The organism is Gracilibacillus caseinilyticus (assembly GCF_022919115.1).
GTDB classification, from domain to species: domain Bacteria; phylum Bacillota; class Bacilli; order Bacillales; family Amphibacillaceae; genus Gracilibacillus; species Gracilibacillus caseinilyticus.
In genome coordinates, this window is record NZ_CP095072.1 from 1,613,386 (window position 1) to 1,671,056 (window position 57,671).

The window sequence follows — 57,671 nt, forward strand, 5'->3', positions numbered from 1 at the left end:
TCTGGCATATTAGGTGGTTCTGTTAAAGAATAATGATAATATAGTATTCACTTACTAACGAAAAGGAGCATCAAGTATGAAAGACATTATTAACGAATCAGCAATTACACTAGGAGTCTGTTACTACCCGGAACATTGGTCAGATGACTTATGGGAAAGCGATTTCGAAAGAATGAAAGCGTTAGGCTTTCGTTATGTCAGAATGGCGGAGTTTGCCTGGACAATATTTGAGCCCAGTGAAGGAGAATTTGACTTTAGTTTATTTGATAAAGCGATCAATCTAGCTGGAAAGTATGACTTGAAAGTAATTCTTGGTACACCTACTGCAACACCTCCTGTCTGGTTAACAGAAAAGTATCCGGAAGTTTTAAATGTTTCTCAGGGTGGTATCACTTATCGTCATGGCTCTCGCCGTCATTATAATTATAACTCTGATAAATATCGTAAACTGTCTGCAAGAATCGTAACGAAAATGGCAAAGCATTACCATAATAATAAAAATGTCGTTGGCTGGCAAATTGATAATGAAATAAATTGTGAGATTAGCGTGTTTTATTCGGATGCTGACCATGAAAAATTTCGCCAATGGCTGCAGGAGAAATATCAATCCTTGGATGCGTTAAATGAAGCTTGGGGTACTGTGTTTTGGAATCAAACGTACACGGATTGGAATCAGGTCTATTTAACAAGACCAACTGTCAATGATTCACAAAATCCACATCACGCGCTGGACGAAAAACGCTTTATTTCGGATAGTACCATAGCCTTTGCCAAAATGCAGGCAGATATTATTCGCAGCTATACCAAGCAGCAGTGGGTAACAACGAATGGTATGTTCGGACATTTGGATAATCACAAATTGACGCAGGATATATTAGATTTCTATGCATATGATTCTTATCCGAATTTTAATAAAATTATCGAGGATACCTCCGTTAAGCCATTACAGGATCGTAAATGGAGTCTCAACTTAAGTACAGTAAGAAGTCTTGGTGGTCCTTTTGCGATATTTGAACAACAGGCAGGTCCTGGTGGCTGGGTCAATCGTATTGAGCAGCCCACTCCTAAACCAGGTCAATTACGATTGTGGACGTATCAGTCCCTTGCCCATGGTGCAGATATGATCCTCTATTTCCGTTGGAGAACAGCGACGAAAGGTTCTGAAATTTACTGGCATGGCATCAATGATTATCATAATTTACCTAATCGCCGAATTGCTGAGATTGAGCAAATAAGTCAAGAAATTCAGAAGATTGGAAACGATTTAATTGGTGCTAGCTACGAAGCCAATGTGGGCATTTTGACTGATTATGATAATGAATGGGATGGAGAAGAGGATGTTTGGTATGGTTCATTTCTAAGTAAGAGCAAAGAGGCATGGTTCAAAGCCTTCCAATATAATCATATTCCAGTAGATATTTATGATCTGCGTGAAACAACAACGCTTGAAGAATTAGCAAAATATCAAGTACTAGTGTATCCACATGCTGCTATATTGACAGAAAAAACAGCTGCATTGCTGGAGGAATATGTGGTACAAGGTGGTAAGATAGTCTTTGGCTGCCGCACAGGATACAAGGACAAAACAGGTCAGCCATATATGATGGCTTTTCCTGGTTATATTAAAGACCTAGTCGGAGTCACAGTGGAAGATTATACATTGCTGAACAGTTTGCAACCGGCACCTACAGTACAGCTGTTTGGCCGGGAAAAAATCGAAGTTCATGGATTCAATGAAGTGTTGCACAAAGAAAAAGATGATGTAGCGTTCCTGGGTTATTACGGCAATGCCTATTATGCCAACAAACCAGCCTTGGCACGTAGAAGTCATGGAAAAGGCAGCGCCTATTATTTTGGTGGAGTATTTGATTTCGAGGTTGCGAACGCCATTTTAGAGGATTTGAATGTAACGGATTATCGTAATGAATTTGATCTTACCGATAGTGTGGAGCTTGCAGTACGTAAGAAAAAAGATAAGACTTATTATCTGCTGTTAAATTTTGTGGATAGCAAACAACATGTATATTTGAAGAGAAGTATGCGTGATTTGATTAGTGGAAAGCAATTAAGTGGTGAAATAGAAATAGATGGGTATGATGTGTTTATTTTGGAATAGATAGGGGGAGGCGCTTTGATAAGAGCGCCTTTCAACTATTTGTTTATTTTACAAATGTATATATTTCATCGATCGTTTTGGGCTTGTCAAGAAAAGTGTGTAAGTTATTCTAAATACTTTAATACACGATCCTTTAGATGGTCATGAATTAACAACTGGTTCATCACCATGGCCCATTGCTGAATATGGCCACCTTTCCATTTATCTTCTAATTCTTTCGTTCGTAAATATAGTACTTTTAATAGGGCATTCTCGTCTGGGAATGCTCCTTTTTGGGTAACTTTACGATAGCTTGAGTGAACACTTTCTACGGCATTTGTTGTATACATGATTTTACGAATCGCACTACCGTAATCAAAAAGCTGTTCTACATGAGAGAAATGGCGCTTCCAGACATCAATGGCTCCAGGGTAAGAAGACCATTGTTGTTGAAAGTTTTCAAAGGCGCTGCGACAAGCTTTTAGGCTGGATGCGGCATATACTTTTCGTAAAGCAGCTGTGAAGGGTTTGTAATCCTTACTTGGTACATATTTAAGGGAATTTCGAATAAGGTGAACGATACATCGTTGGACCGTTACGGATGGGAATATGACACGAGCACCTTCTTCTAGACCAGTTACGCCATCGATAGAGAGAAAGAAAATATCTTCTACTCCTCTCGATTTAATCTCATCAAAGATTTGCATCCATTTATGCTTACTTTCCGTTTCATTAAGCCATAAACCTAGTATCTCTTTCTTGCCTTCGATGGTGTATCCAAGCATGGTATAGACTGCGTATTTCTTCGTTTCATAATCATTACGAACAGTCGCGTAAAGGCAGTCCACAAAGACAAAAGGATAACAAGGCTGTAAGGGTCTTGTTTGCCATTCTTCTAATTCTGTCAGTACATGGTCCGTCATGTTAGATACCATTTCATGAGACACAGAAAATCCATAAATATCTTCAATAGTAGAGGATATATCCCTCTGAGACATACCACGGGCGTACATGGCAATGACTTTGTTTTCAATGGCGGAGACATCTCGCTGACGTTTGGGAATGACTTGTGGTTCGAATGAGCCGTCTCGATCTCTTGGCACTTCTAATTCTACTTCTCCAGTGGATGTTTTGATGGTTTTCTTTCCATATCCATTCCGTCTGTTTACCGTGCTTTTTTGCCCTTTTTCATTGGAGGAATATCCTAAGTGATGGTCCATTTCACCTTTTAACATCGTCTCAAACATAGGTCCAAATATGTCTTTTAGTGCATGTTGCATATCTTCTACTGTTTCAGGTTGATACTGTTCAATGATCTTGTTAGCTAATTCTACGGAGTTAGGATCTCTTTTCGGTTTCCCCATGTAAAACCCCCCTTTAGCTTTATACTTATTATTCTAACAAACAAAAAACTGTGTGAGTAAGAAACCGTACGCATTTCTTACTTACACAGTTTATATTACACTCCCATCGTTTTTAATTCTAAAACTTGATCAATTAACTGGTTTAGTGTTTCCTCATCCTGTTTGTATAACTTTTTTTCCAGGTCATCAGGGGTGGTATCTACCTGTTTATTAATTAATTTTATAGCCACCTGAGCTAATGTTTGTTTTTTTCCTTCTCTTTTTCCTTCCTCTCAAAGCATATTTGCAATGGACATGGGTATTTTGCTTCCTTCTGGAAAATAGTCATCTATAAAATTTATCATATCATGAAAATGCTGATTTGTAAGCTTGCGATCTAATCTTAATATACACAGTGTTTATTTCATCATGGCACTAATTGTCCGTTATCCCCCGTTTCAAACTTAAATCGTTACATATTGCAAGAAAGACGTGAGGATAACGGATTTTGCTAATTACAGTTTGGAGAAGCTAACCTCCGCTGTTAGAATACAATTTTACTCATAAACAGCCGCCTGAATCTCTTCATCTTCCAAATTCGTTTGATCATACCAATAGAAACCTGTATCAATATTTTCCGGTATCTCTTCACCATTTATGGCACTTACCGCCGCTTTCACTGTTTCATAGCCTATTCCTTCAGGGTTTTGGGTGATTGCTCCGGCCATCACTCCATCGCTGATGGCATCAATTTGTTGTTTACCTGAATCAAAGCCGATAACCGTTACTTGTTCTTCTTTACTTAACTCTCTTACAGCATTAACCACACCTATGGCAGAGCCTTCATTGGAACCATAAATACCAGCAAGATCAGGGTTTGCCTGCATCATGGTTTTGGCAAGGTTTGTTGACTCTAAATGGTCACCACCACCGTATTGTATATCCACAATCTCAATGTCTGGATATTTCTCCTCCATTGTTTCAACAAAACCATCACGTCTTTGGGCACCTGTAACAGATACCTGGTCATGAACGACAAGAGCAATCTTACCTTTCTCACCAATTAACTCAGCCATTTTATCGGCAGCTAAAGAAGCGGCTGCATAGTTATCAGTGGATGCTGTTGTTAGCGGTATATCACTATCAACACCAGAGTCGAAAGCAATAATTGGAATCCCTTTTTCATCGGCTTCTTCCAATAATGGAGAGGATGCCTGTGAATCTAATGCTGCAAAACCGATGGCATCTGGTTGTTTATCCAAAACCGCTCGAAGCATTTCCATCTGCTTATCAACTTGTGATTCATTCTCTGGTCCTTCAAACGTAATTTTGACATTGAATTCTTCTGCTGCTTTTTCAGCGCCACGTTGAACCGCCTGCCAAAATTGATGCTGGAATCCTTTAGATATAATGGCGATATACGGCTTGTCAGAGTCTTCATTATTTTCTTCTGCTGCCTTTTCATTTTCTGACGTTTCTGTACCAGTAGATCCAGTATCATCAGATTCCTTCTCTGCCTCATTACCACATGCTGCCAGCACGAATAAAAGTGATGAAAAAACAATCAGTATAGCTAACATAATTCTCTTCTTCATGATTTACTCCCCTTTGCAGATTTTTTTGTATGAATAACTCCTAAAAAGAGTTGATTCCATTAGGTATTCTTTTTCCGTAACATATCAAAGTAAACAGCAAGTAAGATGACGAACCCAATCACTACTGTTTGCCATTCCTGAGGGATGGACATGATGCGCAATCCGTTTGTTAGAACGCTCATGATTAGAGCACCAATCATTGTTCCAATTAGTGAGCCCTTGCCACCACTTAAAGAAGTTCCGCCAATCACAACAGCTGCAATCGCTTCCAATTCGTACCCCATTCCTAGAGCGGGCTGAGCAGAATTTAAACGAGAAGCCATAATAACACCAGCAACCCCTGTGAAACACCCTGCAATCGTATAAATGATCAATTTCCACTTTTTTACGTTTATTCCCGAGAGCCTCGTTGCTTCTTCATTACTGCCGATCGCAAAGGTATACCGGCCGACAATGGTTTTTGATAATAAAACCCATCCAATCAGTACCATAAAAAAGAAAACTAAAATAGCATTAGGAATCGATATGCCTGGAATGATAGAACCTAAAGCAATGGAATTGAAGCCTTCGACATCGCTAAAATAAATCGGTGAAGCTCCGGATATAACGAGCGACAAGCCCTCTGCAATCATCATCATTGCTAATGTTGCAATAAAGGGTGGAATACGCAAAATTGACACCGAAAAACCAGAAATAAAGCCAATACATGCTCCGGACAAAATACCACCGATAATGCCAACCGAGAGAGGTAAGCCTAAATAGACAATGAATACACCTGTCATCACAGACGTCAATGTCATCCCTGTACCGATCGATAAATCGATCCCTCCCGTAATGATGACAAAGGTAGTACCTAATGCGAGGATACCGATAACAGTAGTGGATAACAGAATCCCTTCAATGTTTGACCAATGGAGAAAATTGTCTGACGCAATAGAGAAAAAGATAACTAAAATAATCAAACTGGCAAAGGCAAGAATTTGTTGTAACGCTCCTGATCCTTTAAAGTACTTCTTCTGAGCAGGTTTGTGAGTATTTGCAATATCTGTGGACATTAACTTTCACCCCTTTTTTTTTATTGATGGCTTGTGGCAAGTTCCATAATATTCTCTTGATTCGCTTCCTTATTTAATAATTCTCCTGTTACGCTCCCTTCGTTCATGACGATAATACGATCGCTCAATCGTAAAATTTCGGGCAATTCTGAGGAGATCATAATAATAGACTTACCGGTGCTTACCAGCATTTCTAATAAGTCATAGATTTCTTGTTTTGCACCGACATCAATACCTCTTGTCGGTTCATCGAAAATCAAAATATCACAGTCCTTCAGAAGCCATTTAGCGATTACAACCTTTTGCTGATTCCCTCCAGATAAAAGCTTTACCGGCTGGTTCACCTTTGGTGTTTTTACCTTTAATCTCGTGACATACTTCTCAGCATCTGAAGATATAGGTGTAGGTTGGACAAAAGCAGCTTTAGCATAATTTTTCATAGAAGAAAGCACGATATTGTCTTGGACACTCATCTCTAGTAATAAACCCAATTGCTTCCTATCCTCAGATAAATAACCTATTCCATTCTTTACTGCATCAGCGGGTTGTTTAATTGAAACAGTTTTTCCATTTATCCTGATGTTACCGGTAAAAGGATCTGCTCCAAAAATAGCCCTGGCAATTTCCGTTCTGCCGGCGCCAACCAACCCTGCGAATCCTAATATTTCCCCTTTATTCAGATGAAAAGATACGTTCTTTAAATAATGATTACTAACATTGTTCACTTCAAGAACGGTATTTGTATAGATGCTTGGGTCCGACTTTTTTGGTTCAATCGTTACTTCTCTGCCTACCATTAATGAGACGACCTGTTTTATTTCGGTTGTTTTAGTAGGTAACGTTGTGATATATTCGCCATCTCTCATGACTGTAATTCGGTCTGAAATCCGCTTCAATTCTTCCATGCGATGGGAAATATAGATGATTCCCACGCCTTCGTTCTTTAACCAGTGAATGATATCGAATAATTTGTCAATTTCCTTATCTGTCAAGGCGGCGGTAGGTTCATCCATTATAAGTATTTTGGAATCAAAAGATAATGCCTTGGCGATTTCGGCCATTTGTTGTTTGGCAACGGTTAAGTCAGCGATTTTTTTTTTCGGTTGTAAGTCGATGTTTAACTTTTCAAACAATGCTGCAGCCTGCTGATTTAATTCTTTATTTTTTAAAAAGAAGCGCATCGGATCCCTTGGTTCACGACCGATGAAAATATTTTCGGCAACCGTTAAATCTGGCATTAGATTTAGTTCCTGGTGGATCATGCTGATACCTAGTTCCTGAGCTTCCCTTGTATGTGATGGCGCGATCTCTTTGCCGTCATACTTGATGTAGCCCTGATCCATCTGATAAATGCCGGTAAGTATTTTCATCAAAGTTGATTTTCCTGCACCATTCTCTCCAACCAGCGCCAAAACTTCTCCTTTATTTAAATCTAATTGCACGTTGGACAATGCTTTTACACCGGGGAAAGATTTATGAACACTATTCATTTCTAGTATTTTTTCTGGCATCATCATACTCCTTTCTTTTCAATAGTCTGGAATCTTTGGTACCGATAACAAATTTCTTTTGCAACCACTTGTATAAAATAGCGTTTTCAGTTATCGGTATCAAAAAGAATCAAATCCTAATACTAAACTTTTATGTATGTTGTTGTGATTTTATAATAAAAATATATTAAATGTTTTTATAACAAGTTTTTCCAAGTAGGAAGGAGTGGTTATATACTCTATTTTTTTGAATATGAATGTTATCGATACCAATTAAATAATAAAAGAGGTAGAAGCCTATGGTGACAATCTATGATATTGCTAAAAAAGCAAATGTATCACCAATGACCGTATCAAGAGTGATTAACAATGCTCCTAATATAAGAAATAAAACGAGAGAAAAAGTGGAAATAGCGATCAAAGAACTAGGATATATACCGAATTCGGCTGCCCGTAGCTTAATCTCGAATCAGACAAAAACATTGGGACTTATTTTGACCGATATATCGAATCCATTCTTTTCAAAGATTGCCAGAGGAGCAGAGGATGCCGCTGTCCAAATGGGCTATCGTGTCTTAATGAGCAATACGGATGAAGATAGTGAAAAAGAAATTAATTACATCGATATGATGCTTTCTGCACGGGTTGATGGCGTACTTATTGCTCCTACAAGTGATAAAACACTTGAACAAATTGAGCGTTTTAAGCGGCATCATATTCCAGTAGTTCTAATCGACAGATTGATAGAAGGTTTTACAGGAGATTATGTATTAGGAGACAGCTATGAAGGCAGCCGAAAGCTTGTGGAGCACCTCATCGACAACGGTCACCATAATATTGCACTAATTAATGGTCCATCGAATGTTTCGACTGCAAGAGAAAGGAAGCGCGGCTATATAGAAACGTTGAAGTTAAATGATCTGCCTGTGTATGAGCATTACATCTCAGAAATTGATTATAGAAATATCGAGGAAGATAGTGCGAAGATCATCGTTGATAGACTAATAAGGTCAGAACCGGAAAAACGTCCAACAGCGATATTTGCCGCCAATAATTTTATAGCAATCAGTGTCATGAAGGCAGTCAAAGAATTAGGGCTGCAGGTACCAAAGGATATTTCGGTCGTGTGTTTTGATGAAGTGGAACCTGTCGTTTATTTTGACCCATTCTTTACCGTTGCTGCCCAGCCAGCAAATGAGATGGGCAAAATCGGCATTCAATTTCTTATGGAACGGGTCGAGCAAAAACAAGTTATTAGCCAGAGAAAAGTAGTGTTACCACCTGATATTCACATTCGTAAATCTACCCGGAAAATCAATTCAAGATTCTCGCGGAAAGGGGAGACTTAGCTATGTTGAAACAGATACCGAGTATTATTTCACCGGATTTATTGAAAATACTTCATGAAATGGGGCATGGTGATGAAGTCGTTTTGGGAGATGGTAATTTTCCTGCAGCTAGCCATGCTAACAGATTGATCCGCTGTGATGGGCATGATATTCCTGGATTATTAGATGCAATCATGCAACTGCTGCCAGTAGATACTTATGTTGAACAGCCGATCCATCTAATGCAAGTAGTGGAGGGGGATAGTACGCCAGTGCCGATGATTTGGAAAGACTACGAGGAAATTTTAGGGAACTATCAAGTGTCGAGGGATCAGATAGGATTCGTAGAGCGATTTGCATTTTATGAACGCGCAAAGAAAGCGCATGCAATTGTAGCGACATCCGAACAAGCATTATATGCCAATATTATTTTGAAAAAAGGTGTTATTTCCTAAGAGGATGGTGAAGAGAAAATGGCCGTAAGTAAAAAAGCATTATGTAACTATGCTTCAAAGTTAGTGGATGCAGGATTAGTCGTCGGAGCAGGAGGAAATTTAAGTGTGCGAGATGGCGACGATATGTATATATCGCCAAGCGGATTCGATTTGAAAGAAATTCAAGAGGATCAATGGGTGAAGGTTAGTATTACCACTGGTGAAGTAGAAGGAAAATTAAAGCCATCTTCAGAGGTCTTAATGCACTTAGAATGCTTTAGAAAAAGACCGGACATCAAAGCAGTTTTGCATGCACATCCTAGTTATAGTGTCGGTGTGGCTTCGGCAGAAACAGACATTCCCAGTATGTTTCCCGATTTTCCAGCAATGGTGAAGAAAGTAAGCTATTTAGATTACATGATTCCGACTACCCACATACTCGCAGATGCGGTTGCAGATGTGATAACAGAAACGGATGTTGTCATCATGCGAAATCATGGTGTATTAACAGTTGGTAAATCGCTAAAGGAGGCCTATTTCTTTATGCAGCTGACGGAAGAGGCTGCAAAAGTGTATGCGATATCCTGCATGGTAGGAACTCCTAGAATATTAACAGAATCAGAATGTCAGGATCTGAGAGCTTTATCTAGTGAAAAATATCGAGCCAAATTATTAAAGGATGACAAGTGAAAGGAGGTGCATCAATGAAAAAAGTATGGGCATTTGATATTGGAGCATCAAATGGCCGATTAATGCTAAGCAGCTTTGATGGTCATAAGCTTTATCTAGAAGAGATATATCGTTTCGCTAATCAGCCAGTTCACCTTACCGGTCATTATTATTGGAATATCCTGTATATCTTTGCAGAAATGAAAAAAGCGATGCAAATGAGTATACAAGAAGGACATCGACAGATCGAAAGTATGGGGATTGATACATGGGGAGTCGATTTCGGTCTGCTTTCTGATACTGGGGAATTACTTGGGAATCCATACAGCTATCGAAATCCGTTGAATGAACGAGGAATGCAAGAAGCTTTACAACATATATCGGCCAAGGAACTCTTCGATATAACAGGAGTTGAAACCGCAACTATTAATACGGTTTTTCAATTATATACGATAAAAAAATACAATCCATCCTTACTAGAGAATGCCGACACATTATTGTTAACGCCAAATTTATTAGCTTACTTGTTTTGTGGTGAGAAACATAATGAATTTACGATTAGCTCGACTACGCAACTGCTCCGTGCAGGTGAAACAAGCTGGGATAAACAAATTCTTCAAAGATTGCTTCTCCCTGATGATATTTTAGCACCAACGACAGCTCCATTGATGGTTGCAGGTCAGTCTTTATCTGTGGTTAATCGAGAAATAGGAATGAATCCGGTAAAAGTGATTCATACTGCAAGCCATGATACAGCGAGCGCGATAGCATCACTTCCGTTAGAGGATCAGCAATCGGTATTTATGAGCTGTGGTACGTGGGTACTGATGGGAGTTCCTGTGGACCGTCCGGTTATCAATGATGACGTGATGGAATCGGGATTTACCAACGAGGGAACGATAGAAGGTAAATATCGATTACAAAAAAATAATATGGGTATGTGGTTGTTGCAGCAATGTCGGGTTATCTGGGAAAGGGAAGGCATGGCGACGGATTTTAATAAGGAGAATCAGCTCCTCGAAGCAGCACCTGCTTATCGTTCATTTATTAATCCAGATGATCCGCGATTTTTTAATCCTTTAAATATGGTAACAGAAATTCAACGCTATTGTGAGGAAACGGCGCAACCTGTTCCAACATCTCAAGGTGAAATCATCCGCTGTATTCTTGAGAGTTTAGCTTTAAAATATGGCTGGCTGCTTCAGCGTTTAGAAAGATTGTCAGGAAAAGAATTGAAGCGCATTCATATGGGTGGGGGTGCGATTCGTAATCAAACGTTATGTCAATTAACAGCGAATGCGACCGGAAGAGAGATTATCGCCGGACCGGTTGAAGCGAGTGCGATCGGTAATGCCATTGGCCAGTGGATTGCTTTAGGAGAAGTGAAAGATTTGAAGGAAGCAAGACAGCTTGTAGGAGAATCATTCCCTCTCCAATATTATCAGCCACAAGAGCAAATCCAATGGCAAGAGGCTTATCAGCGATTTGTACAATACACAGGATTATAATACGAGGGGGAAATAACATGACAACTAATCAACGATTTATTGGGGATATGCCGAAAATAGGGATTCGGCCAACCATTGATGGCCGTAGAAAAGGTGTAAGAGAATCATTAGAAGTGAAAACAATGAATATGGCAAAGTCTGTAGCCAACCTGTTATCAGAGAATGTACGTTATTCCAATGGGCAACATGTCGAAACAGTTATAGCAGACACTTGCATTGGTGGGGTAGCAGAAGCAGCTTTGGCAAAAAATAAATTCGATAAAGAAAATGTCGGTGTTACCATAACGGTGACTCCGTGCTGGTGTTATGGATCAGAAACGATGGATATGGATCCGCAAAGGCCCAATGCAATATGGGGATTTAACGGAACAGAGCGTCCTGGTGCGGTTTATTTAGCCGCAGTGTTGGCTGCACATAACCAAAAGGGGCTCCCGGCATTTGGGATTTACGGTGAGGATGTACAGGATATCGATGATGATACCATCCCTTCTGATGTTCAAGAAAAGATAATTCGTTTTGCAAGAGCGGGGATGACGGTTGCTACACTGAAGGATAAATCCTATCTGTCCATAGGTTCGGTATCAATGGGGATAGCCGGGAGTATGGTAGATGAGAGCTTCTTCCAAGAGTATCTAGGAATGCGCAATGAATATGTAGATATGACAGAATTCACGCGTCGGATCAACGAGGAGATTTATGATAAAGAAGAATTTGACATTGCTTATCAATGGATTAAAGAAAATGGTACCTTCGGCTCTGATACGAATAAAGAGGCAAATCAACGAACAACAGTTCAAAAAGAGGAAGACTTAAAAACAAATATAAAAATGACGCTGATTACCAGAGACTTGATGCAAGGCAATCTTAAATTAGCGGAATTAGGATACGAAGAGGAGGCGATGGGACACAATGCAATTGCCTCAGGATTTCAAGGACAGCGTCAGTGGACCGATCATTTTCCAAATGGTGATTTCATGGAGGCGATTCTTAATTCTTCTTTTGATTGGAATGGTATACGGGCACCATATATCGTTGCTACCGAAAATGATACGCTAAATGCTGCTACTATGCTATTTGGTCATTTGTTAACGAACACTGCGCAAGTATTTGCGGATGTAAGAACGTATTGGAGCCCATCCGCAGTCGAGCGCGTGACGAATCATGAGCTGGAAGGCAGAGCAAGTAATGGTATTATTCATCTATTAAACTCAGGCTCTGCAGCGCTTGATGGTACAGGAGAGCAAGAGCGACATGGCAAACCAGTGATGAAACCTTTCTGGGAAGTGACGAAAGAAGAGGCTGCAAATTGCTTGCAGGCAACAGAATGGAGACCGGCAAATACCGAATATTTCCGAGGTGGTGGCTTATCCAGTAACTTCAAAACACGAGGAGATATGCCCGTCACTATTGCCCGCATAAATTTAATTAAAGGTCTTGGTCCGGTCCTGCAACTGGCAGAAGGGTTTACGGTGGAGTTACCGGAGAACATACATGAAGTACTAAACGATCGCACAGATCCGACGTGGCCGACAACATGGTTTGTACCAAATCTGACTGGCGCTGGCGCATTTCAGGATGTCTACTCTGTGATGAAAAATTGGGGGGCGAATCACTGTGCAATGAGCTATGGTCATATCGGTGCTGACCTTATCACATTAGCTTCAATGCTTAGGATTCCTGTAAATATGCATAACGTAGCACCAGAAAAGATCTTTCGACCAAGTGCCTGGAACATGTTTGGTACCAGTGATAATGAAGGAGCAGATTTCCGAGCCTGTCAGGTGTATGGGCCATTATATAAATGATATAATTTCATCACAACAAAGCCGAACGGACACGTTTTTATCAAAAAAATTCATGTTCCGCCCGGCTTTACACTTACGTAGTATGGATAAACTGCGCAGTAACAAAATAGTGCTCTTAAACCTTGAGACCATTTTGAAATGTTCTTAGTGTTATGATACCGCTCCGTCCAACCACTCCGCGTCCTGTGGGGCACGGCTGAAGCTAACTTTGTAAAGAAGAACGCTTCACAAAGTGGATCTTCAGCACCTGCACGTCCCACGGGAGTCTCCGTGGTTGGCCTACGCTATGGTTTTGCTCTACAACTAATAATACAGCTAGTATTTTGAGCGGTGTCCTTTAGTGTCTATACCTCATCTTTAATATGGATAATGCCTAGCACCACTGCTTTTAGCTGTTCCATGCGTTGTAGCACTTCCTTAAGCGTAGGAAATAGGCGGAGACTCCTGTGGAATCAGCGCGAGCTGAAGATCCACTTCGTCTGTGCCTGTGTCTGCAAGTATCGCTTCGAAGTGAGCTTCCTCGGCACAAGGCAGCAAAGAAGTTGTTCAAGTAGTAGCCTAGCAGACCGCCGTGCCCACAGGACGCGGAGCAATTTTTAGGAGCTTTGCTAAGCACAGTAAAAATGTCATAATCACCAAATGGAAATAAAATTTTACAGCATTAGATAGATTCTTACTTAGCATAAAATATGATACATAGCCAGAGTCTCTTTCCTTCGCAGTATACGTCAAGTACGTATTACTTGAAAAGGATGAATTATTCCTTTTTAGTTGGCGCTGTTACGTCCTATCCGCTTCTTTGCTAGAAACAAAGTATTTCTTTATTCGCTTCCGCTAGCAATTCTTTATAAAAAGGATCCTCGCCAATCGTAATGACACGATCGCATAATGCGGTGATCTCATCCATGTCATGGGAGGTATAGAGTATCATTTTTTGGTTCGTCTTGGCTTGATCTTGTAAATACGCACCAATTTCTTTGCGTGACTTCAAATCAATTCCTGCGGTTGGTTCGTCCAGCAACAATAGACTGGGATCGTGGATCAGGCTGATCGCTAAGTTCAATTTCCGTTTCATACCACCAGATAAATTCTTTACTGGTGTTTTCCATCGGTCCAAATTCATCTCAAGACAGATTTCCTCGAGCTGAGCCTTGGTTTTCTTTTGCCAAGATAGCTTCTCGAAGAATACCATGTTTTCTTCTACTGTCTGCTGCTCCCATAACGCAATATCTTGTGGAACAAAACCGATACGCTGCCGTATTTGTTTTAAGTGTTTATGGTAACTGGAGTCATACAACGTGATCTCTCCCGCTGTGGACCTCATAGTGGTAGCAAGTATTTGCAGAAGTGTAGATTTTCCAGCACCGTTTTCGCCAACAAGACCAACTATCTCACCTGGATAAACAGTAAAGGAAAGCTGATCCAATACATGTTTTCTTTTGAAAAGTTTTTGTAGTCCTTCAACTTTAAGCATCATTTCTCTCCTCTCGGTTAAACCAGATCACTGTGCCGATGAGACAGATGAATAGCCAGCCAATTGTCCATTCTCCTGATAGAAATCGCTCTAACGGATTGATGAAGTAGAGCCACTTCACGTCTCCTAACAAGTTAATACTGTATATCGCCATTAATCCAAATGTCCAAATAATTGCAGCAACATACATGAAATAGACATTGCTCCAAATCGAAACAAATAAAAAGGCAAATAAACAGATCATCAACCGAAAAGACAGCAGATTAATAATAGGTATCGCTGCTCCATATTGTGAAGACAGTACAATAGCCGTTATTCCATCGGTGATGAGAAATAAAAGCAGATAGATTAAAACATTCAACACTATATATTTAGGATAGGGTATCTTCATAAAATGGAAGCGAACACTGACATGTTGCTGTCGTTCTTTTATTACCCAGTCAAAGACAAAGATCGTAATCAGCATGGTTGAAAAAGCCCAGATTACCCAAGGATTTAATGTTGCTTCGTTCTTATCAGCTACCGCACGTTCTCCTTGGTATTGAAATTGATGTATCAATAAATTCTCTTTCGTTTGGATTTGCTTTGACTTCGCTGTAATTTCATGGACCGACCAATTCGCTGTACCATTTAATTGCTGTTCTAACTGAATAACAGTATTAGCAGCATTAACTCGTCCGGTCTCCTGTTGAATAATCGATACTATTGATTCTTTTACAATATCATAGGCGAAGGAACGATCGGAATAATATCCTTCCAGCAAATTGTTTCTGCTTCCCTGTTCCAAGTCACTTTGATAATTTTCTCTTATTACAAATACGCTATCAAGTTCATGCCTTTCTAATTGTCGAAGAGCTTTCCGTTCTGACATTAATGTGGCGGTGATTAGCGATGTGTCATTTAATTCATCATATAAGGCGAGCGATGAGTCGTTTTCTTCCTCTAAGACAATACCTACCGGGACAGTAAAGTCACCCTGTACCGATTCTGTTACAGAAAGAATCGCAATGGTGATCAGTAATGGCAGAAACAACCAGAGGCAGAGACTGATCGATTGTTTTTTAATCAGTAACCACCGTGTGTATAGAATATCTTTCATTTATAAACACGTCCTTTCCATGAGGACATGATAATGAGGACAATCCATCCGATCACTACGGTCATCGTCAAGCCCATAAATTCAGCATAAAAACGTCCATTCAGCATAATTTGTTCTATCCAATAAAAGGATTGATGAGCGAAACTGTATGAAAAAAAGTTTTCCAGATAGACAGGAAAATAGATTTTTGGAATAATAGCGCCACTAAAAAGGATGACAATGGCTGTGAACAATGACTGTATCAGCAGTTTACCCTTTTGTGATTTCAGCAGCCACTCGATAATTGTAAAGCATTGTAAAACCATCATATTGTGGCATATCAGTAAGCAAGCTATCCGGAAACCATTCTCTGTCGTAATCGTTATATCATCAAAGAAAAACAGGTATAAAAAGAAGGTAGCAGTTGCCATCATAGCTGTCACGAACAAGGTAGTGACGATGGTTGCTGCTGCTTGTTGTAAGTCAGTAACTCCATACAGATGGACGCGCTCCTTCATCTTTGCGCTGCTGTCCTTTTGTAACATCGAATAAATAATAAATAACCAAATCGTTACTATGGTAAACCATCCCGCTAAACTGAAATATTCAGTGGGGGAGGAGGTTGCGTTATTGGTTATTTGTTCCTCACTTACTACTTTGTCGCTGCCTAGTACATAAAAAAAGTAATCAGTGAATTGTTCTAGCAGTAAGGCATTTCTTTCTTCATCGTTTATTCCTAATTGTTTTGCATAGTGATTGATGGTTAGAATGTTAGCCTGTGAACTACGAATGTGCCGAGTAAGGGTTTCGATTAATTCATTGATTATTTGGCTTTGCAGCGGCCTTTCGGGGTTTCCGATGATGGACAGTTGTGATGACTGTCCGTCCATCAGTTTTTGAAAAAAGTATTCCGGGAAAATGACGTAAGAGCTTAATTCATTGGCTGTTATACCTTGCTTTGCTTCTGGCTCTTTCATTTCTTTCATTGACAGTACATCACCAACCTGCGAAGATTCCTCTAATAATTCAATAATCAATTTTGTTTCCTCTGATTGATCGAAATTGACAAGCGCTATCGTAAGTGAATCTGTTTCCGCAACATCCATTATAGATACAATTGAAAAGGCGATAAGCCCTGTGATGATGATGGGTACCAGTAAAATAAGAGGAAGTGATAGCCACTTCCTCCTTAGCTGGGTTAGATTGTTTTTCGTAAACAAGTAAATATGTTTCAGAGATTTCATTTATGACACCTACTTTAAGCGCTAATGTTAAAAGCCACCGGTTCCCATTCCGCCCATCATATTACCCATCCACAATTGAAATTGCTGCATAACGTCTGTTTCAAAGTATTGCGTAATTTCTTCTCCACTCATATCGCTTAAGTTTTTCACTTGACCAGCGTCTGGGGTTTCTACTTCACTAATGGTGGAACCTTCTTGTGAGAGACTGATAGATAATGTATCCTGATTAAGCGCCGCGCCATCTTCTGCGAAAAGCGTATGATTCACCGTCATTTGATCCTCTTCATATGTTCCTTCGCCAACCCAGTGAAGGCTCATCAATTGTGTACCTTGCTGGGAAAAAGAGAAAATATGTTCAAATGATTTATCCGTCTCATTTTGCTCTGTTTGATTGGACTCAATCGTAAAGCTTGCATCTTGTGCGGAAAAGGTAATCATATCATTCGCTGATCCGTCCTGTTGAGACAGATCGGCGTTAATATTCATTGTCTCTTCCGTATTGCCATCATCTACCGTGAAGTTATAATCCAATACTTGATTATTATCTGTGACGGCATTCGTTCCGTCGATCCGGACAGCTGCCGTTGCTCCTGCATCTTCAAGTGTTGCAGCAAGCTCTCTTTTTACGATAATATCATCGTGTACCCAGATGATTGATTCAAACCCATCTGGAAGTTTAATAGAATCAACATTTGCCGAAGCATCTTCCATTGCTGAAACAAAGTCTTCTTCAAATGCAGCGATTTCTTCATTCGCTACTTCTACATTGGCATAATCCATATAAAAGGTCTGATTAACAAGGATTTCCCGGAGTTTTTCATCGGCTGCCATTTTATCGAATAGTCCTTTTAATATATTTTGCACTTCTTCTTCCGATAAAGAGAAGGTAATCTTTTCGGCATTTATACTATTATCGCCAACCGTTATGTCCTCTGAGTTTGATTCAAATGCCTCGTCAGGAAGTTTATCGTAAAGATACATCAAGTATTCTTCGTTAATGTAAGTAAAGTCTTCTGTTGCGAATGGATTCTCGTTGTACAATGTGCTGAAGTCGATATTTTCCTCACCAGTAAAGGTATCTGGATCGATTTCCTGCAAAATTCTCCCGAGATCATCTCCATTTACTTGAATGATGTTATCTAGAAACGGTAATCCTACGAATAAGTCATTATTGTCAAGAGTAGCTTCAATACCGTTTAGTTCAATACCTGCCATCCCCGCTGAAATACTAACAGATGACATATTTTCTTGTTTATCCATTGCGGATTCTATCGTAATATTTGCGTTATTAATGATTTGGTCATACCCCATACCCGCCATGCTTGGGACGTTCATCTGACCAGTTATTTTTGTGACAGATTCAATTGCATTCTCATCGGTGTGTTCTTTCCAGGCTATTTCTTGCTGGAATCTTGATTCAAAGGTTTCCTGTAATTGCTGGATGGAGTTTTTTTCTGCTAAGAAATAATCTTCTTTAGCGGATGTAAGTATAAAAGCTTGAACAGATACAATTCCTGCGATTAAAATAGCAACAATTGCCACCGCAATGATTATCCATTTGGTTTTCTTTTTCTGTTGTTTGGGTTGTTCTTGATGAATCACTTCTTCCATAGATTAGTCCTCCCCTAAATTCAAATTGGTTACAATGATTTCCCATGTTTTTTTTTCTATTTGTTATGATAGGTATAAAGGCGTGATGACTGTGGATAAACATGGAAAAATCACACATAGTTTCCATAATACCATGAGCATTAAAAATCATCTATACTTTCGACAATTAAAGACAATAATGTCGAAAAATATATGAAAAATGGACAGGAGAGAGCTGATGTCATGAAATATAAATACGGCTATAAAAAATATATTTCGAAAGCAAGGAGCTATTTTCAAGATAAGGAAAAATCGAAACAGTTGTTAAAGGAAGCAGAAATAAAAGCAAATGATAAAAAAGGTAAGTTAGAGGAGGTATGGGACAAGCTGCAATTATTATTTGAGGCACTTAGGGCATGGATCAAAGAGGAGTATAAAGAAATTCCGAAAGGGTCTATTGTTATGATCATTGCAGCGATCATTTATTTTGTCACTCCAATAGACATAGTTCCAGATTTTTTAGTTGGATTGGGTTTGTTTGATGATGCAGCTGTGCTTGGATTTGTCATCAAGCAAGTGAGCGAGGATTTGGATCGGTTTAAAGTGTGGCAGGAAAATCATGATGCCGAAGAGCCACCATATGGGGAAAATAAAGGTGACTAGTCATGACTCTTTAACTGATCGGTATTAACGTGAGGACGATAACCAAGCTCATCAATAGCATTTGAGATATCCCATGGTTTATCGGTATTATTTGACACGCCGTAATAGGTTCCGTATTTTACATCTGCTTCAATTGCTGCAGTAAATAATGCGACAAGATCTTGTTTGGAAAGTAAAGTGCGAGATAATCGATCATTTTTTAACAGTGCTTTTTTTTCATCCTTTGGTACCGACCCGATTCGGATATTAATGACAGATAGTTCTGTGTGTAGCGAAAATATAAAGCCAGCTTCCTCTGATGCGACTTTCAGCACACCATATAACCCTTTAGGAAAGGGATAATCTTTGGTAGTTATTTCTCTTGCTAGATTGGAATACCCGTTTTCCTCATAATAATCTGTGGCATGATTGCTGCTTGCATAAATCACTTTAGCTATTTGAAATTGCTTGGCAACCAGCATGAGGTAATAGCTTGCCTTAAAGAAAACATCTGTCATCTGATTGAATGCTTCCACATTTTCAATGGCATTACTTGTATCAATCCGTAATAAATTGATAATGACGTCTGTGTCTTCCGGTATCTTTTCTAGCATTTCATCATAGTTTGTTGCATCCATTTGTTTGTGCGTATCGGTTTCGTTTTTAACCATTTTATCGAAGACCAGCACATGATAGTCAGTTGTTAGATGGTTGTATAATATCTCCCCAACGGTTCCAGCTCCACCAATGATGATGACTTTTTTCAATTGGAAAACGCCCCTTCAATCGTTCTAGTCAGTAGTTTGACCTTTTTATGTAAGGACATACATCAAGAAAAAATTCTAGGAATGGAATAGTGTAAGCATTTAGATAAAATAATTCAATAGTGCCCAAACCAAAACGCCCAAAGCCATGATGATAAATAATAAATCTAAAACAGCCCATACCTTAGTTTTTTCTTTAATGGAGTAGAACAAATCATAAAAACCTTTAAATATGAATGCAATGATTAATAACAGACTTCCTGTACCGTCATTATGGTTTTGTTCATCAAAAATCATGATAAAGGAATATGTAAGTAAAATTGCAGTTATTGTCCCATAACTAATTTTAATCGCTTTCTCTTTATCTTTACTGAGGTTCTCCATATTATCCCCTTCCACTAAGCTACTTATTATTAAAAATATTAACATGAAATACTAGGAAGTAATGCAAGTGAAGAATTTTATAAAAAAAGAGTGTGATAGACTTAGCTATCACCACTCCATAGTTTTAACGATGTTTTTTCATTTTTCGGTGTTGGGTAGCCTGATGACGATAGTGTTTCGTGTTTTCGATTTTGTTCCGCGTGTATTCCGCTGAATTCTCAATAAAAGCTGTTTCTCTTAACAACTTTAAATAACTGTAGTAGCGACCTTCACTTATCATTCCATTATCTATTGCCTTTTGTATCGCGCAGCCTGGTTCTGTCTCATGCTGGCAATCACGGAATTTGCACTTGTTTTCCAACTCTTTAATATCCTGAAATGTTTGGGATATGGCATCCTCTGAACTCCATAATTGCAACTCTCTTAAGCCTGGTGTGTCAAGAATCAACCCTTTTTCCAATACTAACAGGTCCCTTGATGTGGTAGTGTGTCGCCCTTTATCATCATTTCGTACTGCATGGACTGCTTGCTGTTCTTGCCCCGATAACACATTTGATAACGTTGATTTACCAACACCGGATGAACCAAGCATTCCAATTGTTTTGCCTGGTTCCAAATACTTGTATAAGTCCTCTATCCCATGATGAGTGATAGAGCTTGTTACATGAATGGGAACGCCAATCGCGACTTCTTCCACTTCAAGTAATTTTGCGTCGATATCATTACATAAATCCGCCTTTGTGAGCACGATCACCGGATTTGCTCCGGATTCTCAAGCTAATGTTACATATCTTTCGATTCGGCGAATATTAAAGTCGTTATTTAGGGCGCTGACTAGAAAAACGGTGTCAATATTACTGGCGATAATTTGTTCTTCCATATTCTTTCCGATTACTTTCCTTGAAAAAACACTCTTTCGCTCCAAAACACCGTGGATCACCGCAAATTGGTCACCATTTTTATAACCAAAGACGACCCAATCTCCTACAGCAGGCAACTGTGCCGATGCTGCTGTTTCGAATAGCAGCTTGCCGGTTGCTTTGCCGTTAATTTCACCAAGCCTTGTCGCTAATTTATAAATGTTTTTTCCTTGTCCGATTACTCGACCAACATTCCATTCATTTGAAAATCTCTGTTGATAATCTTCCGCAAAAAAATCAGACCATCCTAATCTCTCTAAATTCACCTTGAATTTCCTCCCAAAAGATAATAGTGATGGGAGAATATCTCTGTGCTAAGCCGTTAGAAATCCTCCCATTTTAACAAAAAATACTGTTTTTACACTCATCAACAACACGTCCTTTCCTTAATATTACATTAAGCTTAATGTGAGTTTTTCTATTAGTCAAGCAACTATTGGGTATGCATGAAATAAAAACGATAGGGGGAGAATTAAGGGATTATGTATAAAAAGCTTCCTTTAATATGGATTATGTAAAGGTGAACTCTCTGACTTTGTAGTCATTTTGATAGCTTTCGTCTGCTTAGCAAAGCTCCGGAAATAGGCTCCGCGTCCTGTGGGCACGGCTTCAGCTAATTTATGAAAGAAAATTCTTTTCTTTCATAAATGGATCTTCAGCTCGCGCTGATTCCACGGGAGTCTCCGCATATTTCCTACGCTTGAGGGAAGTTCTACAACGATTGGCACAGCTAAAAGCAGTGGTTCTAAGCATTATGATATTCAAAAGCTGATATTTTTGGTGCAATCAATGTGCTAGCGATTACAAAAGTTGTAGAGCTTCCATCCTAGCGTAGGCCAACCACGTAGACTCCCGCGGGACACGAAGTGGTTGGACGGAGCGGTATCCAAGCAAATTAAATATCTCAATATGGACACTCGGCTAGCAATGGCTAGTTGACATAATCCATATTATAGGAAGCTTTATAACTTATTTGTTGTTTCTAATAGTGCTGTAGATGACAAAGAAGAACAAGGAAAAAATAACAACACCAACTCCTATGAACAGGCTAATCAATTGGTCCACCATCATTCCTCCTTATGAAATAAAGGTAATGATATGTATCCTATGCAAAAGCACCCGGCAATATGAACGGCATTCTTCGTTCACATGAACCGGGTGTGCAATCAGTTTAAATATAGTTTTTAGTCTCTAAGAATTCCAGGATGTCTTCGACGGCTTCCTCAACTGACTTTTCTTCTGTGTCTACGACCAGTTCTGGTGCGACTGGTTCTTCGTAAGGCGCATCAATACCAGTAAAACCTTTAATTTCACCTGCGCGGGCTTTTTGATACAAGCCTTTTGGATCACGAGCTTCACAGCTTTCAAGACTGCATTTCACATAGACTTCGATAAATTCGCCATCATTCAACAATTGACGGACATTATCTCTGTCTTCGCGATAGGGTGAAATAAACGCGGTCAAGGTGAATAAGCCGGCGTCATTTAAAAGCTTGGAAACTTCACCGATCCGACGTATGTTCTCTTTACGATCGTCTGGACTAAAGCCAAGGTTATTGTTTAAGCCGTGACGGATATTATCACCGTCAAGTCGATAGGAGCGAATGCCGCGATCGAACAACGCTTTCTCTAATGCTACCGTGATGGTAGATTTGCCTGAACCTGAAAGTCCGGTGAACCATAGTACAGGACTTTGGTGCTGATTTTGTGTGACACGATCCTGCTTTGTAACTGCTGAATCGTGCCAGACAATATTTTTTGTCTCTGCCATTAGTATTTAACCCCTTTGCAATCCTTTAATTAAAACTTCCGCCACTTCTGGTCTGGAGAACTGTCTAGGTAATGGCTCACCATTACGAAGTTTTTCACGGACCTTGGTGCCACTTAGGTGAACGTGCTCAGACTTGTCATGTGGGCATGTTTTTTGAGAAGCCATGTTTTCACATTTCTTGCAGAAAAATGCGTGCTCAAATTTGAAAATGTGAATGCCCAGTTCTGCTTCATATTTAGCTATTAAATCTTGTGCCTCGTACGTACCATAATAATCACCGACACCGGCATGGTCACGGCCGACGATAAAATGGGTACAACCGTAATTTTTGCGAACGAGGGCATGAAGAATAGCTTCACGCGGACCTGCATAACGCATTGCTGCCGGATAAATAACTAAACGAGTACGATCTTTCGGATAGTAGTGTTTTAGAATAACTTGATAGCTTTCCATACGGATGTCAGCGGGAATATCGTCAGACTTGGTCTCACCAACTAATGGATTTAATAATAAGCCATCAACCGATTCCAGTGCGCATTTTTGAATATATTCGTGTGCGCGATGGACAGGATTTCTTGTTTGGAAGCCGACAACAGTTTTCCAGCCAAGGTCTTGAAATAGTTGTCTCGTCTCAACAGGATCAAGATAAAAATCTTTAAATTGATCATGGTTTGGGCGATTTAATAAAGAGATAGGTCCTGCTAAATATACATTGCCTTTCTCATACAATTTCTTTACCCCTGGATGTGCTGCTTCTGTTGTACCATAGACAAATTGCGCTTCTTTTTCTTGGTCATAGCTGTATTTCTCGGTAAGCTCTAATGTACCGTATAACACATCATCTTCACCATAAAGTGCGATATGCTCGCCAATCTCTAATTCATTCGCTTCAGCTTCTGTTACTGCAAGATTAATCGGAATGCTCCATACTGTTCCGTCGGCAAGGTGCAGATTCTCGACAACTTCCTGGTAGTCCTTTTCACCGAGAAAACCAGTCAGTGGACTAAAACCACCAATACCGATTAATTCCAGATCAGAAATACTCCATGCATTAATGGTAATTTTCTTAAATTGTTCTGCTTTGTTAAGTAATTGTTCTCTTTCAGCACCTGTTACTTCACGATTAACTAAATTCCCGCCATGTGCTTCAATGGTTTCGTTTGATTTCTTCTCGATTACTGCCATTATAAAACTCCTTTCTGCTCACGGTGAAACTTTCTGCCATCATTTACTTCATCGACATATTCTTTACGGACGACGAAGTCACCAAAGTGTTCATTTTCATTTCGATTGGTTGCGTAGTCGTGGAAAATCTCTTTCAATGTTGCCAAAATTTCTTCCTCGCCGATGTTTTCACGGTACAATTGATTAAGTCGATCACCGATGAAACTTCCGCCAAGATAAAAATTATATTTACCAGGTGCTTTTCCAATAAAGGCGATCTCGGCAAGGCCAGGACGTGCACAACCATTTGGACAGCCGGTCATTCGGATCACGATTTCTTCCTCCTTCAGACCTTCTGCTTCCAATAGCCCTTCGATTTTATCAATGAGAGAAGGGAGGTAGCGTTCAGATTCTGCCATAGCCAGGCCACAAGTAGGGAAGGCAACACACGCCATTGAATTGCGGCGCAACCCTGAGTAATTTTTCCCTTCTGTAATACCATAGGCCTCGATAAATTCATTAATCTGCTTTTTCTTTTGAGCGGTCACATTAGCGATTACTAGATTTTGATTCGGTGTTAACCGAAAATCACCGGTGTGCACATTCGCGATTTCCCGTAGTGCTGTCAACAACTGATAATCCTCTGTGTTTTTCACTCTGCCGTTTTGGACGAAAAGCGTAAAATGCCATCTGTTATGGCCTTTTACCCAGCCATAGCGATCGCCGTTATGGTCGAAATGATAGGATTTCGCTTCCTGTAATTCGAATCCTAGTCTTTCGTTTAGTTCTTCTTTAAACCAATCAAGACCATAGCGGTCAATGGTGTATTTAAAACGTGCATTTTTACGGTCAGAACGATTTCCGTAATCGCGTTGAATCGTCACGACTTTTTCAGCAACGTCAATGACATCTTCTTTGTTACAGTACCCGGTGATTTTTCCGACTTGTGGATAGGTGCTGGTATTTCCATGAGTGGATCCCATGCCTCCACCTACTACAACGTTAAAGCCTTGTACTTCATTATCTTCAATGATGGCAATAAAACCTAAGTCTTGAGAGAAGACGTCGACATCATTGGATGGGGGAGCTGCTATCCCGATTTTAAACTTACGTGGTAAATAAGTTTTGCCGTAAATAGGCTCATCTTCTTCTTTGGAATCGATAATTTTTTCTCTATCTAACCATATTTCATGATAAGCTCCGGTTTTTGGTGAGAGATGATCGCTGATTTTTTGCGCCCATTCTTGAATTTCTTGGTGAATGTCCGACTGATAAGGATTCGGGTTACACATAACATTCCGGTTGACATCCCCACAGGCAGCAATCGTTGTCATTAATTCATCATTGATCGTTTTAATTGTATCTTTCAAATTCCATTTCAAAATGCCGTGCAATTGAAACGCTTGGCGAGTGGTTAATTTGATTGTCTGATCACCATACCGTTGTGATAAGTCATCAATTGAGAGCCACTGCTTTGGTGTCGCTACACCGCCAGGAATTGCAACTCGAAGCATAAATTGATAGGCAGGTTCAAGTTTTTGCTTACGTCGCTCATCACGGATATCTCGATCATCCTGCTGATAGCTCCCGTGGAACTTCAGTAACTTTGTATCATCTTCGGAAATGGACGCAGTAATTGGATCCTGCAAGCCTTCTTCAATCGTACCTCGTAAGTAGCGACTTTCTACTTTTAATTTTTCCATAGGATCTAGATTGTTAGAATTGTTTCCCATTGTATTTTCCCCCCTAATACACGTCTCGTTGATATCTCTTCTCTTGCTTTAATTTATTGATGTATTCTGTCGCTTGCTCTTGTGATAACTTACCTTGTTCACTGACAATGGCAAGCAGTGCCTCGTGAACATCCTTTGCCATTCGCTTCTCATCCCCACATACGAAGAAATAAGCACCTGCTTCTAACCATTCATATAATTGTTGGGCATTTTCCTTCATGCGATGCTGTACGTAGACCTTTTCTTCGGTATCTCTTGAAAAGGCAACATCCATTTTGCTTAAGTATCCTTTATTAAGCCAATTTTGCCAGTCGACTTGATAAAGGAAATCAGAGCGGAAATGCTGATCACCAAAGAATAACCATGTTTTTCCTTTGAGCTCTAATTCTTCTCGTTCCTCAATGTAGCCTCTGAATGGAGCAACACCTGTACCTGGTCCAATCATGATGACAGGCGTTTCTTCATCGAATGGGAATTTGAAATTTGGATTTTTGTGAACATAGATATTTAATTGGTCACCAGGCTTAATTCGATCAGCGATTTCTCCAGAACAAACGCCATTGCGGTCACGCCCATGTGTGTTATACCGTACCGTTGCGATGGTTAAATGGACTTCATCTTCATTTGCCTTGTAACTGCTTGAAATCGAATATTGTCTTGCTGGTATCTTACGTAAAATTTGCATAAGCAAAGATGGCTCGAATGGTGCTGGCGGATAATCAATGATTAAATCTAATAAATCACGTCCATCAATGTACGATTTTACCTGCTCTGGTTCATCAAGAAGCTTGGTCAGCTTTTTATTTTCAAAATGTGCTGCTGCTTTTTCCAGTAAGCCTTTTGTTAATCTGGTAATCTCAAATATGGAAGTTAACGCTTCCTGTACAGATCGTATTTCTCCTTGCTTATTAATTGGTATCGTTTGTTCAGGATTCCATTCAAGCTCATTTATAATTTGTTGCACAAGTGTTGGGTCGTTTTTTGGATAGATGGCTAGGCAATCACCTGGTTCATAGCTAAGATTGGAGCCATCTAACGCAATTTCTATATGTCTTGTCTCTTTGTTGGATCCTTGACCACTGAGTTTAATATTATCTAATACTTCAGCGGTATAAGGATTGCTTTTTGAATATATCGGTTGTTCAGCCGGAGTTGGTTCCGTAACAGTAGCACTTGTTCCTGTATCGTTATCTTTCTTTAAGAAGTCGAGTACACCCGTGAACCATTCCTCAGCTGGTTCTTCATAATCGACATCACAATCCACGCGTGGGTGGATCCGTGTAGCTCCTAGCTCCTCGAGGCGTTTGTCAAAATCTTTACCAGTTTGACAGAAATGCTCATAGGATTCGTCCCCTAATGATAAGACGGCGAAGTTCACATTATCCAGTTTTGGCGCTTTACGTCCATGCAGAAATTCATGGAACTGAATCGCGTTATCAGGCGGATCTCCCTCACCATGGGTTGCTGTTACAATGAATAAATCCTCTACTTCCTTTAGTTTTTTTGGTTTATAATCGTCCATACAGGAGATGGTAACGTCCCTTTGGATCGACTTGAGTTGTTCCGATAGTTTTTCCGCAAGCTCCTGGCTATTACCTGTTTCGGATCCGTAAAGAATTGTTACCGTTCTCGTTGCCACTTGTTGTGTGGCAGTCTGTTCGGGCGCAGGTGCCGCCTGGCTAGCGTTAGCCTGAGAGGCGGCCAAATATCCTGCTAGCCAATTTTTCTGAGCATCTGTCAATGTTGGGAGCAGCTGATTTAAGATTTCGGTCTGTTTTTGATCAAAGGGACTATTTACTACTTGTAATGTCAACGTGTTCACCTCTTTAAATAATTAATCCGATAGATTTACTTTGTTATAGCTATAAAAAAATAGTTATTTTGCCGACTGCGGAGCAACGTGAAGTCCGCATTCTGTTTTGTTAAAATTGGCCCATCTGCCTGCACGTTCATCTTCGTTATCCAATACTTTGGACGTACAAGGTATACAGCCAATGCTCGGATAGTTCTCATCATGAAGTGAGTTATAAGGCAATTGATGATCCCTAATGTAATTCCAAACATCATCCCAAGTCCAATGAATCAATGGACAAACCTTCACAGATTCGAACCTGTCATCTTTGTTAATAAAGTCGGTATTAGCTCTTGAAGGTGATTGAGCTCTTCGCAGACCAGATATCCAGGCTGTTGCTCCACTCAGCACTTCTTCAAGCGGTTTTATCTTACGAATGTAGCAGCATTGATTAGGATCTCGGCTCCATAGGGCGGAACCATATTGTTCTCGCTGTTCATCGACTGTAAGAGAAGGTTTCTTCATGAAAATATCCAGTTTGGGATATTTTTCTTTCACTTCGTCGATCAAATCATATGTTTCTTGGAAATGGAGACCTGTGTCTAAAAATACTAATCTGGCATCTGGCTTCACATTCGCAATCAAATCTATCATTACCATACTTTCAGCACCAAAACTACAAGCATAGACAAGCGAGTCACCATACGTCTGATAGGCCCAATTAAGGATATCTTGTGCACCTTTGGTTGGGTCTGATGCAGATGGTTCCTCATGATTTAAAGAACTGTCGCTATAGTTTGCGTAAGTCAACATGATTGCATCCTCCTTATTAAAAAAACCTTCCTATCGGTTGGTGATAAGAAGGTTGTCAGTGTATCAGCATTCCTTCTTATCTTCCGGTTGCAACGCTTCATTGCACCGCAGGATTTGGCACAGTGTTTTCCATACAACCTGTTGCCGAGATTTCATTGGGCCTGCCCCTCCATCTCTCTGGATAAGAATTCCATTCATTTTCATTTAATAACATAGTAAATGTTTTAGCGCTAAATGTCAATACAGATACATGTAAAAATTGTAAAAATCATCATTTGCTTCTGCTTATTTGAAATCTTTTTTTAGCAATAGTTGCTTCTGAAACCCTGATATATCGGTTTTTATCCTGTTTCATGATTTTTATTCAATGATTCCAGTGCATCTTTTACAGTTTGAAATACTTGTTTATCTTTTAGTTTTTGACTAAGCAATGAAGAGTGTAAGGCTGATTGACTTCTTATACCAGTAAATATAATTGTCAATCCAATTAACTCCATCAGTTGTACCGTATAAAAAAGGTTATAGATGCCAGAATCAGTCACGGTAGTAATCCCGGTAAAATCAAAAATAACGTAATCCATTTTTGTTTCTGCAATGTGTTGGATTGTCATATTGATCAAAAGTGTTGTCTTGTTATCATCCAGTGTACCAATTAATGGACAAATATCAATATCATCATCCACTTTTATAATAGGTACGGGAAGATCTTTAACATGTTTATTATCGGATCGTGGAGGCAGAGATTCATGATGGGAGTCAAGGTAGCCATGGATAAATCCTGCATTGTAGAACAAAATGATTTCATCTATTGTTTTTCTTATGCCATCGTATTCGTTATTGGGGAAATTGTGCCATTTTTTCTCCTCCAATAAGTGCTGAATAATATGGGCGCTAATATAAGGAAAATGATCGATCATCTGCAGGAATATCCGTTGATCTGTAATAACATGCCCTTTTTTATAACCGATTTCTTTTATATTGTTTAAAACAGCTTGGTTTGTTGTAATAGGTATTTTCTTGCTTATTAAGTAGATAAGACTTTGCAAGAAGACAGTCAGCTGTTCTGGTTGATCATGCTCGATAAGTGATGAGACGATTAATTGTTTCTTTTTTTTCATCCAGTGTGAGACCTTTTCTTTACATGAAGATGATGTCACATACTGCACTCCTTTCTAAAAACGTATGTTTGGTTGTGTATTAGGAAACGGCGACAAAAAGTTGGTCATCCTAAAAAAATAGCATCACTTACTAGTTTATAAGATTAAACAGATATTTAAAGTGGTATATTTATATATACCGTATAAGGAGCGATATGAAGATGAATCAAAACCTGGAAAGTATAAAGGTGACCTTGGATGTTGTTTGTGGTAAATGGAAAGCAGTTATTTTGTTGACTCTTTACGAAAAAGGTACTTTACGTTTTGGTCAATTAAAGAAGCAGATACCATTAATCAACCATCAGACACTGATCAAACAGCTGAAAGAATTAGAACAAGATAGGTTGATTAAAAAGAAGTCCTATCAGGTTGTACCTCCTAAAGTGGAATATTCATTAACTGACTATGGAGAAAGCATCAAAGGGTTATTATATGAGATGATTGAGTGGGGAGAGCAGCACCTGCAGAACAAAACGCCTTCCTGAGGAATGACCAAATTGTGTAATCTAACAAAACTATCTAAAAGTAATACATTGTTGAAGCATACTGCGAAGTAATGACAATTTGTTGAGACTTCTTTATGCTAACAAGTGTTGAAGTTGACAGATTTAGTGTGCTTGAATACCGCTCCGGCCAACCACCTCATTCTTATGATGTATAATGTCTAGCACCACCGCTTTTATCCGTTTCAATAGTTGTAGAGCTTTGTTATGCACTTCAAGAATGTCAAAATTGAAATAAGTGTTTCCTTAGGTATTAGATCGGATGGTTTTAAGAAGATACGGTATAAGAGTAAAGCCGAGTGTAATACGAATAGATGAGAATTCGTATTACACTCGGTTTTGTTTTGACTGAAATTGTTTTTTAATACTCAGTCAAGAAAGTATATAAGTGCAGCCATAGCAGTAATCATATTGAACATGAAGTAGAGTTCCTATAATATGGATTATGTTAACTAACTGCTTAGTGTTTATTTTGAAATGATTCATGTGCTGAGATATCGCTCCGGCCAACCACTCCGCGTCCGGCAGGCACGGCTTCAGCTAACTTTGTGAAGAAAAGCGCTTCACAAAGTGGATCTTCAGCTCGCGCTGTTCCTGCAGGAGTCTCCGTGGTTGGCCTGCGCTAATATATTGGTTCTACAACTAATAGAAGACTTAGCATTTAGATTGCTATCATCAAATTGGGGAATTGCAGAGATATAATGCTTAGTACTGCTGCCTGCTATTAACTGTTACAGACGGTGTAGAACCCTCACTTAAGCGCAGGAAATATGCGGAGACTCCCGTGGAATCAGCGCGAGCTGAAGATCCACTTAGGAAAGAAAAGAATTTTCTTTCCTAAGTTAGCTGAAGCCGTGCCCACAGGACGCGGAGCATATTTCCGAAGCTTTGCTAAGCAGATAAAATATATCAAAATGACCATTTTGCAATACAGCCATAGTTAACATAATCCATATTATAGGCAGTTGTATATTATTTATGTCAATTAGGACCGGGCGGGTTATGCCCGGTTTTTTTAACTTCTATTTATCTAGCAGTCTATTGCAGGATTTCTTCCACTTTTGCTAGTGCTTCCTGTGATAGTTCGATACCAGACGCTTGAACATTTTCTTCAATTTGTTCTGGTCTGCTAGCGCCAATTAATGCACTGGATACGTTGTTTTGGCGAAGAATCCATGCAATCGCTAATTGAGCCAGTGATAGATTTTCATTGGCTGCCACATTTTTTAATGCTTCTGCACGTTCTAGGTTATTATCTGTCAGCTTACGGGATAGATTTATATTGTCCTGCGCAGCTCGACTATCCGAAGGGATGGACTCTCCTTTTTTATATTTTCCGGTTAAGATACCTTGTGCAAGAGGAGAGAAGACGACTTGGCCGATACCGTGTTTTTCGCTTACAGGAATAATTTCTTGCTCAATATTGCGGTGGAACATACTGTAATTTGGCTGGTTCACCACAATGCGATCCAGAAGCTTCCTATCAGCTAAATGGATGGCTTCCGTCATTTGCTCAGCAGTCCATTCACTGACTCCAATATACAGTACCTTTCCTTGGCGTATCAAATCATCCAATGCTCGTAATGTTTCTTCAAGCGGTGTGACTGGATGATAACGATGGCAATAGTAAAGGTCGACATAATCTAGTCCTAATCGCCCAAGACTGGCATCACATTGTTCCATAATATGTTTGCGTGACAGACCTTGATCATTAGGACCATTTCCCATTTTTCCAAACACTTTAGTTGCAAGTACATATGAACTACGCGGGTATTTACGCAATGCTTTACCTACGACTTTTTCTGCTTCTCCTCGCATGTAAACATTCGCTGTATCAAAGAAATTAATGCCAAGTTCGTATGCTTTATCGATAGATGCTTTTGCATTCTGTTCTGCTACATAGCCTCCATATGTAAGCCAGCTGCCTAAACTTATTTCACTTACCTTCAGTCCAGTATTGCCTAAATGTCGATATTGCATGGAAATACCTCCTAATATTAAGCGTTTACATAATTATAAAATATAGTTGATTAAGTTGCGAATAATCTGATCCTTTACCTGGAACTTATTTTAGTGAAATAAATGAATGAACCCTGTAATTGCCAATTATTTATGATATATTTAGCTTGAATAGAAAATGATGACGGAGGTTTTTCGGTGGGGTTTTGGATTTGGTTTCTGCTCTGGGTACTAACTTGGTCAGGTGCGATTTGGCTGGAGTGGTGGCACGGATCGGTCACTATCACGTATTTGTTACTTATGATGGCATTATTTTTTGCTGTTTTTTTCTTCACCTCCATGACAAAAAAAGTCTTCAAACTTCTGTGGTTTTTCCTGATTATTATTGTTTCAGTCGCGTTTATATGGCCGGTTAATGCTGTTGTTAATCCTTTTGTGTTACTAATGCTCTGTTTTATTCTAGCCATTATGATAAGGCAAGTAGAAGGATGGTCATTATACGTGTTAGTTGCTGCATGGCTACTGGCGTTATTTGGTCTGCATATTCATTATATTTCTACGTCTATTATTCTATTTTTTTTGTTATTGAGTACGTCATTATTCCTTTTTGTTTACTATTACAAACAAAATTTAGTGGATCAGCACGACATAGCCTTACGTTATCAAGCCTTGCTGCAAACGTATCGACAAATGAAGCGTGACTCTGTTGCGAAAGAACAATGGACTCGTCAGCAGGAAAGAGTCTTTATTGGCAGAGAGATTCATGATCGTGTCGGTCACACCCTTACAAATCTGTTAATGCAAATTGAAATTTTACGTTTACAAAATGACAACAAGGATTTAGAGCAACTAAAACAACTAGCTCAAGAAAGCTTATCTGAAACAAGAAAAGCAGTAAAGGCATTGCAAGATGATAATGAGACCGGCTTAGCAGCTATTCTTCACCTTATTCGGAAATTAGAGGCGGAGCAATACATTTCAATACAATTCTCCATGAAACAGAACGTTCTTTCTGTTGTATTAAATCCGGATCAGGCAGTTGTATTATACCGGGCTATTCAGGAAGCTTTAACAAATGTGATGCGACATAGTGCTGATAAAGAAGCGATAATTGTATTGGAAGTGCCTGGTATGTCCATTTTTAGGTTTGAGGTGATTAATCCATTAGAACAGCAGACGGAGGTGAAAGAAGGGTTTGGTCTGAAGTCGATGAGAGAGAGACTTGCGCAAATTAACGGTTCACTTGAAATACAACAGTATGATCAACAATTTATCGTTAGAGGACAATTTCTGTTAGAGGAGGTTACGAGATGACCGATATATTACTAGCTGAAGATCAGGCGATTGTGAGGCAAGGTATTAAAATGATGTTAGAGACGGAACGTTCATTTACAGTTAAAGGAGAAGCGGAAAATGGGAAAGAAGCGTTGGCATTACGGGAGAAATACCATTTTGATTTGGCGCTGTTAGATATCCGGATGCCTGAAATGGATGGTCTGCAAACAGCAAAAGAATTATTAAGACGATTTCCTAAAATGAAAGTTTTGATACTGACAACATTTAATGACCAGGACTATGCCATTCAAGCTTTACGGTTAGGAGTACATGGATATTTACTAAAAGATGCGGAGGCAAACCAGCTTATTCACGCAATCAAGGATTGTATCGCGGGAGGCTTGCAGTTGCCTGGATTGGTTGCTCAAAAAGTGGTACCGGAATTATTAGAAAAACATGAAAAGAAAGTGATAGAATTAGATCACCATTTAACGAAACGGGAGATTGATATCCTTTCGCTATTAGGCGAAGGAAAAAGCAATAAAGAGATCGCTATAGCACTTTCACTATCTGCAGGCACAATCAAAAATCATATCACTCATATGCTGGATAAATTAGATCTGAGGGATCGCACGCAATTAGCCATTTATGCGATTCGAAATGGATTGATATAAAAAAGTGACGGAGGTCACGATTAGAATGAGAAGTGATGACGGAGGTCAGTGTTCGCACTGTCCTTTTTCACGTAGAATGAAAATAAAGATTGGGAGGAGGAAATGCAGCATGCTTGAAACAGATACGTTAAGAAAAGATTTCAAAAGTAAAGTGGCGGTTGATAATGTCAATCTCTATTTAAAACAAGGAGAATCAGTAGGCTTGCTTGGCCCGAATGGTGCTGGCAAATCCACGTTAATCTCGATGTTGGCAACCTTATTAAAGCCAACTTCAGGAACAGTGACATGGAATGGCGAAGATATACTAAAAAACACGAATGTGATTCGTCCAATTTTAGGAATGGTACCACAAGAAATTGCACTTTATAAAGAATTAACAGCGTATGAGAATGTTAAATTTTTTGGAAAAATATATGGTTTGAGAGGCAAAAGGCTTGAAGAACGAACACAAGCCGCCTTGGAACTAGTCGGTCTTGCTGATCGTCAGAAAGAATTAGTGAAGACATATTCTGGGGGTATGCAGCGCCGTATTAATATTGCGGTCGCCTTATTACATGAACCTGCGGTTATCATTATGGATGAGCCGACAGTAGGGATTGACCCACAATCACGATTTTATATTTTGGATATGGTCAAAAAGCTTAAAGAAGAAAAAGGAATGACCGTCCTGTACACCTCCCATTACATGGAAGAAGTGGAAAAGTTGTGTGATCGCATTTACATCATGGATCACGGTAAAATCATTGCGACTGGTTCAAAGGAAGAATTGATCAGCATTTTGTCTTCAGAAGAAATGATTAAGCTGGAGTTAGATCAAGCAACTGTTGCGTTTAAAGAAGCACTTCGAGCTCAAAAACACATTTTGAAAGTGACTGCTTGGGAAAAGGGACTGCAATTAGTTGTCTCCAAAAACAGTAGAAAGCTAGCGGCTATTTTTCGGTTGGCGGAGGAGCATCAAATTGCTGTTCATAGTGTACATGTTGCTGTTCCTTCATTGGAGGATGTGTTCCTTCATTTAACCGGGAGAAAACTGCGTGATTAGGAGGCAGGTTAATGATGGATTTTGTGAAGAAAGATATAATACTCCTGTTGCGTGATCGAACCGAGCTAATGGTGATGATCTTAATGCCGTTTGTATTAATGGTTATTCTAGGCTTTGCATTAGGTGGAGTCATGGGGGTGAACAACACTGGTGTAGATATTAACGTTGGTTTAATTGATAAAGATAACGAAGAACAAGGACAGAAGCAGTTTATTGATCAACTACAATCATCACCTGCATCAAAGGGGTTAGAGAATGCTGCACAAACATTAGCCCCCAAAACAATCTTGACGGAAGTACTGAAAGAAGATCTGAACGGGATTGTTACGGTTCAAACGATGAAAGAGGACGATGCTGAAGAAGCCATGGCAGCGCAAGAGATAGATGCTATAATCATTATTCCGAAAGATTTTACTTATAAGACGCTGACGAACATGCTCCTAGCCGAAAAAGTGACCAGTACGCTGGAAATTAGAAAAACAGAGCGCGCGCATTTTCAAGGGGATATTTTTCAAACGATCATAGAACAATTTACACACAGAATGAATGTGGAGGCAGCCATTGGCCAGATAAGACAAAAGAATTCTGTTGCATTAGAGGTCGAAAATACTAGACAGTACGAAACGGTAACCGATAAAGGACCAATATCGGCAATGGAATATTACACCACTGGGATGGCGGTGATGTTCGCATTCTATGTTGCATCAACGATAGCTGCTATGGCCTATCATGAAAAGAATCAACAAGTGGTGGAACGAATTTTATTATCAGGTAAGCACCCATTATATTTTTTATTAGGGAAAACGTTCACCACAATTGTGATAGTCTTCTGTCAAATATGCATTTTATTAGCGATATCTTCGATTATTTTACAATCCTTTCAACCTTATGACATAGACATGATCAGAAATATGCTATTGATTTCATTGGTTTATGCAATCACTGTAGGTTCTATAGCTAGTTTACTTGTAGCTTTAACTATTCGTTATCATGAACCATCGATTTCAGGAGTGTTCTCCAGTGGAATTGTTAGTGTCATGGCATTGTTGGGAGGGAGTATGATTCCTGCTAACAGTTTTCCGGAAGTGATCCAGGAGGTAGGGATTTGGACGCCGAATGGAATGGCAATGAAGGCTTACATGCTGGTGAATCAAGGTATGTCAATATCAGATGTATTTCCTTATATTACACGTTTATTGATCGTGACAATCGTTATCTTATTTATTAGTTTGCTGATTTTTCCAAAAAGGAGGACGCAATCATGAGACATATCTTTGTATTACAATGGCAACGATTAAGACGAACACCTTTTATGACCATATCAATGATTGCTCTTACTTTTATATTCATTGTGCTCATTGGCGGTGCAAATATGGGGCCACAAACTATCGCAATTCCAATTCACTTCTCGGGAGATGTTACAGAAGAATCAAAATTATGGTTGAAAGATAAAATGGAAGAATTAGAAGCGTTTTCTTTTGAAGAAACGGAACTGGCTCAAATCAGAGAGGATGTAGCGTTGGGGAATGTCAGCTTAGGTATTAAATTAGAAGAGGATCAATACACCATAATAGCCAGTACAGAAAATCAAAACCAAATGCTTGTCGATAACCATCTTCAGCTCGCTTACTGGGAAAAGCTGAAGCTCGATCAAGTAGCAGCTGAGGACCGTGAGGCAGTAGAAAAGGCATTGCAGCAACCTCCTATTAAGGTAAAGAGCACCATAGGTGAAACGAGTGGCGATGGCGTGTTATTTGATAATAACTTGCAGGCGTTATTTGGTATGACTCTATTCTTTGCTATCTATACCATTGTTTTCAGTTTAAGTGAAGTAGCAGAGGAAAAGCAACGGGGAAGCTGGGATCGTCTGATTTTGTCTCCTGTTCGTAAATGGCAAATTTATATCGGGTATCTAGGATTTGCTTTTGTAATCGGAATGGTGCAAATGATGCTGGTTTTTTTGATGTTTGATCATTTGTTTCATTTTGATATAAGTGACAGTTGGCTTGCTATTATTGTGATTTGCAGTTTTTATACGTTTGCGATTGTAGCACTTGGTATGCTGCTAATTGGCCTGGTAAACCGATCGTCGCAATTAAATGCAGTGGTTCCGATCATTGCTGTAAGTATGGCAATGTTGGGCGGGGCTTACTGGCCGAGCGAAATTGTGGAAAATCAGGTAGTTCAGTTCGCTTCACAACTCATTCCTGTTACGTATGCAATGGATGCTTTAAAGGCAGTAGCGATTTACGGTCATCCATTACAAGACATCACGCAGCCCGTTGTCATCCTGTTTTTAATGGGAGTGTTCTTTATGGGGATTGGCATTAACCTAATGGAGCGGCGATAATTACTGTAGTGAACATGCACAGGCCAACCACTTCTCGTCTTGTGGGATTGGCCTGCGCTACTGTCTTATATATCTGATGTGGTACTTTCTAATGATCTGATCTAATTATTACCGCCTATTTGTATTCCTCTTTTCATACTGTATATAGTGGTGACTATCAATAGGATGAAGGCACAGGCATAGGCTGTTACGGCGACGTTCATATAATCCGCTTGGTTCTTGACGCCTATTCCGATAAATGCCCAAATGAACACTAGTACATAGAATATATCCTTTTGATTCCAAAGAAAAAACAGGGCTAATAACGTAGCAACGATAATCATCACCATTGTCCAGAAAACGGCATGCTGATCCCATCCGATGTAAACCAGGTAATAGCTGATATTAGCAATGGTTGCAACACTGATCCAGCCTAAATAAATCGAAAAGGGTAAGATATCAAAGGTTGAATTTTTCACTTGTTTAGCACGTAAATACAGTACGATCAAGATTGTTAAAAGACCGATCATCAAGATCGTACTCAGCCAAAAAATCTGATAATGCCAGCTAAGTAGCCATCCAACATTTAGAATGGAACTTATCCAGAATAATTCGCTGCATGCCTGATAAATAGGGGCATATCGTCTGTTTTTTGGCAGCTGGGCAAACACCCAGATAGCAAGTAATAGATAAATAAGCCCCCAAATACTAAAAACATAGCCTGCTGGAGTAAATAAAACAGTCAGTTGATTAGATATTTCTCCTGTTGTCATGCCGTTTATCGGTATGATATTTGCCAATGCATTGATAACTACTACAAGTGATAAAGCGGTCAAGTTAATCCAAAAATTCCTCAATGGTTATTTGCCTCCTTTTTAAGCTGCTTGAAAGCTTCTAAAGCACGCTCTCTCGCATATTGGTGTTCAACGATTGGAAGTGGATAGTCTTTACCTAGTGTTATACCAGCCTCTTGTAATACTCCCTCCGGTGCCTCCCAAGGGTGGTAAAGGTATTCGAGGGGGAGGTTTCGCAATTCTGGAAGCCAGTTTCGCATATAGGTTCCATCTGGATCGAATTTCTCTGCTTGTTTTACAGGGTTGAAAATTCGAAAAAAGGGTGAAGAATCGAATCCGGTTCCTGCGACCCATTGCCATCCCATCGTATTATTCGCTAAATCATGATCCACTAACATCCGTGAAAACCAGGCTTGTCCATCCAGCCAATGGATTAACAGGTGCTTCACCAAAAATGAACCGGTAACCATACGAACGCGATTATGCATATAACCTGTTTCTAAGAGCTCGCGCATACCGGCATCAACCAAGGGATAACCGGTTAGTCCTTTTTTCCAACTATCGAGTAACAGAGGATCCGGTTCCTGCCATTGAAACGCTTGGAACTTTGGCTGAAGTGGTTTATCGATAATTTGCGGGAAAAATGTTAGCTGATGATAGGCGAATTCACGCCATACAAGCTGCTTCAAAAATGTTTCTGTGCTTTCTTCCATTGTATGTTGGAATCGATTTTCCATGCTGGTAATCTCTAATGCTTCCTTTGCTTCATGCCAGATTAGCTTTGGACTGATCTCACCATGTGATAAATGGCCAGATAAAAGAGACGTAGCATCGATTCCTGGGAAATCACGATATTCCTGGTAATGGTTTATTTGATCATGCAGGAATTGCCGCCATTTATTTAACGCTTGTCGCTCACCTGCTTGCCAATACGTGTTTAATGGTGACTTTGGAGCATGTGGTATGGCCGAGGCTTTGCCGTTATACCAATCCACCTTATGTGGTACCGGAAAAGGTTTTGCTATCGGTAAAGAACGCAAGCTTTTCCAAAAGGATGTAAACACTTTGTATGGCTGTTTTTGTTTGTTTAAAATGGTACCAGGCTCGGTAAGCACGTTCCCGTGAAACTGTCTGACAGGAACAAATAGGTTTTCTTTTATTTGTTCGTCTTGTTCACGGCTCCCTGGCCCGTATTGATAATGACAATATACCGCATCTGCTTCAAATGTTTGGACAACCTCTGGTATGATACGAACCGGCTCACCATGTTTTATCACCAAAGTGGCACCTTTATCTCGTAATTGCTGTTGAAAGGCTGTGAGCGCCTGCAGACTGTACCATTCACTGTTGGTATGCTCTGTTTCATTATGTATATAAAGGGGTATCACTTTGCCGTCCAAAGCGGCATGATAAAGGGCAGGATGATCCAGTATACGCAAGTCATCTCTGAACCAAACAATTATTGTTTTACTCATTGTAGGCACCTCGCTATTCTACTTGTAGTATACCCGTTATTATTTCTTATGAACGTGAAAAAGTAAGGAGATGAATATGAACCCGCTTTTATTTAACTATTACAAGCGAATGTTGCTGACATCACTACAAAGTCAGGTCTTGTTTCTTTTCAAACAAGACATAAATATCTGCTAATGGCACTAGCGCCAGCCAGACAAAAAGAGATTGGACAAATAATTGCCAATCATCAAAAGTTAGAAATGACAGATATATACGAAAAAATGCATGGGTTGGTTGAATCAATAAATGAAGCTCCTTCTCGTGGGGCGGTTGTGAAAGCAATCAGTCATATGTTTGGTTATTTCCGCGAGGATTTAACCGTAGAGGAAAAGAGGAATTTTATGGAAATACTTTCAAAGTATCGTGAAGGCAGCTTACAACTTCAAGAGCTGTTGCGACAAATGACAGATTGGGCATGGCTATTTCAGAAAAATTATATTCAAGCCCAATCGATTCTATCCGGATTAGGCGAGGACTGATGATAAGAAAAAAGAAACAGCCTAACTGGCATGGCTGCTTCTTTCCTTGGCTTAATTTTGGATATATTTTTCGAATACTTCACCGAAATCCTTACGAGTGTTCTCGTTGTAAGTAGCTTGGAACCAGTCATAGGCAAAATGGGTTGCTTTCTCAAACTCGGTTGCAACATTACCATCATGGAATCGGTTGTCGGTAAAAAGAGACTGTGAAATTTGTAAACTGTCTTTGGCAAAATCTTTCATTCGTTCGTGTTCATCCTGAATGTGTGAGATTTTTACTAATGATTTATATAAGTCAGCGATCGCCTCGCCTTCTTTTTTGTCGATATCAACAGAAAGAACCTGGTTGCCGATTGAAAATTTAATTTCTAAATCTAAATCGATTGTTCCAGCTGTTTCCACGGAAACATTGCGAATTTGATGCTGGTAGTAATCATAGCGGAAGATGTTTCGTTTACTGCTGGATGCTTTTTCACCGTCCAGATGGATCAAAGCGCGATTAGTAAAGCAGTATTCATCTGATTTTGATTTGATCAGAAAATGAATCTTTTCCCCATCCTCATGCAATACATAATCGTCAGAGTCTGTTTTGTCAAAATCTTCTGGAAGAATGATTTTACCAATATCACTTAATCCTAAAGCGTCACTTGCAATTTTTTTGAACATGTAACTCCTCCTCAATGTTAATATACATATATATTAACGTATTTTGCCCACGACAAGAAGTAATTCATGAACGAATGTCATTATTTTTTCTAGTACGCCAAAGAATTCCACCGAGCAGCGCGGTAAAATAGATAATTAATGCGAGCATTGTATAAACATACATAATCGGTTGGTCCTGTACATAACCAACCACAGGAATATTTAGAAACGGAAATCCGAATAGTAATGCCGTCCCACTTCCTATGACAAGGTTGTCCGTCGTATTGGATTGGAATTTTGGATCCACTGCTTTGACCAGGGCCATGCCGGTTGAAATTGTACCAGTCTGCATGCCATAGAACCCAACAATGTTTGGCAACACGTCGTGGGGAAAAGCAGAATAAAGAATTTCGCTTAAGATTGAAAAAGAATGGGTTCTTATAATGCGGATTATGTGAACTAGCTTCGTGGTAATTTTGAAATGACTCATGTGCTGGGATACCACTCCGGCCAACAACTTCGCGTCCTGCGGGGCACGGCTGAAGATCCCGCGGGAGTCTAGGTGGTTCGTCCTGCGCTAATGTTTAAGCTCTACAATTGTTGTAAGAGATAGTATTTTGAGCTGTACCCATCAGTGTCCATACTTGATTCAAATCATGTATAATGCTTAGCACAACTGCTACTTACTGTTACAAATGTTGTAGAACTTCCCTTATGTGTAGGAAACGCCCCCCTGGGATCAGTCGCGTCTCCCGCAGTGATGCACCTGTGTCTTCTAGAGAAATGCTTCGAAGTATGCTTCCTCGGCGCAAGGCAGCTAAGAAGTAGTAGCCTAGTTGAGGCCGGCCCACAGGACGAGGAGCATATTTCCGGAGCTTTGTTAAGCAGATAAAGCCTCAAAATTACCACATTAACATACAGTTCCACTTTACATAATCCGTATTATAGTTAGCATCGTTTGTTTCATAGAGCATTTGGACATATGCATATGCCAAAGCTTTGCCTTAAATACATAATCCGGATTATTTTTGCGATAAGAGAGAGGAGGATTGTTACGTATTGCTGATCAGACTACTCCTTGCTCTACCATAGCATCGGCGACTTTTTGGAAGCCTGCAATGTTAGCACCCATGACGAGGTTGCCGGTATGTCCATATTCTGTCGCAGCATTTACACATCGTTTGTATATGTTAGCCATAATTTTTTGAAGCTGTTCATCCACTTCCTTGAAGTCCCACGAAAGTCTCATGCTGTTTTGGGACATTTCTAAAGCAGAAACAGCCACACCACCGGCATTAGCAGCCTTACCAGGAGCAAATGATATATCATTTTTCATAAAAACCTCGATCGCATCAGCAGTACAAGGCATATTAGCACCTTCGCCGACAGCTTGTACGCCATTCTCCACTAGTGTTTTTGCCGCATCTTCATTCAATTCATTCTGAGTTGCGCATGGCATTGCAATATCACAGGCAATATTCCAAATGGCAGAAGAATCAGAAATGAATTCAGCATCTTGGTGCTTGTTCACATATTCTTTAATACGTTTCTCTTTCACTTGCTTGATTTGTTTCACTGTATCAATATTAATACCATTTTTGTCATAAATATAGCCATCTGAATCGCTGCATGCTATCACTTTGGCACCCAGTTCCTTAGCTTTTTCCATAGCATAAGTTGCGACATTACCACTACCGGAAACGACTACTGTCTTATTCTCAAAATTATCTTGCTGATCTTTCAGCATCTCTTTCACGAAATAGACAGCTCCAAAACCTGTCGCCTCTTTTCGTGCCAAGCTGCCTCCATAGTTTAAGCCTTTTCCGGTTAGCACAACTGCTTCATATTGTCCACGCATTTTTTTGTATTGACCAAAGAGGTAGCCGACTTCACGAGAACCGACACCGATATCTCCTGCAGGTACATCTTTGTTAGGACCAATGTGTTTGAATAATTCACTCATAAAGCTTTGACAGAAGCGCATAATTTCAACGTCTGATTTCCCTTTCGGATTAAAATCAGCGCCACCTTTACCGCCGCCAATTGGCAAACCAGTCAATGAATTTTTGAAAATCTGTTCGAATCCTAGAAATTTAACAATACTTATATTGACGGAAGGGTGAAAACGAATCCCGCCTTTATATGGACCAATCGTATTGTTGAATTGGATACGATAACCGCGATTGACTTGAATAACTCCATCATCATCTACCCATGGTACACGAAAGCTGATGGCACGGTCTGGTTCTACTATGCGTTCTAATATATTGTGTTCCATATAAATAGTCTTTTTCTCAAAGACAGGAACAAGTGAATGGAAGATTTCGCTGACTGCTTGAAGAAATTCATCTTCATTTGGATTTCGCTTTTTAACTGTTTCGAATACTTGATTTACGTAATTTGTTGCAGATTGTTTTGCATTGGCCATTGTCGCTAATTCTCTCCTTGCTTTTTGTAATATTTAATCTACATAGTGTTGTTCCCTCTCACCGCTTGACTCAAACGGTGCTACTCTCTGAAGTCGCTGCATTGATGTGTTCGATCTTCTTATCTGAAGGTACAAAATAAAGAATGACCATTCCAATTACAAACAGGATGATTAAGCTTAATATACCCGCATTCGATTTCCCGGTTATCTGAGCGGTAACCCCCAGTAACAACGGTCCAGTAATGGAAGCGAACTTACCGAAAATATTGTAAAACCCAAAAAATTCGTTGGCATTGTTTTTCGGAATTAATTTGGCAAAATAAGATCTGCTTAATGCTTGGAGACCACCTTGTGAAGTAGCAACCAGCATGGCAAGCACCCAAAAATCAAATGCTGTCTCTAAGAAATAGCCATAAATACAGACGACCATATATATAATAATGCCAACATTTAACATGCTTTTAGCAGAAAAACGATCCGCTAATTTTCCGTATAACATCGCGAAAGGAGCGGCAACGATTTGGGTAACAAATAAAACTACTAATAAAACAGTAGAACTGAGACCGACGTCTGTTCCGTATGCGGTCGACATCGAAATAATCGTTCCAACTCCATCGATATAAAAGAAGTAAGCTATTAGAAACAACGTTAAATATTTATATTGTTTAATATTGCGAATGGTACGAAATAGTCGTTTAAAACTTTGTCTGACTGGCTTTGGATCTCTTTTTATATAATGCACCTGTTGGACATTTTTTATAATGGGTATAGCAAAAATCGCCCACCACGAACACGTAATCAGAAAGGCTACTTTACTTGCGGTAGTGCTTGTAATGGGAAGAATCCCTTGCTGGGATAGTAATATTATGGCAATGCTAAGAACAAAAGGGATCGCGCTCCCGATATAACCGAGAGCAAATCCACGAGAAGAAATATTATTCATCCGTTTGTCGTCTGTCACATCTACAAGGAATGCATCATAAAAAACGTTCGCACCGGTTGAACCTAAAGATGCCAATGTGTAAAACACTAACAATAGCAGCCATTCTCCTTCTGGGACAAAAATCAGTGCGAATGTCGAGAAAATGCCCAAACAGATGAAGCTTACAAAAAATTTCTTTTTCAAGCCTTTATAATCGGCAATCGTCCCTAAGATAGGTCCTAACATTGCCAATATAAAGGTAAAAATAGAAATGGTATATCCTAAATAAGCGGTGGAATCTGCAGCTTCTACACCTGCTGCACTTGCTTGTGCTTTGTAGAAAATAGGGAAAATAGCAGTTGTTATAATGATGGAATAGGCAGAGCTTCCCCAATCATAAAAAACCCAACTTTTTTCATGCTTTGATAACTTGTCCATGTCGTCACCATCCTTGATTTATAAGGTGCGTAGTACTCTTCGTTTTATTTTACTAAAGTTTCTGACCAAAAACTTAATAGATCAGAAAAAATTTACAGAAAGTTTATTTTTTTTGGAAACGGGTACATTATTATCAGTACATCATTAAAATGAGAGGATGATAGTAATGTATAAACCATTACAAGCTTTCTTTAAGACGGAAAATGATGCAGAGTCTGTAAAGGCAGATTTAAATAAGCTGAAGACCAATGATATTCGTGTGGATCAATTACCGGATGCCGATCACACGCTGATTTTGACACCGTTAACGTATTCAGGTAATAACACTTCTGGAATGGGAGCAGGTGGTGGCATTGTAGCAGCCTTCAGACAAGATGATGAAGGTTTAGAAGTAGATAATGATCCTAGAGAGTACACGTTAGAATGTGAAGTATCTGAGGATGATTTTCAAGAGGCATTAAGAATCATTATGGATAACGATGGGTATGTTGACCAGGAGTCTTTCGATAAATAACAAAGAAGCGGAATCGTCCATACGATTCCGCTTTTTTATAACGTGAGTAAAGACAGTATAAAATTACAATCACAAAGGCGAATTGTAGAAGCAATCATGCTAAGATGAAGGATGAAGTGTGAGTTCTTATAATGCGATTATGCTTACTAGCTTTTTACTAATTTTGAAATAAATGAAGTACTAGGACATCGCTCCGGCTAACCAAGCAGTAGCCTAGTTGAAGACGTATGGCAGTGGGGTTAAGCCCGTTTTTTCTTATTTGTAGCGAAAATTTGGAATGTGCAAAGCATAAATAAAACTTCGGCATTCGCTAATGGACGAGGCGAATGCCGAGCTTTACTAAAATTGTCGCCGAAGTGGGTAGGTAGGTTCAACAATAACGGCTCTATTTTCTTATCTTACCAGAAGAAAAATGGCAGGAATGCAATCGTTGCGATGGCTCCAAGTGCGATACCTAGACCAAAGCCTCCTCGGCCTCGGCCGTAACCGCCATATCCACCACCGTAATAACCAATACCATATCCACCCATTCGGTTATTTCCGCCAAATGGTTCTAGAAAAACTTTCGATCTATTAACATTTCGGATAACTCCTCTGTGTATTTCACCGTTGTGTGTCACGATTCTCACCGGACGTCCCATATTATTACAACAAAAATCATAATGTGACATGACCAAACTCCTTTCATTTAACAGTAGTTACGTCTAACTGTTACTAGCATATGCCAGTTTGTATAAAGGGAGTGGTCAGCTGTTCGTCGGCAAATTGCTTAATTTTTTGGAAGGTGAAAGCTGGTTTCATTTAAAATATTTTCGTTATTGGTATGCAATAAATTGGTAGCTGGACATTTTTTAGCTTTCATGAAGCGGTGAACTACATTAAATCCAATAATATAACCAAGATTTTTAGGGGCGCCACGCATGCCGTACATAATAAGATCATGCTTGGCATTTCCTCTTGTTACTTGCTGATTCGGTTCTATCCATTTCTTCCACAACCTTGTTAATTCCTTATCGGTAACCAGGCTAACACGTTTGTTGCCATAGGAAGGACCGACCATCTTTCGGACTAGCCATTCAGCAATCCCTTCCAGCATGATAGCATCTTCTAATGTATAATCCTGTTCTGCCTTAGGGAATCGATGCAGACGACAAATATGACTGTATTCATGGATAACCAGCGCTGCAATTTCACGCCTTGCTGCTCCTTTTTGCAAAAATAAAAATAGTTTATCAGGAAAGCTTAAGCCGGCATTGCCATTAAACCATTCATTTAATTCAGGAATGGTCTCATTGGAAGGGAAAATAAAAATATCTGTGTCAGGTCCTTTCCAGCTATGCTTACACTTCAGGTACATCTTTTCAACGGCTTGTGTATAACATTGCTGTTTCCATTCTTGCCAATCATTTTCACTGATGTCTGCAGCGAATAAGCCATGTTGCAATAAGTGCTGTTGAATAGCTGATGGTTCAACAGCAGGAAAGAATTCACCTAAGTATTTGGACAGCATTGACTGCTGCAGGCGAAAGGCTTCTTTTTTTGATTTTTGGTCTTTCTTTTTGATAAAGGCGTCGATCCACTGGGTAGTCTTGTGTATAGTCACGTTAGATTCCTCCGTTTTTCCACGATGAATAAATAGGTATGCAAGTGGTCGTTGTATTTATCATTCAACTGAAAATGGTGAAAAAGCGTTTCGATTGCCTCTTCGGATACGGAGGAAGGCAAGACTGGTGGTGTATTCGATGTTTTTGTGATTTGTTCTGCTGTGATGACATCAAGAGAATGCTTTTGGAATTGCTGGAGCCATTCCTGCTTTGAAAATAGTTGTGGAAGGTGATAAAAGAATTTTATGTCTTCCTCTTCTTCTGGGCGTAGTTGATCAGATTTAACCATTTCTATAAGAACGAACTGTCCTTTCGGTTTCAATAAATCAGTTAAAAAAAGGAGGTTTGCAGGGATAGGTGTAAAAGCAAGAACCGACTCCGATATAATCAGGTCAAAGAAGTCATCCATAAAAAGTAAATCCTCAATCCGTTGCTGCATGATTTCGATCGAAGGCATTTTTTGTGTTTCCTTTTTGGCTAGCTGCACCATTTCATGGGATTGGTCAATGCCATACAGATAAGCTTCGGTATGATCCCGTAATTGTTTCAACGTTTGGCCAGTACCACAGCCGATTTCTAAGACATGTTTTTTCTGGTTGAAATTAATCTGCTGTATCCATTGTTGGGTAGTGGCCTTTCCGCCAGGATGTGCATAGGCAATTTTCAACTGATTCAGGAGGTCCTGATAGCTAAACATTGGTTTCAGTCCTTTCTGGATTTAGGTATGCTTTCTAGATGGTTTATATTTAAATTTAATTGTAGTATTATTAACTATTAGAAACATAAATCAAAGTTGTATTTAGTGTATACACAACTTTTAAAGTAGGTGAATCAAATGGAACAAAAAGAAATTGAATTATTGAAATTATTAGAAAAAAACGGACGAATGAATAATGAAACCCTTAGTAAAATGCTAGATGTTCCACCAGCAGAAGTGGAAGAAATGATTCAAAAATTAGAAGAAGAACATGCCATCCTTGGATATTCCACGTTGGTTGATTGGTCTAGTGTCTATGAATATGAAGGTGTCGCTGCATTAATAGATGTAAAAGTAACGCCTGTTCGTGGGTTGGGTTTTGATAAGATTGCATCCAGAATCTACCGTTTTCCAGAGGTGAAAGCTGTTTATTTAATGTCAGGTGCTTATGATCTAAGCGTATCGGTAGAAGGCAAGACGATGATGGAAGTGAGTCGCTTTGTTTCCGATAAACTTTCAACGTTAGATACCGTACTGTCTACTACTACTCACTTTATTTTGAAAAAATACAAACATGACGGAATTATTTTCGATGATGGCGATGATGATGACAAACGCATCATGGTGACACCATGACGCAATCATACTTAGCAAAACAAGTACAAGATATTAAACCATCAGGTATTCGGAAATTCTTTGATCTTGCTTCCAAAATGGATAATGTAATATCACTAGGTGTAGGGGAACCAGATTTCGTAACACCTTGGAATGTGATAGAAGCAAGCTATCACTCGCTGGAACAGGGTTATACGGCGTATACAGCGAATGCGGGTTTGCTGGAGCTCCGTGAAGAAATTAGCAAATACTTATATGAAACGTTTGACATATCTTATAATCCGGAAACTCAATTACTTGTAACCGTTGGCGCAAGTCAGGCAATTGATGTAGCTTTACGAACAATTTTAGATCAAGGTGATGAAGTAATTATCGTAGAGCCTTGCTTTGTTTCATATGGACCAGCAGTCTCTTTGGCGGGGGGGGTGCCTGTATCTGTTAGTGCAACTGCGGATAATGCGTTTAAGATTACGCCGGAGCAAGTTGAAGCAGCTATCACGCCACGTACAAAAGCGATTGTTATGTGCAGTCCTAATAATCCAACGGGTGCAGTTTTAAGTAAAAAAGAATTAACAGCTGTAGCAAAAGTCATCGAAAAGCACGATTTAGTCGTTCTTTCGGATGAAATATATGCAGAACTTTCCTATGATGAACTGGCAAGCAGTATGGCTGTGATAGAGGGAATGAAAGAACGTACGATTGTTATTTCCGGTTTCTCCAAGGCGTTTGCAATGACTGGTTGGCGATTAGGTTATGTTGCTGGTCCTGTTGAGATTTTGGCAGCCATGACGAAAATTCACCAATATACTATTATGTGTGCTCCAACAATGGCACAGCATGGTGCATTAGAAGCGCTTCGTAACGGCAATGAAAGTGTGAAAGAGATGAAAACGAGCTATCGGCAACGTCGTAATTTTGTAGTCAAAGCGTTGAATGAAATGGGCTTATCCTGCCATTTGCCCGGAGGAGCATTTTATGTATTTCCATCGATACAGTCGACAGGATTCAGTTCTGAAGAGTTTGCTCAAAGGCTGTTGGAGGAAGAAAGAGTAGCAGTTGTTCCAGGCCACGTTTTTGGTGAAAGTGGAGAAGGATACATTCGCTGTTCCTATGCGACTTCTATTAAACAATTGGATGAAGCGATGAAAAGAATGAAACGTTTTGTGAAGCGTCATAGTAAAACCAACGAACCAACAGTTTGATTAACTGTTGGTTTTTATTTTTTAAATATCTTTTACTATCGATTTGATAAACTAATATGTTGATAGTGTTAATTCTCTCGTTTATAATGAAATGGAAGAATGTAGAGAGGATGTCAAACATGGAAATAAAGCGGATACATGACGTGACGATCAATATTGATAAGGGTGCGGATCTTTCGTTGCCGGAACAAGTCCTTGTTGATCTGGATCGGGATTTAACAGCGCCATTTCCTGTTAAGTGGAGTGATGTAAATATTCATGAACTTGAGAGTAAAGGAAATGCTGAAGTGGAAGGCGAAATTGAATATAATGATTATCCAAAACCTTTTATAGAGCAAAGAGCAGATCCATATTTATTTAAACATACAGATGGATTTTATTATTTTACAGGATCATATCCGTTATATGATCGGATTGTCTTAAGAAGGTCGAAAACCATCGCTGGCCTACCAGAAGCGGAAGAGAAGGTTATATGGAGGAAGCATGAATCAGGTATTATGTCAGAGCATATTTGGGCACCGGAAATTCATTATATTGATGGCAAGTGGTATATGTATTTCGCTGCTGGTGAGAAAGAGGATGTCTGGGCAATCAGACCGTATGTGTTAGAGTGTGATACAGAAAATCCATTAGAAGGAGAATGGGTCGAAAAAGGACAAATTAATACCTCTTTTCAAAGTTTTTCACTAGACGCTACCACATTTGAACACAATGGAAAACGTTATTTGGTCTGGGCCCAAAAAGTGGAGAATGATACGATCTCTAATCTGTATATTGGAGAGATGGAGAACCCATGGACGATCAAGCAACAAGTGTTACTCTCGACACCTGAATTTGGTTGGGAAGTAATCGGATTTGATGTTAATGAAGGTCCTGCTATGATTAAAAACGATCAACGCATCTTTATTGCCTTTTCAGCTAGCGCAACCGATGAGAACTATGCGGTTGGCTTACTCCATGCGGACGTAAATAGTGATTTGCTTGATCCGGCTTCTTGGACAAAGAAAAAAGAACCAGTACTTGTGTCAAGTGACGAAACAAGTGAGTATGGACCAGGTCATAATAGCTTTAGTGTAGATGAGAATGGCGAGGATATCCTCATCTATCATGCCAGACCGTATAAAGGATTTAATACGGAAAATCCTTTATACGATCATAATCGCCACGCCCGTATTCAAAGGCTTTTCTGGACTGAAGACGGATTCCCTTACTTCGGAGAACCAGGATACCAGTTAGATTTCTCCAATTATAAAGCCAAGGCTCATATTACACTGAACTAAAAAGAAGCAACAAAGAGGACAATTGATAGTTCTCCTTGTTGCTTTTTTAAATGGAAAAATTTTAGCTTAAGATTGGGAAAAATAAAAGTGTATATTCTGATAATACGGATTATGTAAATGGAGCTTCTTTACAATGATGCAATTTTGAGATGTTTTATCTGCTCTGCACGAACAGCTAAAAGCAGTGGCTCTAGGCATTATGCAATGATGAAGTGTAGTATGAACACTCGTTGATACCACTTCATATACTACCCCTTGCATCAGTTGTAGAGTAAGTACCATAGCGTAGGCCAATCACCATTTATTTCCAAAGTTAGCTGAAGCCGTGCCTCGCAGGACGCGAAGTGATTGGCCGGAGCGATATCCTAGCACATGAATCATTTCAAAATGACGACTAAACTACTAGTTGACATAATTCGTATTATAGGTAGTTGTATACATAACCTAGTCAGGACAGGGCGGGTGTATGCCTGTTTCTATCATAAGCAATGGATAACGGTAAGAGAGCTGGTGATACCGATTATGAATATTATTCTACAACATACTCAATTTCATCATATTTACGTGAATATTTAATATGGAGATTTTTTTGGTCAAAATACCAAATATCGGACTCTTCAACGAAAAAATGAATGCCTTCTTCAGTGACCTCTGCGCCAAGATTGTTGGGTTCTGCTTTTTCGAGTGCCAGGGAGAAGCCTTTATGTACACCGCCAAATCCGCCGTATCTGGCAAAGAAACGGATTGAATCGCCTTCTGCTAACTCTAATTCTTTAATGAACCATTTTGCTGCAGGCTTTGTAATGGACATTTCCATCATCATTCCTCCTTCCTTCTCTATACTATCGAATTTAAAGGTATGTAGCTAGCAAAAAAAGAATAAAATTATTATTGTTATATTTTCTTACAAAAGTTTGTGCAACCATAAACTAAAATTGTATAATTCTAGTAAGGTCACGTTACAACGGAAACGCAATAGGTGGTGTATCACATGGCAGAAAGTCAAAGTCCTTCATACAAGGAACGTAAGGTGATAACGATAGGCGTAGTAAGTGAACTGACGGGGCTTTCAGAACGTCAAATTCGTTATTATGAGGAAAGAAAACTTGTATTTCCAGAACGTTCTGCAAAAGGAAATAGAAAATACTCTTTTGCGGATGTTGAATTACTGATCGATATTGCGAATAAGCGTGAAGAAGGTGTCCAAACCTACGAGATTAGACAAGATATGATACGGGCAGAGAAAAAGAAAGAGAAAAAATTGCGCAAAGAACTACTACGAGGGGAAATCAACGCACGATTCGGTATCCAGAAAGAAAGATAAAAAGAAAGATAAGGAGAAGCCTAATGAAGACCAGGCTCCTCCTTATCTTTTTTTGGATTAAAGCGAGTAAATTTCATTGCGCTCTGTTTCTCGAATTCTAAACAGAACTGCTCATAATCATGTACGATTTCACTAATGGGTTTGTTATAGAGGTCTTGATCGTCTTTATCCACAATGCCATTGGCCACCAACTGCTGAATCAGATATGCCTTCTGCTTTTCAACTGCTTCACGTAAAAAAGCCATGAGATTAACCTCCTAATAATTATAAAATACAGTATGCATCCTTTTATAAGAAAAGTATTGCCATTTCTGTTATATGTTATACAATCAAACTTCATGTCACTGTTGCAGATCTGTGTCTAAAATGTATTAAAATTGTAATATGGAATAATAAATTCGAATGATTTCGTAGATTACAACGTCTTGTAATATAATAAATGAAGGAAATAGTAAAGGGCTGGTAGATTAAAAACAGGATATGTCTTTACTATATGCCATTATTTTAACTTTGTCATGGCGGATGTCAATAAAGTTTACATACAATTTAATTAATCTTAGTGAGGGGTTTACAAATGTTCAATCCTAAAGTGTCTGTCATTATCACGACTTATAATCGTCACGTTGCATTAGCTGAACTGCTAGCCGCACTAGTAGAACAAACTTTCCAAAATTTCGAAGTTATTATTATTAATGATGCTGGTGAATCAATTGATCAAGTAGTAGATTTATACCCTGAACTACATATCCAAGTTATCCATTTACCAGTCAATCATTACCATGTGTTTGCACGGAATCAAGGAGTACAAGCTGCAAAAGGGGAATTTATCATGCTGATGGATGACGATGATTTGCCATTGTCTATGCATCTGGAAACAATGTTACCGGAAATAGAGGAAGCCGATCTTGTATATTCAGATGTTGAGATTGTTAACTATCGAGAAGTGGGGAAGAGAAGAATACCATTAAATCATCAGCTTTTCGCTTATGATTTCGATCTTGCAGCAATGCGTACATTTTCGACATATGTTCCTTCTGGCAGTTTGTACCGTAAATCACTTCACAATGATATCGGCCTGTTTGATGAGGAAGTTCGGAATTATTGGGATTGGGATTTCTTTTTGCGTACAGCAGAAAAACATCGAATTAAACGTGTGGCAGTGGCGAGTGTATTATATGAATTTTCCGAGTTTGGTCAGAATCAGTCGAAGAAATTAGACAGTATGCGTTCATATTTGGATCGGCTTTCGGAAAAACATCATTTAGGCACACTGCCAACTAAGAACTTCTTTTTATTATTAGATGAGCCACAAGTAAAAAAGAGACAAGCCGTAAGTCAACGTGTCTGGGATGGGAAAACAATGCCTAAATCTAGACTAAACATCTAGGAGGAAATTTTTTGAGTAAACATCGTGATTTTACAAAAGGGAATATATGGACAGATTTATTTCATTTTTCTTCACCTATTATGTTTGCCCAGTTATTACAAGTGTCCTATCAATTTGTCGACAGTATTTGGGTGGGGAATCTGATTGGCGCGAATGCTCTAGGGGCAGTGAACATTGCAGGTACTGTCATTTTTACGGTTTTATCGTTTATCATTGGTATAAATAATACAACGCTGACCGTCCTCTCTCAGCAGAAGGGTAAAGGGAATGAACGAGGTGTAGCCCGATACGTGAATGCTTTCGTCGTTACCTTAACAGCATTAGGTATCATGATGGGGGTAATTGGATTCGTTTTTGCTGAAGCGATTTTGCAACTGTTGGACACTCCTTCCTCTATGCTCGTTTCCTCCATTATGTATTTACGAATTAATGCAATAGGTATTTTATTTTTAATTGGATATAACTTTATCAGTACGGCGTTACGAGCGGTTGGTGACAGTAAGACACCGTTAAAATTTGTCTCCCTTGCCGTATTGCTTAATATTGTACTCGACCCACTGTTCATCTCTGTTTTTCATTTAGGGGTGCAAGGGGCTGCAGTGGCCACTATTCTATCCCAAGGGTTTGCATTTATATATGGAGTCCTGTACGTTGTCAGGAAGAAGATTATTCCGTTAAAGTGGCCGGTTATTCCGCAAATATCAGAAGTGAAGCTGATCCTAAATCTAGGAATACCGTCTGGATTACAAATGGCGGTGATTTCTGCTGGCGCAGCTGCGATCATCAGTGTGGTAGCAGGGTATGGGGAAGATGCTGTGGCGGGGTACAGTGCAGCCCAGCGACTGGATAGTTTATTTTTGTTGCCAGCTCATGCGCTAAGTGCAACCGTCAATAGCATGGCTGGTCAAAATATCGGAGTGGGAAAATGGGAACGAGTGAAAAAAATTGCAACATACGGTATCATATATAATTTAGCTGTGATGCTTCTTGTTGCTGTTATCATTTCATTATTCGCTGAATTTGGAATGCGCCTTTTTATCCAGGAAGAAGGTGCGGTACAGTTTGGTGCAAGTTACTTAATGGTAATTGCCTTTTTCTATCCTTTTCTCGGCATTAATTTTGTTTTGAATGGTATTGTCAGGGCGTCTGGGGCGATGTATCAGGTGCTAGTGCTTAATCTTCTATCCTTCTGGGCGCTTCGTTATCCACTGTCGTATCTTTTTTCAGAAATAATGGGTGAAGATGGTATTGGATATGGAATTGGTATAAGCTTTATGATAAGTAGTATATTCGCCTTTTTGTATTACCGCTATGGTAAATGGCGTCAGAAAAGAATATTTGCTTAGTAAGTCTTCCTGCCTCGGCAGGGATGCGATTTCATGAAACCGTTTAATTTGAGAGGAGAGGTAAACATGTTACGTATTGGATTTATCGGAACCGGGGGATTTACCAATCATCATGTACAGGTACTACAAGGGATAGAAAATGTAGAAGTGGCAGGGTTCGTGGGATCAAGCCTTGAAAAAGCAGAACAGTTTGCAGCCCAGTATACAGGGGCTGTTGGATATTCACAATTAGAAACGATGTTAGAGCAGGAGCAGCTAGATGCGGTCTATATCTGTGTCCCGCCAATGGCGCATAAGAATTATGAAGCATTGTTAATAGACTACGGCATCCCTTTTTTAGTAGAAAAACCGTTAGGAATAGATGTGCAGCAAGTTCGCAAGGTGAAGGAAAAAGTAGAGCAGCATCAACATCTGACTGCAGTTGGCTACCATCTGCGCTATTCCGATACAATTGCCAGAGTGCAGGAATTACTAAAAAATGCGGAGACGGCAATGGCAGCCGGGAAATGGATGGGCTCCATGCCAGGCGTATACTGGTGGCGGAATCAGGAGCAGTCTGGTGGGCAGTTTAATGAGCAGACAACACACATAACAGATCTTATCCGCTATTTATTTGGTGAGGTAAAGGCTGTTTATGCGCAAGAAACCAATCAATGTACTAATAAAAAAGACCCGACTGTAACAGTAGCGGATGTTGGTCTTTTTACGTTAACGATGGAATCGGGCATGCTAGTCCAAATCATGAATACGTCGGCATTGCCAAATGGAACTGGGGATGTAGGCATCGAAATATATACGGATCAAGGCATTATTGATTGGAAATTGGGACATGTTAATTGGAAGTTTCCGGGGAAACAAGAGCGTTATGATCAACTGCAAAATCCTTATAAACGGGAGACAGAAGCCTTTTTGCATGCTGTTGCAACAGGCGATCGTTCAAAAATACTTTCCACGTATGAAGATAGCTGGTATACGTTCAAAGTCACAGCAGCTGCAGAAAAATCACTGGAAGAAAAAAGAGTTGTAGATGTAAATGAAATAGAATAAGTACAACATCTTTGGTGCATAGTAAACCTACAGGATAAATACTACCTAGAGGTGATAATATGTACAAACAGATGATGACATTGCTATTGTTTGTCGCCTTCCTACTTGGCGCATGTAATGAAAGTTCATTAGAACCAGAAAATCAAGATATTCAGCCAGAGAATGTAAACTTTAGCGGCTACAATAAAGACGAAGATCAACCGACAACAGATAATCCTGATGAAGTCCCTGTCAATCCTGGCAGAGAACAAAATATTTTTGGAAAAGCGAACCCCAATCAATGGTTTCGCGGACCAAACAATGGAAATAACAATGCTGAGCAAAACGATACAACGGACCAGGCAACTCCGTCAAATGACGCCGAGTCGTTAGATGCAGTCCGCCAACAAGTGGTTGATTTAACAAATGATGCCCGCAATAGAAATGGTGTACCTCCATTAAAAATAGATTATGAAGTAGCAGATGTAGCACAGAAGAAAGCGGATGATATGTCGGAAAACGACTACTTCTCTCATACTTCACCAACATATGGTTCTCCTTTTGATATGTTAAAGCAGTTTGGCGTATCATACACAAAGGCATCAGAGAATATTGCGGCAGGGCAGCAATCTCCGCAACAAGTTGTGGAAGGTTGGTTAAACAGTGAAGGTCACCGTCGAAATATGCTCGACCGCGAAGTGACGCACATCGGTGTAGGTTACAGTTCAGATGGCAATTACTGGACCCAATTATTTATCAAAAAATAATGTAAAAAAGACTAGTCTTAAGGCTAGTCTTTTTTGTACTCAGTCAAGAAAGTATATAAGTGCAGCCACAGCAGTAATCATATTGAACATGAAGTTGAGTTCCTATAATATGGATTATGTTAACTAACTGCTTAGTGTTTATTTTGAAATGATTCATGTGCTGAGATATCGCTTCGGCCAACCACTCCGCGTCCGGCAGGCACGGCTTCAGCTAACTTTGTGAAGAAAAGCGCTTCACAAAGTGGATCTTCAGCTCGCGCTGTTCCTGCAGGAGTCTCCGTGGTTGGCCTGCGCTAATATATTGGTTCTACAACTAATAGAAGACTTAGCATTTAGATTGCTATCATCAAATTGGGGAATTGCAGAGATATAATGCTTAGTACTGCTGCCTGCTATTAACTGTTACAGACGGTGTTGAACCCTCACTTAAGCGTAGGAAATATGCGGAGACTCCCGTGGAATCAGCGCGAGCTGAAGATCCACTTAGGAAAGAAAAGAATTTTCTTTCCTAAGTTAGCTGAAGCCGTGCCCACAGGACGCGGAGCATATTTCCGGAGCTTTGCTAAGCAGATAAAATATATCAAAATGACCATTTTGCAATACAGCCATAGTTAACATAATCCATATTATAGGCAGTTGTATATTATTTATGTCAATTAGGACCGGTGGGTTATGCCCGGTTTTTCTAAGTTAACAAGGAGTATAAATTTTAGCGATGAAACATGCTGAAGACCTGCATCGCTCTATAATAAGGAAGACTTGCTTGGTGGTGATAACCAGAAATTGAGTCGCTCTTATGCTTTTGGGTGATCGTCATCATCTATTCGCAAGATCACCGTTGTCAGACGAGTTTTGCTGTTTCTCTCCCCCTTGTTATGCTCTTTTCCTCTTAGCCCTCTTTAAATTACCCTTTCTTTTATGTCGAAGAAACACTATAATTAGAACTTATTAGTACAACTTGAGAAGGGAGCTATGTACTTGTTATTTCGCGGAGAATCAACGATACCATTAAAAATGCTCTTATTTTGTTTTCATGCGGCCAATACGGTTATCGTCAG

54 protein-coding genes, 1 pseudogene and 1 riboswitch (2 of these 56 only partly in view) are annotated in these 57,671 nt (G+C 39.5%); of the genes and pseudogenes, 25 read left to right on the forward strand and 30 right to left on the reverse strand.

Annotated features, from left to right (window positions below; all coding sequences use genetic code 11):
• Together MUN88_RS07790 and MUN88_RS07795 are read left to right on the forward strand one after the other, a co-directional pair.
• Positions 1-33: the 3' portion of a carbohydrate ABC transporter permease gene (locus MUN88_RS07790; protein ID WP_244723016.1), read on the forward strand. Its footprint begins 792 nt before the window's first position; only the last 33 of its 825 coding nucleotides appear in the window; its start codon lies beyond the left edge, outside the window; the stop codon is at positions 31-33.
• Between the two features lie 43 nt (positions 34-76).
• On the forward strand, positions 77-2,116 hold the full coding sequence (locus MUN88_RS07795; protein ID WP_244723018.1) for a beta-galactosidase: 2,040 nt from the start codon (positions 77-79) through the stop codon (positions 2,114-2,116).
• A 104-nt stretch (positions 2,117-2,220) separates the two neighbouring features.
• Here MUN88_RS07795 and MUN88_RS07800 read toward each other — a convergent pair whose 3' ends face one another.
• The 5 genes from MUN88_RS07800 to MUN88_RS07815 form a co-directional block, all read right to left on the reverse strand.
• Positions 2,221-3,459: an IS256 family transposase gene (locus MUN88_RS07800; RefSeq protein WP_244719327.1), complete on the reverse strand. Its 1,239-nt coding sequence runs from the start codon at positions 3,457-3,459 to the stop codon at positions 2,221-2,223.
• Positions 3,460-3,554: 95 nt separating this feature from the next.
• Entirely contained in the window at positions 3,555-3,689 is a 135-nt protein-coding gene (locus MUN88_RS21660; RefSeq protein ID WP_256463982.1) for a hypothetical protein, read from the reverse strand.
• 306 nt (positions 3,690-3,995) lie between these two features.
• Complete coding sequence (locus MUN88_RS07805; RefSeq protein ID WP_244723020.1) at positions 3,996-5,033, reverse strand: ABC transporter substrate-binding protein; 1,038 nt, start codon at positions 5,031-5,033, stop codon at positions 3,996-3,998.
• A 59-nt stretch (positions 5,034-5,092) separates the two neighbouring features.
• Positions 5,093-6,088, reverse strand: a complete 996-nt coding sequence (locus MUN88_RS07810) for an ABC transporter permease (RefSeq protein ID WP_244723022.1) — start codon at positions 6,086-6,088, stop codon at positions 5,093-5,095.
• Between the two features lie 20 nt (positions 6,089-6,108).
• Complete coding sequence (locus MUN88_RS07815; protein WP_244724386.1) at positions 6,109-7,599, reverse strand: sugar ABC transporter ATP-binding protein; 1,491 nt, start codon at positions 7,597-7,599, stop codon at positions 6,109-6,111.
• A gap of 278 nt (positions 7,600-7,877) precedes the next feature.
• On the opposite strand from MUN88_RS07815, the gene MUN88_RS07820 reads away from it, so the two are divergent.
• Genes MUN88_RS07820 through MUN88_RS07840 form a run of 5 tightly spaced genes read left to right on the forward strand, consistent with a single transcriptional unit; the run spans position 7,878 to position 13,322 of the window.
• Positions 7,878-8,927 (forward strand): LacI family DNA-binding transcriptional regulator, encoded by a 1,050-nt coding sequence (locus MUN88_RS07820; RefSeq protein ID WP_244723030.1) that lies wholly within the window; start codon positions 7,878-7,880, stop codon positions 8,925-8,927.
• A 2-nt stretch (positions 8,928-8,929) separates the two neighbouring features.
• Positions 8,930-9,361, forward strand: coding sequence for an RbsD/FucU family protein (locus MUN88_RS07825; protein WP_244723033.1), 432 nt, complete (start codon positions 8,930-8,932; stop codon positions 9,359-9,361).
• An 18-nt stretch (positions 9,362-9,379) separates the two neighbouring features.
• A complete protein-coding gene (locus MUN88_RS07830; protein ID WP_244723035.1) occupies positions 9,380-10,030 on the forward strand; it encodes a class II aldolase/adducin family protein in 651 nt (216 codons plus the stop codon).
• A 14-nt stretch (positions 10,031-10,044) separates the two neighbouring features.
• Positions 10,045-11,517: a rhamnulokinase gene (locus tag MUN88_RS07835; protein WP_244723036.1), complete on the forward strand. Its 1,473-nt coding sequence runs from the start codon at positions 10,045-10,047 to the stop codon at positions 11,515-11,517.
• Between the two features lie 17 nt (positions 11,518-11,534).
• Entirely contained in the window at positions 11,535-13,322 is a 1,788-nt protein-coding gene (locus tag MUN88_RS07840; RefSeq protein ID WP_244723038.1) for an L-fucose isomerase, read from the forward strand.
• A gap of 802 nt (positions 13,323-14,124) precedes the next feature.
• Here MUN88_RS07840 and MUN88_RS07845 read toward each other — a convergent pair.
• The 4 genes from MUN88_RS07845 to MUN88_RS07860 are packed head-to-tail and all read right to left on the reverse strand — an operon-like array spanning position 14,125 to position 18,729.
• Positions 14,125-14,796 (reverse strand): ABC transporter ATP-binding protein, encoded by a 672-nt coding sequence (locus MUN88_RS07845; RefSeq protein ID WP_244724389.1) that lies wholly within the window; start codon positions 14,794-14,796, stop codon positions 14,125-14,127.
• Positions 14,789-15,895, reverse strand: a complete 1,107-nt coding sequence (locus tag MUN88_RS07850) for an ABC transporter permease (RefSeq protein WP_244723040.1) — start codon at positions 15,893-15,895, stop codon at positions 14,789-14,791. The genes MUN88_RS07845 and MUN88_RS07850 overlap by 8 nt, the downstream gene beginning before the upstream one ends.
• The gene (locus MUN88_RS07855) at positions 15,892-17,118 is read right to left on the reverse strand and encodes an ABC transporter permease (RefSeq protein WP_244723042.1); all 1,227 of its coding nucleotides are present in this window, start codon (positions 17,116-17,118) and stop codon (positions 15,892-15,894) included. The genes MUN88_RS07850 and MUN88_RS07855 overlap by 4 nt, the downstream gene beginning before the upstream one ends.
• A 27-nt stretch (positions 17,119-17,145) precedes the next feature.
• On the reverse strand, positions 17,146-18,729 hold the full coding sequence (locus MUN88_RS07860; protein WP_244723044.1) for a DUF6583 family protein: 1,584 nt from the start codon (positions 18,727-18,729) through the stop codon (positions 17,146-17,148).
• 222 nt (positions 18,730-18,951) lie between these two features.
• Between MUN88_RS07860 and MUN88_RS07865 the strand changes: the two genes are divergently transcribed.
• Positions 18,952-19,371 (forward strand): YkvA family protein, encoded by a 420-nt coding sequence (locus MUN88_RS07865; protein ID WP_244723047.1) that lies wholly within the window; start codon positions 18,952-18,954, stop codon positions 19,369-19,371.
• Here MUN88_RS07865 and MUN88_RS07870 read toward each other — a convergent pair.
• The 9 genes and pseudogenes from MUN88_RS07870 to MUN88_RS07915 all read right to left on the reverse strand — a co-directional run bounded on the left by MUN88_RS07870 (position 19,368) and on the right by MUN88_RS07915 (position 29,848).
• The gene (locus MUN88_RS07870; RefSeq protein WP_244723049.1) at positions 19,368-20,117 is read right to left on the reverse strand and encodes an NAD-dependent epimerase/dehydratase family protein; all 750 of its coding nucleotides are present in this window, start codon (positions 20,115-20,117) and stop codon (positions 19,368-19,370) included. The two genes, MUN88_RS07865 and MUN88_RS07870, sit on opposite strands and share 4 nt — an antisense overlap.
• A gap of 99 nt (positions 20,118-20,216) precedes the next feature.
• Entirely contained in the window at positions 20,217-20,498 is a 282-nt protein-coding gene (locus MUN88_RS07875) for a hypothetical protein (protein WP_244723052.1), read from the reverse strand.
• Between the two features lie 124 nt (positions 20,499-20,622).
• Positions 20,623-21,378, reverse strand: a pseudogene (rsgA, locus tag MUN88_RS07880) (ribosome small subunit-dependent GTPase A).
• Between the two features lie 1,211 nt (positions 21,379-22,589).
• The gene (cysC, locus tag MUN88_RS07890) at positions 22,590-23,189 is read right to left on the reverse strand and encodes an adenylyl-sulfate kinase (protein WP_244723061.1); all 600 of its coding nucleotides are present in this window, start codon (positions 23,187-23,189) and stop codon (positions 22,590-22,592) included.
• Between the two features lie 6 nt (positions 23,190-23,195).
• Positions 23,196-24,374 carry a sulfate adenylyltransferase gene (gene sat / locus MUN88_RS07895; RefSeq protein ID WP_244723064.1) on the reverse strand — a complete coding sequence of 393 codons (1,179 nt, stop codon included), beginning with the start codon at positions 24,372-24,374 and terminating at the stop codon, positions 23,196-23,198.
• Positions 24,374-26,086 (reverse strand): assimilatory sulfite reductase (NADPH) hemoprotein subunit, encoded by a 1,713-nt coding sequence (gene cysI / locus MUN88_RS07900; protein WP_244723067.1) that lies wholly within the window; start codon positions 26,084-26,086, stop codon positions 24,374-24,376. The genes sat and cysI overlap by 1 nt, the downstream gene beginning before the upstream one ends.
• A gap of 13 nt (positions 26,087-26,099) precedes the next feature.
• Positions 26,100-27,899: an assimilatory sulfite reductase (NADPH) flavoprotein subunit gene (locus tag MUN88_RS07905; RefSeq protein WP_244723070.1), complete on the reverse strand. Its 1,800-nt coding sequence runs from the start codon at positions 27,897-27,899 to the stop codon at positions 26,100-26,102.
• 63 nt (positions 27,900-27,962) lie between these two features.
• On the reverse strand, positions 27,963-28,691 hold the full coding sequence (locus tag MUN88_RS07910; RefSeq protein ID WP_244723073.1) for a phosphoadenylyl-sulfate reductase: 729 nt from the start codon (positions 28,689-28,691) through the stop codon (positions 27,963-27,965).
• Positions 28,692-28,764: 73 nt separating this feature from the next.
• Positions 28,765-28,879: riboswitch (SAM riboswitch) on the reverse strand.
• Between the two features lie 153 nt (positions 28,880-29,032).
• Complete coding sequence (locus MUN88_RS07915; protein WP_244723076.1) at positions 29,033-29,848, reverse strand: STAS domain-containing protein; 816 nt, start codon at positions 29,846-29,848, stop codon at positions 29,033-29,035.
• Between the two features lie 161 nt (positions 29,849-30,009).
• Between MUN88_RS07915 and MUN88_RS07920 the strand changes: the two genes are divergently transcribed.
• Positions 30,010-30,333 (forward strand): winged helix-turn-helix transcriptional regulator, encoded by a 324-nt coding sequence (locus MUN88_RS07920; RefSeq protein WP_305852497.1) that lies wholly within the window; start codon positions 30,010-30,012, stop codon positions 30,331-30,333.
• A gap of 1,056 nt (positions 30,334-31,389) precedes the next feature.
• On the opposite strand, the gene MUN88_RS07925 is transcribed toward MUN88_RS07920, so the two are convergent.
• On the reverse strand, positions 31,390-32,331 hold the full coding sequence (locus tag MUN88_RS07925) for an aldo/keto reductase family protein (protein WP_244723084.1): 942 nt from the start codon (positions 32,329-32,331) through the stop codon (positions 31,390-31,392).
• 177 nt (positions 32,332-32,508) lie between these two features.
• Here MUN88_RS07925 and MUN88_RS07930 point away from each other — a divergent pair, with 177 nt between their 5' ends.
• The 5 genes from MUN88_RS07930 (at position 32,509) to MUN88_RS07950 (ending at position 37,651) form a co-directional block, all read left to right on the forward strand.
• On the forward strand, positions 32,509-33,624 hold the full coding sequence (locus MUN88_RS07930) for a sensor histidine kinase (RefSeq protein WP_244723087.1): 1,116 nt from the start codon (positions 32,509-32,511) through the stop codon (positions 33,622-33,624).
• The gene (locus MUN88_RS07935; protein ID WP_244723089.1) at positions 33,621-34,259 is read left to right on the forward strand and encodes a response regulator transcription factor; all 639 of its coding nucleotides are present in this window, start codon (positions 33,621-33,623) and stop codon (positions 34,257-34,259) included. Before MUN88_RS07930 ends, MUN88_RS07935 begins: the two co-directional genes overlap by 4 nt.
• A 109-nt stretch (positions 34,260-34,368) precedes the next feature.
• A complete protein-coding gene (locus MUN88_RS07940) occupies positions 34,369-35,301 on the forward strand; it encodes an ABC transporter ATP-binding protein (protein ID WP_244723092.1) in 933 nt (310 codons plus the stop codon).
• A gap of 11 nt (positions 35,302-35,312) precedes the next feature.
• A complete protein-coding gene (locus MUN88_RS07945) occupies positions 35,313-36,566 on the forward strand; it encodes an ABC transporter permease (protein WP_244723095.1) in 1,254 nt (417 codons plus the stop codon).
• Positions 36,563-37,651, forward strand: coding sequence for an ABC transporter permease (locus MUN88_RS07950; RefSeq protein WP_244723098.1), 1,089 nt, complete (start codon positions 36,563-36,565; stop codon positions 37,649-37,651). The genes MUN88_RS07945 and MUN88_RS07950 overlap by 4 nt, the downstream gene beginning before the upstream one ends.
• Before the next feature lie 101 nt (positions 37,652-37,752).
• Here MUN88_RS07950 and MUN88_RS07955 read toward each other — a convergent pair whose 3' ends face one another.
• Both MUN88_RS07955 and MUN88_RS07960 read right to left on the reverse strand, forming a co-directional pair.
• Positions 37,753-38,487, reverse strand: a complete 735-nt coding sequence (locus tag MUN88_RS07955; protein WP_244723101.1) for a TspO/MBR family protein — start codon at positions 38,485-38,487, stop codon at positions 37,753-37,755.
• The gene (locus MUN88_RS07960) at positions 38,484-39,899 is read right to left on the reverse strand and encodes a cryptochrome/photolyase family protein (protein ID WP_244723104.1); all 1,416 of its coding nucleotides are present in this window, start codon (positions 39,897-39,899) and stop codon (positions 38,484-38,486) included. Before MUN88_RS07960 ends, MUN88_RS07955 begins: the two co-directional genes overlap by 4 nt.
• Before the next feature lie 174 nt (positions 39,900-40,073).
• On the opposite strand from MUN88_RS07960, the gene MUN88_RS07965 reads away from it, so the two are divergent.
• A complete protein-coding gene (locus MUN88_RS07965; RefSeq protein WP_244723107.1) occupies positions 40,074-40,418 on the forward strand; it encodes a YbgA family protein in 345 nt (114 codons plus the stop codon).
• 51 nt (positions 40,419-40,469) lie between these two features.
• Here MUN88_RS07965 and MUN88_RS07970 read toward each other — a convergent pair whose 3' ends face one another.
• From MUN88_RS07970 to MUN88_RS07985, 4 genes are all read right to left on the reverse strand, one after another.
• Positions 40,470-41,084 carry a PH domain-containing protein gene (locus MUN88_RS07970; protein WP_244723110.1) on the reverse strand — a complete coding sequence of 205 codons (615 nt, stop codon included), beginning with the start codon at positions 41,082-41,084 and terminating at the stop codon, positions 40,470-40,472.
• 64 nt (positions 41,085-41,148) lie between these two features.
• Positions 41,149-41,415, reverse strand: coding sequence for a hypothetical protein (locus tag MUN88_RS07975; RefSeq protein WP_244723113.1), 267 nt, complete (start codon positions 41,413-41,415; stop codon positions 41,149-41,151).
• Between the two features lie 714 nt (positions 41,416-42,129).
• Positions 42,130-43,491, reverse strand: a complete 1,362-nt coding sequence (gdhA, locus tag MUN88_RS07980) for an NADP-specific glutamate dehydrogenase (RefSeq protein ID WP_244723116.1) — start codon at positions 43,489-43,491, stop codon at positions 42,130-42,132.
• Positions 43,492-43,561: 70 nt separating this feature from the next.
• On the reverse strand, positions 43,562-44,851 hold the full coding sequence (locus MUN88_RS07985) for an MFS transporter (protein ID WP_244723117.1): 1,290 nt from the start codon (positions 44,849-44,851) through the stop codon (positions 43,562-43,564).
• Positions 44,852-45,017: 166 nt separating this feature from the next.
• Between MUN88_RS07985 and MUN88_RS07990 the strand changes: the two genes are divergently transcribed.
• On the forward strand, positions 45,018-45,365 hold the full coding sequence (locus tag MUN88_RS07990) for a hypothetical protein (RefSeq protein WP_244723118.1): 348 nt from the start codon (positions 45,018-45,020) through the stop codon (positions 45,363-45,365).
• Positions 45,366-45,763: 398 nt separating this feature from the next.
• On the opposite strand, the gene MUN88_RS07995 is transcribed toward MUN88_RS07990, so the two are convergent.
• The 3 genes from MUN88_RS07995 to MUN88_RS08005 all read right to left on the reverse strand — a co-directional run bounded on the left by MUN88_RS07995 (position 45,764) and on the right by MUN88_RS08005 (position 47,666).
• Positions 45,764-46,036, reverse strand: coding sequence for a hypothetical protein (locus MUN88_RS07995; protein WP_244723119.1), 273 nt, complete (start codon positions 46,034-46,036; stop codon positions 45,764-45,766).
• Between the two features lie 98 nt (positions 46,037-46,134).
• Positions 46,135-46,968 carry a DUF2268 domain-containing putative Zn-dependent protease gene (locus MUN88_RS08000; protein ID WP_244723120.1) on the reverse strand — a complete coding sequence of 278 codons (834 nt, stop codon included), beginning with the start codon at positions 46,966-46,968 and terminating at the stop codon, positions 46,135-46,137.
• Complete coding sequence (locus MUN88_RS08005) at positions 46,965-47,666, reverse strand: class I SAM-dependent methyltransferase (protein ID WP_244723121.1); 702 nt, start codon at positions 47,664-47,666, stop codon at positions 46,965-46,967. The genes MUN88_RS08000 and MUN88_RS08005 overlap by 4 nt, the downstream gene beginning before the upstream one ends.
• Positions 47,667-47,804: 138 nt before the next feature.
• Between MUN88_RS08005 and MUN88_RS08010 the strand changes: the two genes are divergently transcribed.
• The 3 genes from MUN88_RS08010 (at position 47,805) to MUN88_RS08020 (ending at position 50,763) form a co-directional block, all read left to right on the forward strand.
• Positions 47,805-48,302: an Lrp/AsnC family transcriptional regulator gene (locus MUN88_RS08010; RefSeq protein ID WP_244723122.1), complete on the forward strand. Its 498-nt coding sequence runs from the start codon at positions 47,805-47,807 to the stop codon at positions 48,300-48,302.
• Complete coding sequence (locus MUN88_RS08015) at positions 48,299-49,483, forward strand: aminotransferase (RefSeq protein WP_244723123.1); 1,185 nt, start codon at positions 48,299-48,301, stop codon at positions 49,481-49,483. The genes MUN88_RS08010 and MUN88_RS08015 overlap by 4 nt, the downstream gene beginning before the upstream one ends.
• A gap of 119 nt (positions 49,484-49,602) precedes the next feature.
• Positions 49,603-50,763, forward strand: a complete 1,161-nt coding sequence (locus tag MUN88_RS08020) for a family 43 glycosylhydrolase (protein WP_244723124.1) — start codon at positions 49,603-49,605, stop codon at positions 50,761-50,763.
• A 529-nt stretch (positions 50,764-51,292) separates the two neighbouring features.
• Here the strand turns inward: MUN88_RS08020 and MUN88_RS08025 are convergent.
• On the reverse strand, positions 51,293-51,586 hold the full coding sequence (locus tag MUN88_RS08025) for a HesB/YadR/YfhF family protein (protein WP_369809962.1): 294 nt from the start codon (positions 51,584-51,586) through the stop codon (positions 51,293-51,295).
• A 168-nt stretch (positions 51,587-51,754) separates the two neighbouring features.
• Here MUN88_RS08025 and MUN88_RS08030 point away from each other — a divergent pair, with 168 nt between their 5' ends.
• Positions 51,755-52,087, forward strand: coding sequence for a MerR family transcriptional regulator (locus MUN88_RS08030; protein ID WP_244723125.1), 333 nt, complete (start codon positions 51,755-51,757; stop codon positions 52,085-52,087).
• Positions 52,088-52,107: 20 nt separating this feature from the next.
• On the opposite strand, the gene fbpA is transcribed toward MUN88_RS08030, so the two are convergent.
• Positions 52,108-52,332, reverse strand: a complete 225-nt coding sequence (gene fbpA / locus MUN88_RS08035) for a Fur-regulated basic protein FbpA (RefSeq protein ID WP_244723126.1) — start codon at positions 52,330-52,332, stop codon at positions 52,108-52,110.
• Positions 52,333-52,661: 329 nt separating this feature from the next.
• On the opposite strand from fbpA, the gene MUN88_RS08040 reads away from it, so the two are divergent.
• From MUN88_RS08040 to MUN88_RS08060, 5 genes are all read left to right on the forward strand, one after another.
• Complete coding sequence (locus MUN88_RS08040; protein WP_244723127.1) at positions 52,662-53,474, forward strand: glycosyltransferase family 2 protein; 813 nt, start codon at positions 52,662-52,664, stop codon at positions 53,472-53,474.
• An 11-nt stretch (positions 53,475-53,485) separates the two neighbouring features.
• Positions 53,486-54,820, forward strand: coding sequence for an MATE family efflux transporter (locus MUN88_RS08045; RefSeq protein ID WP_244723128.1), 1,335 nt, complete (start codon positions 53,486-53,488; stop codon positions 54,818-54,820).
• A gap of 66 nt (positions 54,821-54,886) precedes the next feature.
• Positions 54,887-55,867, forward strand: a complete 981-nt coding sequence (locus MUN88_RS08050; protein WP_244723129.1) for a Gfo/Idh/MocA family protein — start codon at positions 54,887-54,889, stop codon at positions 55,865-55,867.
• 59 nt (positions 55,868-55,926) lie between these two features.
• On the forward strand, positions 55,927-56,613 hold the full coding sequence (locus MUN88_RS08055; RefSeq protein ID WP_244723130.1) for a CAP domain-containing protein: 687 nt from the start codon (positions 55,927-55,929) through the stop codon (positions 56,611-56,613).
• Between the two features lie 978 nt (positions 56,614-57,591).
• A protein-coding gene (locus tag MUN88_RS08060) for an MFS transporter (protein WP_244723132.1) crosses the window boundary here: on the forward strand, positions 57,592-57,671 show its beginning. 1,075 nt of this gene lie beyond the right edge of the window; only the first 80 of its 1,155 coding nucleotides appear in the window; the start codon lies at positions 57,592-57,594; its stop codon lies off the right edge, out of view.

What these genes read in the sequence shown, in the direction of transcription:
- MUN88_RS08055 (WP_244723130.1), top strand. Translation starts at nt 55,927, where the DNA reads ATGTACAAACAGATGATGACATTGCTATTGTTTGTCGCCTTCCTACTT.
- MUN88_RS07820 (WP_244723030.1), top strand. Translation starts at nt 7,878, where the DNA reads ATGGTGACAATCTATGATATTGCTAAAAAAGCAAATGTATCACCAATG.
- MUN88_RS07945 (WP_244723095.1), top strand. Translation starts at nt 35,313, where the DNA reads ATGATGGATTTTGTGAAGAAAGATATAATACTCCTGTTGCGTGATCGA.
- MUN88_RS07855 (WP_244723042.1), bottom strand. Translation starts at nt 17,118, where the DNA reads ATGAAATCTCTGAAACATATTTACTTGTTTACGAAAAACAATCTAACC.
- MUN88_RS07860 (WP_244723044.1), bottom strand. Translation starts at nt 18,729, where the DNA reads ATGGAAGAAGTGATTCATCAAGAACAACCCAAACAACAGAAAAAGAAA.
- MUN88_RS07835 (WP_244723036.1), top strand. Translation starts at nt 10,045, where the DNA reads ATGAAAAAAGTATGGGCATTTGATATTGGAGCATCAAATGGCCGATTA.
- MUN88_RS08010 (WP_244723122.1), top strand. Translation starts at nt 47,805, where the DNA reads ATGGAACAAAAAGAAATTGAATTATTGAAATTATTAGAAAAAAACGGA.
- gdhA (WP_244723116.1), bottom strand. Translation starts at nt 43,491, where the DNA reads ATGGCCAATGCAAAACAATCTGCAACAAATTACGTAAATCAAGTATTC.
- MUN88_RS07840 (WP_244723038.1), top strand. Translation starts at nt 11,535, where the DNA reads ATGACAACTAATCAACGATTTATTGGGGATATGCCGAAAATAGGGATT.
- MUN88_RS07935 (WP_244723089.1), top strand. Translation starts at nt 33,621, where the DNA reads ATGACCGATATATTACTAGCTGAAGATCAGGCGATTGTGAGGCAAGGT.
- sat (WP_244723064.1), bottom strand. Translation starts at nt 24,374, where the DNA reads ATGGCAGTAATCGAGAAGAAATCAAACGAAACCATTGAAGCACATGGC.
- MUN88_RS07985 (WP_244723117.1), bottom strand. Translation starts at nt 44,851, where the DNA reads ATGGACAAGTTATCAAAGCATGAAAAAAGTTGGGTTTTTTATGATTGG.
- MUN88_RS07830 (WP_244723035.1), top strand. Translation starts at nt 9,380, where the DNA reads ATGGCCGTAAGTAAAAAAGCATTATGTAACTATGCTTCAAAGTTAGTG.
- MUN88_RS07865 (WP_244723047.1), top strand. Translation starts at nt 18,952, where the DNA reads ATGAAATATAAATACGGCTATAAAAAATATATTTCGAAAGCAAGGAGC.
- MUN88_RS07805 (WP_244723020.1), bottom strand. Translation starts at nt 5,033, where the DNA reads ATGAAGAAGAGAATTATGTTAGCTATACTGATTGTTTTTTCATCACTT.
- MUN88_RS07950 (WP_244723098.1), top strand. Translation starts at nt 36,563, where the DNA reads ATGAGACATATCTTTGTATTACAATGGCAACGATTAAGACGAACACCT.
- MUN88_RS08005 (WP_244723121.1), bottom strand. Translation starts at nt 47,666, where the DNA reads ATGTTTAGCTATCAGGACCTCCTGAATCAGTTGAAAATTGCCTATGCA.
- MUN88_RS07995 (WP_244723119.1), bottom strand. Translation starts at nt 46,036, where the DNA reads ATGTCACATTATGATTTTTGTTGTAATAATATGGGACGTCCGGTGAGA.
- MUN88_RS08030 (WP_244723125.1), top strand. Translation starts at nt 51,755, where the DNA reads ATGGCAGAAAGTCAAAGTCCTTCATACAAGGAACGTAAGGTGATAACG.
- MUN88_RS08050 (WP_244723129.1), top strand. Translation starts at nt 54,887, where the DNA reads ATGTTACGTATTGGATTTATCGGAACCGGGGGATTTACCAATCATCAT.
- MUN88_RS07800 (WP_244719327.1), bottom strand. Translation starts at nt 3,459, where the DNA reads ATGGGGAAACCGAAAAGAGATCCTAACTCCGTAGAATTAGCTAACAAG.
- fbpA (WP_244723126.1), bottom strand. Translation starts at nt 52,332, where the DNA reads ATGGCTTTTTTACGTGAAGCAGTTGAAAAGCAGAAGGCATATCTGATT.
- MUN88_RS07940 (WP_244723092.1), top strand. Translation starts at nt 34,369, where the DNA reads ATGCTTGAAACAGATACGTTAAGAAAAGATTTCAAAAGTAAAGTGGCG.
- MUN88_RS07875 (WP_244723052.1), bottom strand. Translation starts at nt 20,498, where the DNA reads ATGGAGAACCTCAGTAAAGATAAAGAGAAAGCGATTAAAATTAGTTAT.
- MUN88_RS07850 (WP_244723040.1), bottom strand. Translation starts at nt 15,895, where the DNA reads ATGAAAGATATTCTATACACACGGTGGTTACTGATTAAAAAACAATCG.
- MUN88_RS07990 (WP_244723118.1), top strand. Translation starts at nt 45,018, where the DNA reads ATGTATAAACCATTACAAGCTTTCTTTAAGACGGAAAATGATGCAGAG.
- MUN88_RS07825 (WP_244723033.1), top strand. Translation starts at nt 8,930, where the DNA reads ATGTTGAAACAGATACCGAGTATTATTTCACCGGATTTATTGAAAATA.
- MUN88_RS07965 (WP_244723107.1), top strand. Translation starts at nt 40,074, where the DNA reads ATGGCACTAGCGCCAGCCAGACAAAAAGAGATTGGACAAATAATTGCC.
- MUN88_RS07795 (WP_244723018.1), top strand. Translation starts at nt 77, where the DNA reads ATGAAAGACATTATTAACGAATCAGCAATTACACTAGGAGTCTGTTAC.
- MUN88_RS08020 (WP_244723124.1), top strand. Translation starts at nt 49,603, where the DNA reads ATGGAAATAAAGCGGATACATGACGTGACGATCAATATTGATAAGGGT.
- MUN88_RS07925 (WP_244723084.1), bottom strand. Translation starts at nt 32,331, where the DNA reads ATGCAATATCGACATTTAGGCAATACTGGACTGAAGGTAAGTGAAATA.
- cysI (WP_244723067.1), bottom strand. Translation starts at nt 26,086, where the DNA reads ATGGGAAACAATTCTAACAATCTAGATCCTATGGAAAAATTAAAAGTA.
- MUN88_RS07920 (WP_305852497.1), top strand. Translation starts at nt 30,010, where the DNA reads ATGAATCAAAACCTGGAAAGTATAAAGGTGACCTTGGATGTTGTTTGT.
- MUN88_RS07960 (WP_244723104.1), bottom strand. Translation starts at nt 39,899, where the DNA reads ATGAGTAAAACAATAATTGTTTGGTTCAGAGATGACTTGCGTATACTG.
- MUN88_RS07815 (WP_244724386.1), bottom strand. Translation starts at nt 7,599, where the DNA reads ATGCCAGAAAAAATACTAGAAATGAATAGTGTTCATAAATCTTTCCCC.
- MUN88_RS07810 (WP_244723022.1), bottom strand. Translation starts at nt 6,088, where the DNA reads ATGTCCACAGATATTGCAAATACTCACAAACCTGCTCAGAAGAAGTAC.
- MUN88_RS07970 (WP_244723110.1), bottom strand. Translation starts at nt 41,084, where the DNA reads ATGTTCAAAAAAATTGCAAGTGACGCTTTAGGATTAAGTGATATTGGT.
- cysC (WP_244723061.1), bottom strand. Translation starts at nt 23,189, where the DNA reads ATGGCAGAGACAAAAAATATTGTCTGGCACGATTCAGCAGTTACAAAG.
- MUN88_RS07975 (WP_244723113.1), bottom strand. Translation starts at nt 41,415, where the DNA reads ATGCAGACTGGTACAATTTCAACCGGCATGGCCCTGGTCAAAGCAGTG.
- MUN88_RS08015 (WP_244723123.1), top strand. Translation starts at nt 48,299, where the DNA reads ATGACGCAATCATACTTAGCAAAACAAGTACAAGATATTAAACCATCA.
- MUN88_RS07845 (WP_244724389.1), bottom strand. Translation starts at nt 14,796, where the DNA reads ATGCTTAAAGTTGAAGGACTACAAAAACTTTTCAAAAGAAAACATGTA.
- MUN88_RS07910 (WP_244723073.1), bottom strand. Translation starts at nt 28,691, where the DNA reads ATGTTGACTTACGCAAACTATAGCGACAGTTCTTTAAATCATGAGGAA.
- MUN88_RS08025 (WP_369809962.1), bottom strand. Translation starts at nt 51,586, where the DNA reads ATGATGATGGAAATGTCCATTACAAAGCCTGCAGCAAAATGGTTCATT.
- MUN88_RS08040 (WP_244723127.1), top strand. Translation starts at nt 52,662, where the DNA reads ATGTTCAATCCTAAAGTGTCTGTCATTATCACGACTTATAATCGTCAC.